At 66.6% G+C, this 56,694-nt stretch carries 51 protein-coding genes and 1 tRNA gene (1 of these 52 only partly in view); 32 read left to right on the top strand and 20 right to left on the bottom strand.

Translation table 11 applies throughout. The features are described from left to right. Nucleotides 1-376, bottom strand: the 5' portion of a protein-coding gene (locus IBX53_RS01905; RefSeq protein ID WP_290904489.1) for a cytochrome b/b6 domain-containing protein. The gene continues 308 nt to the left of window position 1, outside the view; 376 of the gene's 684 nt are visible here — the first part of the coding sequence; its start codon is at nt 374-376; the stop codon falls past the left edge of the window. 126 nt (nt 377-502) lie between these two features. Between IBX53_RS01905 and IBX53_RS01900 the strand changes: the two genes are divergently transcribed. From IBX53_RS01900 to pdxH, 3 genes are all read left to right on the top strand, one after another. Further along, nucleotides 503-1,207, top strand: coding sequence for an AzlC family ABC transporter permease (locus tag IBX53_RS01900; RefSeq protein ID WP_290904486.1), 705 nt, complete (start codon nt 503-505; stop codon nt 1,205-1,207). Further along, a complete protein-coding gene (locus IBX53_RS01895) occupies nt 1,204-1,551 on the top strand; it encodes a branched-chain amino acid transporter permease (protein ID WP_290904484.1) in 348 nt (115 codons plus the stop codon). Before IBX53_RS01900 ends, IBX53_RS01895 begins: the two co-directional genes overlap by 4 nt. Nucleotides 1,552-1,659: 108 nt before the next feature. Next, nucleotides 1,660-2,301, top strand: coding sequence for a pyridoxamine 5'-phosphate oxidase (pdxH, locus tag IBX53_RS01890; RefSeq protein WP_290904481.1), 642 nt, complete (start codon nt 1,660-1,662; stop codon nt 2,299-2,301). Nucleotides 2,302-2,410: 109 nt separating this feature from the next. Here the strand turns inward: pdxH and IBX53_RS01885 are convergent, their stop codons facing one another. Beyond that, nucleotides 2,411-5,158, bottom strand: a complete 2,748-nt coding sequence (locus IBX53_RS01885) for a bifunctional acetate--CoA ligase family protein/GNAT family N-acetyltransferase (RefSeq protein WP_290904478.1) — start codon at nt 5,156-5,158, stop codon at nt 2,411-2,413. 115 nt (nt 5,159-5,273) lie between these two features. Between IBX53_RS01885 and IBX53_RS01880 the strand changes: the two genes are divergently transcribed. Continuing rightward, a complete protein-coding gene (locus IBX53_RS01880; protein WP_290904475.1) occupies nt 5,274-6,227 on the top strand; it encodes a histone deacetylase family protein in 954 nt (317 codons plus the stop codon). A 147-nt stretch (nt 6,228-6,374) separates the two neighbouring features. Next, nucleotides 6,375-7,007, top strand: coding sequence for an XRE family transcriptional regulator (locus IBX53_RS01875; RefSeq protein ID WP_290904473.1), 633 nt, complete (start codon nt 6,375-6,377; stop codon nt 7,005-7,007). A gap of 1 nt (nt 7,008) precedes the next feature. Here the strand turns inward: IBX53_RS01875 and IBX53_RS01870 are convergent, their stop codons facing one another. Then, a complete protein-coding gene (locus tag IBX53_RS01870; RefSeq protein ID WP_290904471.1) occupies nt 7,009-7,863 on the bottom strand; it encodes a formate dehydrogenase accessory sulfurtransferase FdhD in 855 nt (284 codons plus the stop codon). A gap of 104 nt (nt 7,864-7,967) precedes the next feature. On the opposite strand from IBX53_RS01870, the gene IBX53_RS01865 reads away from it, so the two are divergent. From IBX53_RS01865 to glp, 11 genes are all read left to right on the top strand, one after another. After that, nucleotides 7,968-8,399, top strand: a complete 432-nt coding sequence (locus IBX53_RS01865) for a DUF3305 domain-containing protein (protein WP_290904469.1) — start codon at nt 7,968-7,970, stop codon at nt 8,397-8,399. Then, nucleotides 8,396-8,977 (top strand): DUF3306 domain-containing protein, encoded by a 582-nt coding sequence (locus IBX53_RS01860; protein WP_290904466.1) that lies wholly within the window; start codon nt 8,396-8,398, stop codon nt 8,975-8,977. Before IBX53_RS01865 ends, IBX53_RS01860 begins: the two co-directional genes overlap by 4 nt. A 49-nt stretch (nt 8,978-9,026) precedes the next feature. Further along, entirely contained in the window at nt 9,027-10,748 is a 1,722-nt protein-coding gene (locus tag IBX53_RS01855) for a 4Fe-4S binding protein (RefSeq protein ID WP_290904465.1), read from the top strand. 4 nt (nt 10,749-10,752) lie between these two features. After that, nucleotides 10,753-11,382, top strand: a complete 630-nt coding sequence (locus tag IBX53_RS01850; RefSeq protein ID WP_290904462.1) for a molecular chaperone TorD family protein — start codon at nt 10,753-10,755, stop codon at nt 11,380-11,382. A 112-nt stretch (nt 11,383-11,494) separates the two neighbouring features. After that, nucleotides 11,495-11,698, top strand: coding sequence for a twin-arginine translocation signal domain-containing protein (locus IBX53_RS01845; protein ID WP_290904460.1), 204 nt, complete (start codon nt 11,495-11,497; stop codon nt 11,696-11,698). Between the two features lie 26 nt (nt 11,699-11,724). After that, nucleotides 11,725-14,580: a formate dehydrogenase subunit alpha gene (locus IBX53_RS01840; RefSeq protein WP_290904456.1), complete on the top strand. Its 2,856-nt coding sequence runs from the start codon at nt 11,725-11,727 to the stop codon at nt 14,578-14,580. A 26-nt stretch (nt 14,581-14,606) separates the two neighbouring features. Further along, on the top strand, nt 14,607-15,221 hold the full coding sequence (fdh3B, locus tag IBX53_RS01835; protein ID WP_290904454.1) for a formate dehydrogenase FDH3 subunit beta: 615 nt from the start codon (nt 14,607-14,609) through the stop codon (nt 15,219-15,221). A 9-nt stretch (nt 15,222-15,230) separates the two neighbouring features. After that, nucleotides 15,231-16,289: a formate dehydrogenase subunit gamma gene (locus tag IBX53_RS01830; protein WP_290904452.1), complete on the top strand. Its 1,059-nt coding sequence runs from the start codon at nt 15,231-15,233 to the stop codon at nt 16,287-16,289. 98 nt (nt 16,290-16,387) lie between these two features. Then, nucleotides 16,388-16,705: a DUF1244 domain-containing protein gene (locus tag IBX53_RS01825; RefSeq protein WP_290904449.1), complete on the top strand. Its 318-nt coding sequence runs from the start codon at nt 16,388-16,390 to the stop codon at nt 16,703-16,705. Then, nucleotides 16,705-17,226, top strand: a complete 522-nt coding sequence (gene moaB / locus IBX53_RS01820; protein WP_290904447.1) for a molybdenum cofactor biosynthesis protein B — start codon at nt 16,705-16,707, stop codon at nt 17,224-17,226. The genes IBX53_RS01825 and moaB overlap by 1 nt, the downstream gene beginning before the upstream one ends. Beyond that, nucleotides 17,219-18,421, top strand: coding sequence for a gephyrin-like molybdotransferase Glp (gene glp / locus IBX53_RS01815; RefSeq protein ID WP_290904445.1), 1,203 nt, complete (start codon nt 17,219-17,221; stop codon nt 18,419-18,421). Before moaB ends, glp begins: the two co-directional genes overlap by 8 nt. On the opposite strand, the gene IBX53_RS01810 is transcribed toward glp, so the two are convergent. The 7 genes from IBX53_RS01810 to IBX53_RS01780 all read right to left on the bottom strand — a co-directional run bounded on the left by IBX53_RS01810 (nt 18,418) and on the right by IBX53_RS01780 (nt 21,741). Next, the gene (locus IBX53_RS01810; protein ID WP_290904441.1) at nt 18,418-18,990 is read right to left on the bottom strand and encodes an ACP phosphodiesterase; all 573 of its coding nucleotides are present in this window, start codon (nt 18,988-18,990) and stop codon (nt 18,418-18,420) included. The genes glp and IBX53_RS01810 overlap by 4 nt on opposite strands. Nucleotides 18,991-18,997: 7 nt before the next feature. Next, on the bottom strand, nt 18,998-19,351 hold the full coding sequence (locus IBX53_RS01805) for a TusE/DsrC/DsvC family sulfur relay protein (protein WP_290904439.1): 354 nt from the start codon (nt 19,349-19,351) through the stop codon (nt 18,998-19,000). Beyond that, entirely contained in the window at nt 19,351-19,641 is a 291-nt protein-coding gene (tusB, locus tag IBX53_RS01800; protein ID WP_290904437.1) for a sulfurtransferase complex subunit TusB, read from the bottom strand. Before tusB ends, IBX53_RS01805 begins: the two co-directional genes overlap by 1 nt. 29 nt (nt 19,642-19,670) lie before the next feature. Beyond that, on the bottom strand, nt 19,671-20,054 hold the full coding sequence (locus IBX53_RS01795) for a DsrE family protein (protein ID WP_290904435.1): 384 nt from the start codon (nt 20,052-20,054) through the stop codon (nt 19,671-19,673). Nucleotides 20,055-20,063: 9 nt separating this feature from the next. Further along, a complete protein-coding gene (tusD, locus tag IBX53_RS01790) occupies nt 20,064-20,456 on the bottom strand; it encodes a sulfurtransferase complex subunit TusD (RefSeq protein WP_290904433.1) in 393 nt (130 codons plus the stop codon). 76 nt (nt 20,457-20,532) lie between these two features. Further along, the gene (locus IBX53_RS01785; RefSeq protein WP_290904431.1) at nt 20,533-21,201 is read right to left on the bottom strand and encodes a Bax inhibitor-1/YccA family protein; all 669 of its coding nucleotides are present in this window, start codon (nt 21,199-21,201) and stop codon (nt 20,533-20,535) included. A gap of 93 nt (nt 21,202-21,294) precedes the next feature. Next, on the bottom strand, nt 21,295-21,741 hold the full coding sequence (locus IBX53_RS01780) for an NUDIX hydrolase (protein ID WP_290904430.1): 447 nt from the start codon (nt 21,739-21,741) through the stop codon (nt 21,295-21,297). 119 nt (nt 21,742-21,860) lie between these two features. On the opposite strand from IBX53_RS01780, the gene IBX53_RS01775 reads away from it, so the two are divergent. The 5 genes from IBX53_RS01775 to IBX53_RS01755 all read left to right on the top strand — a co-directional run bounded on the left by IBX53_RS01775 (nt 21,861) and on the right by IBX53_RS01755 (nt 33,478). Next, nucleotides 21,861-21,948, top strand: a tRNA-Ser gene (locus IBX53_RS01775). A 423-nt stretch (nt 21,949-22,371) separates the two neighbouring features. Then, nucleotides 22,372-22,920, top strand: coding sequence for a YaeQ family protein (locus tag IBX53_RS01770; RefSeq protein ID WP_290904426.1), 549 nt, complete (start codon nt 22,372-22,374; stop codon nt 22,918-22,920). A gap of 236 nt (nt 22,921-23,156) precedes the next feature. After that, complete coding sequence (locus IBX53_RS01765; RefSeq protein WP_290904423.1) at nt 23,157-23,375, top strand: glycine zipper 2TM domain-containing protein; 219 nt, start codon at nt 23,157-23,159, stop codon at nt 23,373-23,375. Between the two features lie 339 nt (nt 23,376-23,714). Beyond that, nucleotides 23,715-24,140, top strand: a complete 426-nt coding sequence (locus tag IBX53_RS01760; protein WP_290904420.1) for a PRC-barrel domain-containing protein — start codon at nt 23,715-23,717, stop codon at nt 24,138-24,140. 440 nt (nt 24,141-24,580) lie between these two features. After that, complete coding sequence (locus IBX53_RS01755; protein ID WP_290904418.1) at nt 24,581-33,478, top strand: glucoamylase family protein; 8,898 nt, start codon at nt 24,581-24,583, stop codon at nt 33,476-33,478. Here the strand turns inward: IBX53_RS01755 and IBX53_RS01750 are convergent. Further along, entirely contained in the window at nt 33,472-35,178 is a 1,707-nt protein-coding gene (locus tag IBX53_RS01750; protein WP_290904415.1) for a potassium/proton antiporter, read from the bottom strand. The genes IBX53_RS01755 and IBX53_RS01750 overlap by 7 nt on opposite strands. A 150-nt stretch (nt 35,179-35,328) precedes the next feature. Between IBX53_RS01750 and IBX53_RS01745 the strand changes: the two genes are divergently transcribed. Beyond that, nucleotides 35,329-36,651: an ABC transporter substrate-binding protein gene (locus tag IBX53_RS01745; RefSeq protein WP_290904412.1), complete on the top strand. Its 1,323-nt coding sequence runs from the start codon at nt 35,329-35,331 to the stop codon at nt 36,649-36,651. Between the two features lie 16 nt (nt 36,652-36,667). Here IBX53_RS01745 and IBX53_RS01740 read toward each other — a convergent pair whose 3' ends face one another. The 3 genes from IBX53_RS01740 to IBX53_RS01730 form a co-directional block, all read right to left on the bottom strand. Then, on the bottom strand, nt 36,668-37,441 hold the full coding sequence (locus IBX53_RS01740) for an alpha/beta fold hydrolase (protein WP_290904409.1): 774 nt from the start codon (nt 37,439-37,441) through the stop codon (nt 36,668-36,670). A gap of 34 nt (nt 37,442-37,475) precedes the next feature. Continuing rightward, a complete protein-coding gene (locus IBX53_RS01735) occupies nt 37,476-38,159 on the bottom strand; it encodes a 7-cyano-7-deazaguanine/7-aminomethyl-7-deazaguanine transporter (RefSeq protein ID WP_290904406.1) in 684 nt (227 codons plus the stop codon). A gap of 203 nt (nt 38,160-38,362) precedes the next feature. Continuing rightward, nucleotides 38,363-40,273 carry a propionyl-CoA synthetase gene (locus IBX53_RS01730; protein WP_290904403.1) on the bottom strand — a complete coding sequence of 637 codons (1,911 nt, stop codon included), beginning with the start codon at nt 40,271-40,273 and terminating at the stop codon, nt 38,363-38,365. Nucleotides 40,274-40,550: 277 nt separating this feature from the next. On the opposite strand from IBX53_RS01730, the gene IBX53_RS01725 reads away from it, so the two are divergent. Continuing rightward, complete coding sequence (locus IBX53_RS01725; RefSeq protein WP_290904400.1) at nt 40,551-40,874, top strand: helix-turn-helix transcriptional regulator; 324 nt, start codon at nt 40,551-40,553, stop codon at nt 40,872-40,874. Here the strand turns inward: IBX53_RS01725 and sohB are convergent. Then, nucleotides 40,871-41,911: a protease SohB gene (gene sohB, locus IBX53_RS01720; protein ID WP_290904397.1), complete on the bottom strand. Its 1,041-nt coding sequence runs from the start codon at nt 41,909-41,911 to the stop codon at nt 40,871-40,873. The two genes, IBX53_RS01725 and sohB, sit on opposite strands and share 4 nt — an antisense overlap. 80 nt (nt 41,912-41,991) lie before the next feature. Here sohB and IBX53_RS01715 point away from each other — a divergent pair, with 80 nt between their 5' ends. Further along, nucleotides 41,992-42,609 (top strand): DUF6036 family nucleotidyltransferase, encoded by a 618-nt coding sequence (locus IBX53_RS01715; protein WP_290904394.1) that lies wholly within the window; start codon nt 41,992-41,994, stop codon nt 42,607-42,609. A gap of 603 nt (nt 42,610-43,212) precedes the next feature. Continuing rightward, complete coding sequence (locus tag IBX53_RS01710; protein ID WP_290904390.1) at nt 43,213-43,524, top strand: SCP2 sterol-binding domain-containing protein; 312 nt, start codon at nt 43,213-43,215, stop codon at nt 43,522-43,524. Between the two features lie 75 nt (nt 43,525-43,599). Here the strand turns inward: IBX53_RS01710 and nudC are convergent, their stop codons facing one another. Genes nudC through IBX53_RS01690 form a run of 4 tightly spaced genes read right to left on the bottom strand, consistent with a single transcriptional unit; the run spans nt 43,600 to nt 46,453 of the window. Then, complete coding sequence (gene nudC, locus IBX53_RS01705) at nt 43,600-44,370, bottom strand: NAD(+) diphosphatase (protein WP_290904387.1); 771 nt, start codon at nt 44,368-44,370, stop codon at nt 43,600-43,602. After that, complete coding sequence (dnaQ, locus tag IBX53_RS01700; RefSeq protein WP_290904384.1) at nt 44,370-45,119, bottom strand: DNA polymerase III subunit epsilon; 750 nt, start codon at nt 45,117-45,119, stop codon at nt 44,370-44,372. Before dnaQ ends, nudC begins: the two co-directional genes overlap by 1 nt. 46 nt (nt 45,120-45,165) lie before the next feature. Next, a complete protein-coding gene (rnhA, locus tag IBX53_RS01695; protein ID WP_290904381.1) occupies nt 45,166-45,657 on the bottom strand; it encodes a ribonuclease HI in 492 nt (163 codons plus the stop codon). Next, entirely contained in the window at nt 45,650-46,453 is an 804-nt protein-coding gene (locus tag IBX53_RS01690) for a class I SAM-dependent methyltransferase (RefSeq protein ID WP_290904379.1), read from the bottom strand. Before IBX53_RS01690 ends, rnhA begins: the two co-directional genes overlap by 8 nt. Before the next feature lie 68 nt (nt 46,454-46,521). Between IBX53_RS01690 and gloB the strand changes: the two genes are divergently transcribed. From gloB to IBX53_RS01660, 6 genes are all read left to right on the top strand, one after another. Next, on the top strand, nt 46,522-47,289 hold the full coding sequence (gene gloB, locus IBX53_RS01685; RefSeq protein ID WP_290904376.1) for a hydroxyacylglutathione hydrolase: 768 nt from the start codon (nt 46,522-46,524) through the stop codon (nt 47,287-47,289). 76 nt (nt 47,290-47,365) lie between these two features. Next, complete coding sequence (locus tag IBX53_RS01680; RefSeq protein ID WP_290904374.1) at nt 47,366-48,571, top strand: transglycosylase SLT domain-containing protein; 1,206 nt, start codon at nt 47,366-47,368, stop codon at nt 48,569-48,571. 193 nt (nt 48,572-48,764) lie between these two features. Continuing rightward, nucleotides 48,765-50,561 (top strand): extracellular solute-binding protein, encoded by a 1,797-nt coding sequence (locus IBX53_RS01675; RefSeq protein WP_290904502.1) that lies wholly within the window; start codon nt 48,765-48,767, stop codon nt 50,559-50,561. A 34-nt stretch (nt 50,562-50,595) separates the two neighbouring features. Then, nucleotides 50,596-51,666 (top strand): microcin C ABC transporter permease YejB, encoded by a 1,071-nt coding sequence (locus tag IBX53_RS01670; RefSeq protein ID WP_290904371.1) that lies wholly within the window; start codon nt 50,596-50,598, stop codon nt 51,664-51,666. Between the two features lie 4 nt (nt 51,667-51,670). Beyond that, on the top strand, nt 51,671-52,786 hold the full coding sequence (locus IBX53_RS01665; protein ID WP_290904369.1) for an ABC transporter permease: 1,116 nt from the start codon (nt 51,671-51,673) through the stop codon (nt 52,784-52,786). Further along, nucleotides 52,779-54,395: an ABC transporter ATP-binding protein gene (locus IBX53_RS01660; RefSeq protein WP_290904366.1), complete on the top strand. Its 1,617-nt coding sequence runs from the start codon at nt 52,779-52,781 to the stop codon at nt 54,393-54,395. The genes IBX53_RS01665 and IBX53_RS01660 overlap by 8 nt, the downstream gene beginning before the upstream one ends. On the opposite strand, the gene IBX53_RS01655 is transcribed toward IBX53_RS01660, so the two are convergent. Further along, entirely contained in the window at nt 54,380-55,567 is a 1,188-nt protein-coding gene (locus IBX53_RS01655; RefSeq protein ID WP_290904364.1) for an O-antigen ligase, read from the bottom strand. The two genes, IBX53_RS01660 and IBX53_RS01655, sit on opposite strands and share 16 nt — an antisense overlap. Before the next feature lie 863 nt (nt 55,568-56,430). Between IBX53_RS01655 and IBX53_RS01650 the strand changes: the two genes are divergently transcribed. Next, nucleotides 56,431-56,694: hypothetical protein (locus tag IBX53_RS01650; protein WP_290904362.1), on the top strand; the 264-nt coding region annotated here is incomplete at its 3' end.

Genomic DNA, 56,694 nt, shown 5'->3' with positions numbered 1-56,694 from the left:
CGTCGGTCAGGAAGAGCCCGCTGACGGCCTGGAAGGTCAGCGACAGCAGCATCACCACCACCATGAGGCCACCCAGGGGGTTGTGGCCGGCGAAGAGGGGAAGATGCCCGCTCGCCAGGCGCCTGGCGTAGCCCCACATGCTGGCCGGTGAATAGAGGAAGCTGCGAAAGCGGGCGTGATGGCTGCCCACCAGGCCCCACAGCCAGCGGAACAGCAGCAGGCCGATCAGCACGTAGCCCCCCCGGGCGTGGATATCGATCGGGAAGATGAAGGGTGCCCCATCGGTCTTCATGGTGTAGAACGCCAGTGCCACGCAGCCGACCAGCCCCCAGTGAAAGAGCCGCACCGGGACATCCCAGACTTTCAGTCGCGTCATCTCGCCTCCTTGCTGATTACAGTGGATTCTCCGGTCCCGAGCTGCCAATGCCGGGTTTTTGGCTTACCATGAGCGATTCCATGGACACCACCCCCATGCTGGTGGCCCGCAGAAGGAGTGTACCTCTTGTCATCGCCCAACGCTTGGCGCGAGGCCGGCACGCTGACCGTGCCGGTGATGTTCGGCTACTTACCGCTGGGAGCCGCCTTCGGCATCCTGGCCATCGAGGTAGGCATTCCCGTCTGGGCCGCCCTGTTGATGTCGCTGGCCATCTATGCGGGTGCCGGCCAGTTCCTGGCGGTGGCGCTGCTGGCCGCGGGGGCCGGCCTGGTGGAGGTGGCGGTGGCCACGCTGATGCTCAATTCGCGCCACCTCTTCTACGGGCTCTCGCTGCTCAAGCGCTTTCAGGGCGCCGGCTGGCGCAAGCCCTACCTGATCTTCTCGCTCACCGACGAGACCTACTCGCTGCTGACCACCCTGCCGCCGGAACGCGCCCGGGACCATGCCCTGGCCTTTCGCATCGGCCTGCTCAACCAGGCCTGGTGGGTGCTCGGCTCCCTGGCCGGGGCGCTGATCGGCAGCACCCTGGCCTTCGACAGCCGAGGCATCGAGTTCGCCCTCACCGCGCTCTTCATCGTGCTCACCCTGGAGCAGGCCCGCCGGCTGCGCCAGGCACTGCCGTTCGTGATTGCGCTGGCGACGGGCCTCGGCGCCCTGCTGCTGCTGCCCGACCGCCACCTGCTGCTCGGCGCCATCGGCGCGGCAAGCCTGGTGCTGCTGGCCCACTACCGGCGCAAGCACCCCTCCCGGACCCAGGAGAGTCGCCCGTGAGCCATGCCAGCCTGCTGCTGTTCATCGCCGTCTGCGCCCTGGCCACCTTCGCCACCCGGGTGATCCCCTTCGTGGCCCTGGCCCGCCAGGCCGAGCATCCGCTGATCCTGCACCTGGGACGCTACCTGCCCCCCACGGTGATGATGATCCTGGTGATCTATGCGCTGCGCGACTTCCGTCCCCTGGCCGAGGGTCAGCTCAACGCCAGCGCCACCGGCTGGCCGATGATCCTCGCCTCCCTGGCGGTGGTGCTGCTGCATCTCTGGCGGCGTAACCCCCTGCTCTCCATCATCGGCGGCACTGCGGCCTACATGGCCATGGTGCAGCTGGGCTGGTCACCGTGAGAACGAACGGGCCTATGCTCAAGGTCACAAATCCCGCTGGTACAGGCAAAGAGTGTTGAGCTGCCGGCGCGGAGAGGCGACCATGAAAGAAATTTCGAGGAGATTGTCATGACACGCAAGATCGCCGATATCCGCCGCGACTACGAAGGGGGACTGCTCGACGAGTCACAGGCCACCGACAACCCCATGGAACTGTTCCAGGAGTGGCTGACCCTGGCGCTGGAAACCGAGGGTGATGACGGCAACGCCATGACGCTGGCCACCGTCGACAGTCAGGGTCTGCCCCACGCGCGCGTTGTCCTGCTCAAGGGGATCGATGAGCAGGGCCTGGTCTTCTACACCAACTATCACAGCCACAAGGGCAGCGAGCTGACCAACGTTCCCCACGCCGCCCTGGTCTTCTGGTGGCCATCGCTGGCGCGGCAGGTGCGCGTCGAGGGCAGCGTCGAGCAGGTCAGCGCCGAGGAGTCCGACGCCTACTTCGCCAGCCGCCCGCGGGCCAGCCAGCTGGGCGCCTGGGTGGCCACCCAGAGCGTGGTGATTCCCGGCCGCACCTGGATCGAGGAGCGCCAGAGCCGTTTCGAACAGGCCTACGAGGGACAGGAGATCCCGCGCCCGGTGCACTGGGGCGGCTATCGTGTGGTTCCCACCATGGTCGAGTTCTGGCAAGGCCAGCCCAGCCGCCTCCACGACCGGATCCGCTACGAAGCCCGTGACGGCCAGTGGCAGCACTTCCGCATGGCGCCGTGATCGACTCGGCCTACTGGCCCTGGATGAGTGATCCGGACCCGGCGATTCCAGCGACAGACCCCCGCCACTGGCGGGGGTCTCGCGTTGGGGGGGATCGTGCCGGACGCCCTCAGTCGGGCAGGCTCTCCAGGCGATGGCGCTGCCACTCGCTCTCGGGCTCGTTGAGCCGCAGCACCGCATCCACCACCTGCTCCTCCATGTTGTAGCGCTGCTTGAAGCCGAGATGCTTCATCAAGGCGCGCATCGGGTGATTGTCGACCATGATCTTGCCGATCATCTCCAGGGTGCCGACGCTGCGACAGTAGTCGATCAACTTGTGCATCAGCAGGCTGCCGAGGCCGAGCCCGGTCAGATCATCGCGAATGATCACCGAGAACTCGGTACGGATATTGTCGGGGTCGTTCCACACCCGGGCCACGCCGAGCATTTCCTTGGTGCCGTCATCGCGCAGGTGCTCGGCGATGAAGGCCATCTGGCGGTCGTAGTTGATCTGCGACAGCATCGACAGGTCACGCTGTGTCAGGTCCGACTTGTTGTGGAAGTAGCGGAACCGGATGCTCTCTTCGGAGAGTTGACCATGGAAGCTGGTGATCAGCGGTGCATCCTCGGCCCGGATCGGGCGCACCTCCACCTCCCAGCTGTTCTTCAGGGTCACCCACTCACGGAGCTCTTCCGGATAGGGCATGATGGCAAAGCGTGCCGGCGTGCCCAGGTCCATGGCGAAATCCACCGCTACCATATCGTCACGGTTGAGCAGCAGCGGGTTGATTTCTATCCCGCGCAGCTCGAGCAGATCGCTGGCCATCTGCGACAGCTTGACCAGCAGTTGGCAGAGGCGCTCGATATCCCGATCGGGGTCGCCGGAGTGCTCATGGATCAACCGCGCCACGTGGGTACGATCCACCATGTCCTTGGACAGTGTCATGTTGAGCGGGGGCAGCGCCACCTGACGGTCAGCCAGGATATTGACCTTGTAGCCGCCGATACCGAACACGATCACCGGGCCGAACACCGGATCCCGGGTGATGCCGGCACAGGTCTGCAGCGAATGCTTGCCGCGCTGCATGGGCTGCAGGCAGTACTCACGGACCTTGAAGGCGGGATACTTCTCGCTCACCTGTTCGCCGAGGAGCGTGACCCCGTCGGCCACCTGCTCGGGGCTCCTCAGGTCCTGCAGCAGCCCGGCCGAGACCCGATGGGGGTGCTTGCGATAGCGGAACGGCCGGCAGTTCCCCTCATGCACCACCTTCAGTGCCATGGCGCCATCGAAGTCCGCCGCCGCCGCGGCGCCCTCCTCGGGGGTGGTCACATAGCGGCTATGGGCTACCGGGATACCGTAGGCCTGAAGTACCTGAGCGGTCTCGGAGTGTGAGAGAGATTCGCGCCCCTCCGCCTTGGCCTCCTTGATCAGGGTGCGGCAGCGGGCGCGGATGTCCGGGGTCGTGGTAAACGGCAGGCTGGGCGGGGTCTCCTGCAGCAGCGCCTGGACCCGCTGGTAGTCCACCATGTGCATGAAGGCGTTGATGGCCTTCTCGGGCGACACGTAGGTGGGAATTGCCGCCAGGCTGAACTCGTGACGCGCGGAGAGGGCCTCCTCCAGCCCCATGAAGCTGGTCAGCAGGTTGCGGCGAAAGCGCTTTCGGTTGGCCACCACGGCCTGGGCGGTGGTCTTGGAAGGTGCCATGCGGGTCGGCGCGTGCACCACGAGCACCGCGTCGACGCCGGGGTCGGCGGCGACGATCTCGATGACATTCACGAACTTCTCGGGGGTGGCATTGCCGCCCATGTCCACCGGGTTCTCCCCGGGCTTGCTCATGTCGAAGTCGCCGCGATGCAGCGCCGCCCGCGTCTCCTCGGTGAACTCGGCCAGCTTGCCGCCGGCGTGGATCAGCTTGTCGATGGCCAGCATGGCCGGACCCAGTCCGTTGGAGACGATGGCCAGGCGGTCACCGCGCAGCGGCTTCATGAGCGACAGGGTCATCAGCGCATCGAACAGGTCGTCGGAGTCGTGCACTCGCACCACCCCGGCCCTGGAGAAGGCCGCATCGAAGATCTGGTCACGGTTGGCGACGCCCGGAGTGGGCGGCAGGCCCGTGAGATCCGACTGGGGCGTGCGACCACTCTTGATGGCCAGCACCAGGCGGTTGCGCGAGGCGTCGCGCAGGGCGGTCATGAAGTGCTGGGCGTCGAGGATCTTCTCCAGGTGGAGCAGGATGGCCTGGGTGGGTGAAAACTGGTTGATGTAGTCGAGCAGGTCCGGAAGCATGACGTCGACGCTGTCGCCTAGGGTGATCAGGTGCGAGAAGCCCACCCCGCGCCCCGCCGCCCAGTCGATCATCGCCGTGCCGAGCATGCCCGACTGGCCCAGATAGGCGACCCTGCCGGCCTTGATCGGCCGGTTGGCGTAGGAGGCGTTGAGCTTGCGCCCCGGCACGATCAGGCCCATGCACTCCGGGCCCAGCACGCGAATCCCCGACTGCCGGGCGGCATCCAGCATGCGCTGGCGTATCGAGGCCTTGCCGTCGCGGGCCTCGTCCAGGTGGGAGCCGCCGGAGAGCACCAGGGCGGCGCGCACCCCGATGCTGCCGAGCCTGGCGATGCGCCCAGGCACCGTGGCCACCGGTGAGCAGATGACGGCGAGATCGGGCGCCTCGGGCAACTGGCCGATACGCGAGAAGGCGGGCTGGCCGAAGACACTCTCGTAGCCCTTGGGGTTCACGGCCCAGAGGGAGCCCGGAAAACCGGCCTCCTGCAGGTTACGGATCACGAGCCCGCCCAGGGAATCGGGCTTTTCCGAGGCACCGATCACCGCGATGGTCTTGGGTTCGAAGAAGTGACGCAGAAAACGGGTGCTCACGATGCTCTCCCGACAGCTGATGGCTGGAATAGCTGTCTATTGTGTACGACCTATTGACACTGTCTGGCAAGGGATTGGGCAAAGTAAAGTGACCTCAGTCAGCCTGGAGGCACCAATGATCACCGGTTATATCACCCACCCCCACTGCATGCTTCACCACATGGGTCCCGAGCACCCCGAGAGCCCCCTCCGGCTGGAGGCGATTCGCGCCAGGCTGTCCCTTTCCGGGTTGCTGCAACAGACCATGCAGTCCGAGGCGCGCGAGGCCACCGAGGAGCAGTTGGCCCGGGTTCACCCCTTGCGCCACCTGCGCGCCCTGGACAAGTGTGTCCCGGACGAGGGCATCGTCACCCTGGACAGTGACACCATGATGAACCCGGACAGCCTCAGCGCCGCCCGGGTGGCCGCGGGGGCGGTGATTCGCGGCGTCGATCAGGTCTTTCGCCACCAGGCCGACAATGTCTTCTGTGCCGTGCGCCCTCCCGGGCACCACGCCGAGGCCACCGACGCCATGGGCTTCTGCTTCTATAACAACGTGGCGGTGGGCGCCGCCCACGCCCGCGAGAAGTATGGTGCAAGGCGCATCGCGATCCTCGACTTCGACGTCCACCAGTGCAACGGCACTATCGACATCTTCAAGGATGACCCCGATGTGCTGGTCTGCACCAGCTTCCAGTATCCCTTCTACCCCTGGCGCTACCTGCGCAGCGAGTGGCAGAACGTCATCAACACGCCGCTGGAGGCGGGGACCGACAGCGCCGCGTTCCGTCGTGCCATCGAGGACGACTGGCTCCCTGCCCTGCATCGCTTCAAGCCGGAGCTGGTGCTGCTCTCCTCGGGCTTCGACGCTCACCGCGAAGACGAGATGGCCGAGCTCTGCCTGGAGGAGGAGGACTTCTACTGGGTCACCCACATGGCCCTGGAGATCGCCGCGCTCTACGCGGATAACCGCCTGGTCTCGGTGCTGGAGGGTGGCTACCACCTCGACTCCCTCGGGCGCAGCGTCGAGGCCCACCTCAAGGCGCTGCTGGGCCAACCCTTCAGCGACGCACCGGCTCCCTTGGCCTAGCCGCCTGTCGCTACCTGCGCGAGGGTTTCCAGGCGGCGGGAAATGTCCCTTGGCAGCGGCACCGCCAGGGTGGCCTGGCGGCGGCGTTATCGCCGCCGGGCTGTGGTAAGCTTCAGGAAACCTGTTTCCGATAGTGAATTTCTGCCGATGACCGCCACCACCGATCAGGACGCCGCCCTGCGCATCGCCTCGGGCCGCAAGCCGCTCGTCGAACCGCTGCGCCTCGGCGAGCGCCTGCGCGAGATACGCCTGGCCAACCAGTGGACTCTCGAGGACGTCAGCCAGCGCACCGGGCTCGCCCGCTCGACGCTCTCCAAGATCGAGAACGAGCAGATCTCCCCCACCTTCACCGCTGTGCAGAAGCTGATCGGCGGGCTCGGTATCGACCTGCCCCAGCTGCTTACGCCGCCTCGCCAGCAGAGCCGCACCATGGGGCGCCGCGACCTGACCCGCCGCGGCCATGGCCAGCAGCACCCCACGCCGACCTATGAGCACGAACTGCTCAGCTGTGAGCTGGCCCAGAAGCGCATGATCCCCTTCAAGACCATCGTGCGTGCCCGCAGCTTCGAGGAGTTCAACGAGTGGGTGCGCCACGACGGCGAGGAGTTTCTCATGGTGCTGGACGGCGAGATCCTGCTCTACACCGAGTTCTACGAACCGTTGCGTCTCGAGCAGGGTGACAGCATCTACTTCGACAGCGACATGGGCCATGCGCTGGTGTCGGTAAGCCAGGCGGATGCCGTGGTGCTGTCGGTCTGCACGCGGGTCGACGCCGCCTGATTCAGCGCCCGCCCCCGGCCGCGCGATCACCCGGGCGGCGCGGTGGCACTGCATCCAGCACCAGGCGTCCGGCGGAATGGATCGCCTGGAAGTGTCGCCCCTTGGCGCGGGCGATCAGCATCACCCCGAAGCGGCTGGCCAATTCGACTCCCTTCTGGGTCACCCCGGAGCGCGAGACCAGCACCCCGATGCCCATCTGGGCGACCTTGAGCACCATCTCCGAGGTCAAGCGCCCGGTGGTATAGAAGATGTCTGCGCCCGCCGAGTCCGCCTGGACCAGCCACTGGCGTCCCGCCAGGGTATCCACGGCGTTGTGGCGACCCACATCCTCGACGAAGTCGAGCACCTGCTCCTGTCGGCAGAGTGCGCAGCCATGCACGGCGCCGGCGCTGCGGTAGGTCTCGTTGTGCTCCCCGAGGTTTTCCAGCAGCCCATAGAGCACCGACTGGCGCAGCGGTGTCTCGGGTAGGGGGTGGCGGGGAATGGCCTCGAGCAGCCGGCCAAACACCGTGCCCTGGCCGCAGCCGGTGGTCACCGTGCGATGCCCCAGGCGCTCCTCCAGGTCCTCCGGCTCGTGGCGTGTCACCACCGCCGCCGCCTCCACGTCCCAGTCCACGTGCACCGCCAGCAGGTCCTCCCGGGAGGCGATTAGCCCCTGGTTGCGCAGGTAGCCCACCACCAGCGCCTCGGGATCGGCGCCCAGTGTCATCAGGGTGACGATCTCGCGCTTGTTGAGGTAGAGGGTCAGGGCCCGTTCGGCGGCGATAGCCTGGCGCCTCGCCTCGCCGAACTCGTCGAATACCTCGATCTCCAGGGTGGCGGGCAGGCGGGCCCGGCTCAGACTGATGTCATGCATCGACGGTTCCTCGGCAACGTGTTGAGGGAGATGATGGCATTCCCCGCTTCCGGTGTCTTTAATGTTAAGCTATAGATCGTGATATCCCCTTCGAGCACCACGCCATGTCCCTTTCCAGCAGCCAGGCCACCCTGAGCCTCGACCTCGCCGGTGAGTCCCACCAGGTCAAGGGGTTCACCTCGACCCGATGGACCATCACCGACCTGTCTCCCGGCGATACAGGCCCCTGGGTACTCAGGCTCCAGCTCTTCCTGACCGAACGTGCCGCCTATCGCTTCAATCTCGAGGCGGGCACGCCACGGTTGTTCGTGCGCGCCGGCGAGAGCGGCGCCACCCCCAGCCCGTCGGCGGTCACGGCCAGCCAGGACGTCGCCGCTGCCTGGCTCGATGGCGAGCAGCAAGTGCTCGAGGTGGCGATGCCGCTGGCAATCCAGGCCTGGATCGAGGCCTATCTCGCCCGCCACGGGGAGGCCCCCGATGAGGGCCGCAAGAAGAAGCGCAAGGGCGCCGGACGCGCCCAGGAGCAGACCGTATGAGCCGACTGAGCCGCTGGTCACGCCGCAAGCTCGGCGATGAGCTCGTGGAAGAAGCACCGGCCGAGGAGGCGGTCGCCGCGCGTGAGGAGGCCGAGCAGCCCACCGCGGCGGAGCCCGAGCCGGGCAGCCTGGATGCCTCCCTTCCCGACCCCGACGCCCTCCCTGCCGGAAGCGACTTCACGGCGTTCCTGCAGGCGGGCGTCAGCGACGGCCTGCGTCGACGGGCTCTGCGCCGCATGTTCTCGGGCGACCATTACGGGATTCGTGACGGCCTCGATGACTACGACGATGACTATCGCCAGCGACTCAAGCCGTTGGCGGCCGAACTGGCCCAGCGACTCCGGCATTGGACCCGTCAGCTCGACGAGGAGGAGCCCCGGGCGGACACCGTTGAGGCGATGGACGCGCCGGTCGATGAGCGGTCGGTCGAGACGGTGGAGACAGGCATGGCATCTGCCGACGATGACGCAGAGGGGCGGCAAGGGGACGAGTGCCTCGCTGGTGGCGGCCCTGCCTGCCACGGGGAGGTGTTAGACCAAGGGCGAGGTGACGGGATCACTAGAACCGATCAGACTTAGCAAATAGCTACTCAAAACAATAATGACGACATTCTGACCGTGAGGTGGCATGAATCAGCGAATCGACACGATCGCCGTGGACGACGTCGGCAACCGTAAGGCGAGGGAAGCGGCCTACCGCCGCGCCTCCTGGCCACTCAACCTGGCTCCGGCGAGCGTCGGGTACCTCAGCCAGGGCCACGCCCTGCTCCTCGGCAACGAACGTGACGTGCGCCGCGCCGCCCTTGCCCTGCAGGAACGGGGGCTTCGTTCCCTCACGCTGCTGTTCACCGAGCCTGTTCCTGCTGCCGCCGGCGAGGAGGGTGTCGATGATGACGAAATCCTGCTGGCCAATACCGCCGGCCTTACGCACCATCGGCTGGCCCGCGAGCAGGCGGCGAGACTTCGCATCGAGGGATACCTGGGCCGCTTCCTGGTCACCCTCGAGCATGGCGAGACCCCGCTTGACCTGGCCCGCGCCCTGGCCAACCGCGACTACTTCGACCAGGTCCTCGACCTCGGCGAAACCCCGGCCCTGGCGCTGGAACTGCCTCCGCCAGGGTATGTCGCGACCCGTTGGGCCGCCCCGGAGACGCCGACCCGGCTCGACGCCTTTGCCGCCCTGGTCGGCGAGTTTGACAAGCCGCGCTACTTCCAGATTCATCACGCGCTCTGTGCCCATTCGGCCAGCGGCAACACCGGCTGCGCGCGCTGCCTCGAAGTCTGTCCCGCCGATGCGATCCAAAGCCTCAAGGGCCGTGTCGGGTCGCGCATCGAGATCGACCCCTACCGGTGTCACGGTGTCGGCAGCTGCAGCAGCGCCTGCCCCACCGGGGCCATCGAGTTCCGCATGCCTGAGTCCCATCGCCAGCAGGAGACCCTGCTGGCTTGGCTTGCGGCCTACCGCGAGGCGGGCGGCGGCCAGCCGGTGGTGCGCTTCGTGGCGAGCGACCACCTGCTGCCCGATGAATCCCCGGCCGGCCATGTCCTCGACGTGCCCCTCGAGGAGCTCGGCGCCGCTGGCCACGACCAGTGGCTGACGGCCCTGGCCGGCGGTGCCGCCGAGGTGCGCCTGCAGCATCACCCCGACATGCCCGTACGCCTGGTCGCTTTCCTCGACGACCAGCTCGCCCAGGCACGCGCCCTCCTCGAGGCACTGGGACATGCGCCCGAACGGCTCTCGGTGGTCGCTGTCGGCGACACCCTGGCCCGGGATGCCCTGCCCGCCTGCCCGCCGCTCCCCGCTGATGACTTCGAACTCGATGCCTCGGGCAAGCGGGACCGGCTCAACCAGGTACTCGACCACCTTGCCGCCCTGGGAGAGCAGGACGGGGCCCGGCATGCCATGCCCCGCGAGGCCGCCTACGGGGGCCTCGCCGTCGATACCCAGCGCTGCACCCTCTGCATGGCCTGCGTGGCGAGCTGCCCGACGCCCGCCCTGGCGGCCGGCACGGAAAGTCCGGAGCTCAGCTTCCGCGAGGCCGACTGCGTGCAGTGTGGCCTCTGTGCGGACGCCTGCCCCGAGGAGGCCATCGCCCTGCTCCCGGGTTTCCTGGCCGACCCTGCCCGCCACCAGCGGCACGTCTGCCATGCGGAGGCCGCTTTCGACTGCATCCGCTGCGGCAAGCCTTTTGCCACCGCCAGCACCATCGCCAGCATCAAGGCGAAGCTCGCCGACCATCCCTACTTCGCCGGTGATGCGATCTCGCGGCTCGAGATGTGCGAGGACTGCCGCGTACGGGATGTCTGGCAGGACCTGGCACGGGACCCCGAATCGCAACTGAAGGTGTGAACCGATGAGCGAGACTGTCATGCACGAGGCGGTGACCGGGCCGGGCGAGGCCCAGGCCTTGAGAGCCGATGTCTACCGCCTGCTGGCGCGCCTGCTGCGCGAGGCGCCCGATGCCGAGCTGCTGGCCTGGCTGGGCGATCTCGAGGTCGAGGATGAGGCCAGTCCGCTGGCGTCGTTCTGGTGCGAGCTCGTCGCGTCGTCGCGCCAGTCCCGCCCGGAGGCGCTGGCCCGGGAGCACTTCCGGCACCTGGTTGGCGTCATCCAAGGCGACGTAACTCCCTACGCCTCCTGGTATCGCGATGGCGAGCTAATGGACCAGGCCCTGGTCGCGCTGCGCCGTGACCTCAAGGTGCTGGGCATCGAGCGCGACGCGCAGGCCCGCGAACCAGAGGACCATCTGGCCGCGCTCTGCGAGACGATGGCCCTGCTCATCGAGGCAGGCTCGCCCGCCGAGGCGCGCTTCTTCATGACCCACCTGGCTCCCTGGGCGGCGGTCTGCCTGACGGACCTGGCCGGGGTGGAGAGTGCCTTCTATTCGGGGCTCGGCCGACTCGGCCGCGCCTTCATCGACAGAGAAGAGGCGCTGCTTGCCAGCGAGGCAGCGCAGGAACCGGTCAGGCTCGTGGAGCCCTGACACCGACTGACACCGGCTCGCGAGAGTGACCCATGACGACGACTAAGATAAAGACAAGGCCCCACCTGACACCGCGCCAATTCACGGCCACGGCATGAACGAGGAAACCTCCATGAGCAAGACCAACAACCCACAACGCCGTCGCTTCCTCAAGGCCCTCGGTATCGGCACCGCGGCCGCGGGGGCGGCTGCCGCCGTCGGTCAAGTCACCCTGGTGCAGGCCGAGACGCCTCGCGCCGAAACCCCGGCCGACCGAGCCGAGGGCTACCGGGAAACCGACCATATCCGCACCTTCTACGCTACCCTGCGTGACTGACGGCTCGAGATCCAGGAGATCACACCATGCGTCTGACTCGTAAAAGTGATGCCCCCAAGGCCCCCGGGCTTGGCATCTCCCGCCGCCAATTCCTCAAGCGAAGCGGCGCGGCCACGGGCGGCCTCGCCGCGGCCGGCTTCATGGGGGCGCCGATGATGCGTCGCAGCGAAGCCGCAGAGAAGACCCCCGTGCTCGACTCGCCGGTGGAGACCAAGCGAACGATCTGCTCTCATTGCTCGGTGGGTTGCGGCGTCTATGCCGAGGTGCAGGAGGGCATCTGGACCCGGCAGGAGCCAGCCTTCGACCACCCCATCAATCGCGGGGCCCACTGCGCCAAGGGCGCCTCCCTGCGGCAGCACGGCCACTCCAGCCGGCGCCTCAAGTACCCCATGAAGTTGGTGGGGGGCGAGTGGCAGCGCATGAGCTGGGAGGACGCCATCGAAGAGATCGGCAACAAGGTCCTCCAGCTCACCGAGCAGCACGGTCCCGACAGCATCTACTGGCTGGGTTCGGCCAAGTTCAGCAATGAACAGGCCTACCTGATGCGCAAGTTCGCCGCGCTGGCCGGCACCAACAACACCGATCACCAGGCGCGCATCTGCCACTCCACCACCGTGGCAGGGGTGGCCAACACCTGGGGCTACGGAGCGATGACCAACTCGCTCAATGACATGCAGAACAGCAAGTCAATCATGTTTATCGGCTCCAACCCCAGCGAAGCGCACCCGGTGGCCATGCAGCATATCCTGCTGGCCAAGGAGCGCAGCCACGCCCAGATCATCGTCGTCGACCCACGCTTCACCCGCACAGCCGCCAAGGCCGACAGCTTCGTGCGCATCCGCCCCGGCTCGGACGTGGCTTTCATCTGGGGTCTGCTCTGGCACATCTTCGAGAATGGCTGGGAAGACCAGGAATACATCAACCAGCGCGTCTATGCCATGGATGAGGTCCGCGCCGAGGTAGCCAGCTTCCCGCCCAGCGAGGTGGAGCGCATCACGGGCGTGCCGGAGGCGCAGATGTTCGACACCGCCCGCCGTCTGGCCGAGAACCGCCCGGGGTGCATCGTCTGGTGCATGGGCGGTACCCAGCACACCACCGGCAACAACAACACCCGCGCCTACTGCATCCTCGAGCTGGCGCTGGGCAACGTCGGTAAGTCCGGCGGGGGCGCCAACATCTTTCGCGGCCACGACAACGTCCAGGGGGCGACGGACCTGGGGCTGATGTCACACTCCCTGCCTGGCTACTACGGCCTCGCCGAGGGGGCCTGGGCCCACTGGGCGAGGGTCTGGGACCTCGACCTCGACTGGCTGAAGAGCCGCTTCGACCAGACGGAGTATGCCGACGGCAAGCCGATGCACAGCAACGGCATCACGGTGTCGCGCTGGGTTGACGGCGTGCTCGAGGAGGAGGACGCGATCTCCCAGAGGACCCGGCTCAAGGCGATGTTCTACTGGGGCCATGCGGTCAACTCCCAGACCCGTGGCACCGAGATGCAGAAAGCGATGCAGCAGCTCGAAATGATGGTCATCGTCGACCCCTACCCCACCGTGGCAAGCGTGATGCACGGCCGCCAGGATGGGGTCTACCTGCTGCCCGCCGCGACGCAGTTCGAGACCACCGGCAGCGTCACCGCCACCAACCGCTCCATCCAGTGGCGGGACAGGGTGATCGAGCCGCTGTTCGAGTCCAAGCCCGACCACGAGATCATGTACCTGCTGTCGCGCAAGCTGGGCTTCGCCGATGAGCTGTTCAAGCACATCGAGGTGAACGGCACCGAGCCGGTCATCGAGGACATCACCCGTGAGTTCAACCGCGGCATGTGGACCGTCGGCTACACCGGTCAGAGCCCCGAGCGACTCAAGGCCCACCAGCAGAACTGGCACACCTTCAGCTTCGAGAACCTGCAGGCCGAGGGCGGTCCCGCCGATGGCGACTACTATGGGCTGCCCTGGCCCTGCTGGGGCACCGCCGAGATGGGCCACCCCGGCACGCCGATCCTCTACGACACCAGCAAGCGGGTCTCCGAGGGCGGCCTCACCTTCCGGGCACGCTTCGGCATCGAGCGCAACGGCGAAAACATCCTCTCCGATGGCTCCTACAGCGAGGGGTCCGAGCTCAACGACGGCTACCCCGAGTTCACCGCTGCCATGCTTAAGGACCTGGGCTGGTGGGACGACCTCACGCCGGAGGAGCAGGCCGAGGCAGAAGGCAAGAACTGGAAGACCGATCTCTCCGGCGGCATCCAGCGGGTGGCCGTCGCCCATGAGTGTGCCCCCTTCGGCAACGCCAAGGCGCGCTGCAACGTATGGACCTTCCCGGACCCGATCCCCAAGCACCGTGAGCCGCTCTATACCAGCCGCCGCGACCTGGTCGCGGACTATCCCACCTGGGATGACGTTGCCTCCCACTACCGCCTACCGACGCTCTACAAGAGCATCCAGGACAATGACAACTCAGGTCGCTACCCGATCATCCTCACCTCGGGGCGCCTGGTGGAGTACGAGGGAGGCGGCGAGGAGACCCGCTCCATGTCGTGGCTGGCCGAGCTGCAGCAGCAGATGTTCGTCGAGATCAATCCGGCGCTGGCCAACGAGCTGGCGGTGGCCGATGGCGACATGGTCTGGGTCGAGGGGGCCGAAGGCGGCCGCATTCGTGTCCAGGCCCTTGTAACGCCCCGGGTCGCGCGCGAAGTGGTGTTCATGCCCTTCCACTTCGGCGGCATGTTCCAGGGCGAGAGCCTGCATGACCGCTACCCGAAAGGCTCGGCGCCCTATGTGCTCGGCGAGGCAGTCAACACCGCCACTACCTATGGTTATGACGCCGTGACGCAGATGCAGGAGACCAAGTGCACCCTGTGTCGTATCGAGAAAGCCAGCTGATTACGCTCGCCTACCAGGAGATTCCCATGGCTCAGATGAAATTCATGTGCGACGCGGAACGCTGCATCGAGTGCAACGGCTGCGTCACTGCCTGCAAGAACGCCAACGACGTCGAGTGGGGTATCCAGCGTCGTCGGGTGGTGACCCTCGACGATGGTGAACCCGGCGAGATATCGATCTCAGTGGCCTGCATGCACTGCGACGACGCACCGTGCATGGCGGTCTGTCCCACCGACTGCTTCTACAAGACCGACGACGGCATCGTGCTGCACGACAAGGACCTGTGCATCGGCTGCGGCTACTGCCTATACGCCTGTCCCTTCGGGGCGCCGCAGTTCCCCAAGCAAAACGCCTTCGGCGAGCGCGGCAAGATGGACAAGTGCACCTTCTGTGCCGGCGGGCCTGCGGAGAGCAAGGAGGAGGAGTACGAGAAATACGGGGCCAACCGCATCGCCGACGGCAAGCTGCCGCTGTGCGCGGAGATGTGCTCCACCAAGGCCCTGCTGGCCGGTGATGCCCAGACGGTGGCGGACATCTTCCGCCAGCGGGTGGTGCAGCGCGGCCATGCGGACGGTGGCTGGTCGGGGAACCCCCGCGCCGATGCCGACAACCTCGCCTACGATGCGACCCGCCAGGGGTAAGGAGGCTCCATGGATATGCCAACTGCCTGGCCGCTATGGCGGATGCTGGCCCTGGCCCTTGCGCTACTGCTAGGTCTGGCCTTTGCCCAACCGGTGCTGGCCCAGGCCGACCCGGATCGCGAGGCCGCCACTGCGGTGGGTGGCGTCTCGCCGGACACCTGGCGCCTGGTGCGCAGCGGTGAGGTCGGCCCAAACTTCCGCGACAGCCGGGCCGACTCCACCTACAACCTGATCAACGCCAGTGGGCAGAGCTGGCGTCAACTGCGCAACCGCTGGGTCTCCCCCTTCGGCCTGATCGCCGTCGGCGGGATTATCGTGGTGATCTCGCTGTTCTACGTGATTGTCGGCCGCATGGACCTCAGCCAACCACGCACCGGCCGCAAGTTGCTACGCTGGTCGCTGTTCGTGCGTTCGATCCACTGGACCGTGGCTACGTTATTTATTGTGCTAGCGCTCTCGGGGCTGAACCTGCTCTACGGCAAGTTCGTCTTCCGGCCACTGTTCGGGGATGCCGTGTGGGGCGCGATGATCTCCGCCTCGAAGGTCGCCCACAACTATTTGGGGCCGCTGTTCGGTATCCTGCTGGTGGTACTGCTGGCCCGTTTGTTGAAGCACAACTGGCCAAAGCGCCATGACCTGTCCTGGTTCAGGCTGGGCGGTGGCATGATCGGCAAGGGGCACCCCGATGCCGGCTTCGCCAACGGTGGCGAGAAGATGTGGTTCTGGATTTTGGCCACGGCCGGCTTGGCGGTGGTCGCCAGCGGCTTCGTGCTGGACTTCCCCAACTATGGCCAGAGCCGCGACACCATGCAGTGGGCCAACATCATCCATGCCGTGGGGGCCTTGGGCCTGACGGCCGTGGCGCTGGGCCATGCCTATATCGGCAGCATCGGCTCGGAGGGGTCGCTCGAGGGCATGACCACCGGCTATGTGGACGAAACCTGGGCCAAGGACCACCACAACCTCTGGTACGAAGAGGTCAAGGACCAGGTGATTCCCGAGGAACAGCTCGCCGCCGGTCGCCCCGCCACACAAGGCGGTGACGAGGCCGCCTCCCGGCCCGGATGAAACCCGTTGACAGCCCTCCCCCTCGACACCGCCAGAAGGCGGTGTCTTTTTGTTATGCTGGCGACGACATGACACCCACTACGCCAGGGAGACGCCCCATGGAACACCTCGATGACACGACCCGCACGGAGCTTGAGGCTGCGGCCTTCCGCCGTCTGCTCAGGCACCTGAACGAACACAAGGAGGTGCAGAACATCGACCTGATGATCCTGGCCGACTTCTGCCGCAACTGCCTCTCCAAGTGGCTGGTGACTGCCGCCGAGGAGCGCGGTGCGGAACTGGACTACGAGACGGCCCGCGAGTTCGTCTACGGCATGCCCTACGGCGAGTGGAAGGAGAAGTACCAGCAGGAGGCCACGCCCGAGCAACTGGCCGCCTTCGAGGCCCGTCAGGCACAGAAACAGGGGGACGCGTGATGAGCGAGCCGATGATTCCCCTCTCTGTGGCGGTGCTGACCATCTCCGACACCCGCAGCGAGGCCACGGACCGCAGCGGTCAGAGCCTGGTGGAGCGGCTGACCACCGCCGGGCATCGCCTGGCCGACAAACAGATCGTGCCGGACGACATCTACCGGATTCGCGCCGTGGTCTCAGCGTGGATCGCCGACCCCGAAGTGCAGGTGATCCTGACCACCGGTGGTACTGGCTTCACCGGCCGCGACTCGACCCCGGAGGCGGTGGGCGTGCTGCTCGACAAGCAGATCGAGGGGTTCGGCGAACTGTTCCGCCAGCTCAGCTGGGAGGAGATCGGCAGTTCCACCGTACAGAGCCGCTGCCTGGGCGGCCTGGCCAACGGGACCGTGGTGTTCTGCCTGCCCGGCTCCACCGGGGCCTGTCGCACAGGCTGGGACGGGATCCTGGCCGAGCAGCTCGACAGCCGGCACAAGCCGTGTAACTTCGCGAATCTGGTCATTCCCGAACGAGGCCAGCATGACTGACCTCAAGTCCGTCGAGGCGGCCCTGGCGGCGCTGCTGAAAGGGGTCCAGCCTCTTCCCGGGGAGTGGCTAGTCTGCGAAGAGGCCGCCGGGCGCATCCTCGCCGAGCCGGTACCGGCACGCCTCGACGTCCCCCCCTTCGATAACAGCGCCATGGACGGCTATGCCCTGTGCCACGCGGACGCCGGCGGCTGGTTGCCGGTGAGCCAGCGCATCGCCGCCGGGGCCCAGGCCGTTCCGCTGGCACCGGGCAGCTGTGCGCGCATCTTCACCGGCGGCGAGCTCCCGCCGGGGGCCGACTGCGTGGTGATGCAGGAGCGGGTCGAGGTGGAGGGCGACCGGGTGCGGATTCCCGATGGCATCCCGGAGTGCGACAACGTCCGCCGCCGCGGCCGCGACGTCAATGCGGGTGACGAGCTACTGGCGAGCGGCGAGCCCCTCGAGGCCGGGGCACTCGGCCATCTAGCCGGACAGGGCATCACCGAGGTGACGGTGCGCCGCCGTCCCCGGGTAGTGCTGCTCTCCACCGGGGACGAGATCGTCGACCCCGGCCGACCCCTGGGCCCGGGGCAGATCTACAACTCCAACCGTCCCATGCTCAGGCGCCTGCTGGAGCGTTTCGGCGCCGAGGTGGTGAGGGTCGCCGCGATTCCCGACGATGCCGAGGGCACCCGCCAGGCCCTAGCCGCGGCGGCCCTGGAGGCGGATGTGGTGATCACCACGGGTGGCGTTAGTGTCGGCGAGGAGGATCATGTCAAGGCGGCGGTGGAGGCGCTCGGGCAACTGGACATGTGGCGCCTGGCCATTCGGCCCGGCAAGCCACTGGCCCTGGGGCGACTCCCGGCCGAGGGACATGAGGCCCGCTTCGTGGGATTGCCCGGAAATCCGGTTTCGTGCTTCGTGGGGGCCTGGCTGTTCCTGCGCCCCCTGATGGGTGCCCTGCTCGGCGCGCCGTCGCTGCTCAAGCTACCGCGACTTACCGCGCGAGCCGCCTTTGCCACCCAGACAGGCCCCCGCGCCCACTACATGCGCGTTCGCCTCGAGTTCGGGGCGGACGAGATCAGCGCCCACGCCTTCCGCGACCAGAACTCCGGGGTGCTCTCCTCCTGCATCGCGGCGGACGCCCTGGCGGTGGTCCCACCGGAGACGCGCCTCGAGGAGGGCGACCGCGTCGATTGCCTCTGGCTCAGCGGCTAGCGTTGCTCCGGCACCTCCAGAGCCTGGCGGACTTCCGGCCACAGGCGCTGGAAGTCCTCTTCCAACCGCCTGTGTTCCTCCTCGAGCCAGGGCACTAGTTCGGCCAGGCGGTTGGGGCCGGCAAGGCGCTGTCCGATGCCGGCGATGGCGCGGCAGGTGAAGGCGAAATCGGCATAGCCGCTAAGCCAGTCCTGCTCCACCAGCACTGGCACCAGGGTGGCCAGACGCGCCGGCGCCGGCTGGGTCTGCAGGACCCGGTAGGTGCGAGCAATCAGCGGCGACGGTTGCGCCTGAAGTTCCAGTTCACGCGCCACGAAGTGATCCCACACCAGGTCCAGGGCGATTCCGGCATAGCGACGCTGGCGGGACGGCGCCCGGCGACGGATCTCGGCCACCACCGGATGGGCATCCACGAAGGCGTCCACCCGACGGTGGTGGCGGATCCCCACCGCGACGTCACCAGGCCAGGCCGACAGGTCACTCCCCTTGACCCCGTCCGCAATCAGGTTGCCCCACAGGAACTCATCGCTGCCGCCACGGGCCAGCCAGGCATGAGCCAGGAAATTCACGCGGTGCTCACAGGCAGTTGGTGGGCTTGGGCAGCCCGGCAATGCGCGCGCCGAGCTTGGCAGGGCTGCCGGGGAAGAGGCGCATCAGGTGGATAGACCGCCCCTTCTCTTCGCCCAGGGCCTTTGTCACCGCCTTGACCAGCGGTCGCATCGCTGGCGCCTGTTCGAAACGCCGGTAGAAGTCACGCAGGACCTCGATGATTTCCCAGTGTTCATGGGTCAGCTCGATACCCTCCTCGTTGGCTATTGCCCTGGCGACATCGGGGTTCCAGTCGTCCAGATCGATGAGGTAGCCTTCCGGATCGAGCGGTACGCTAGCTCCCTTGAAATCAAGATAACGGTATATTTCTGAAGTTGCCATCAGAACCAGCTCACCGTACGCATGGCCTCCTCGGTCAGGGTCACGAACCCCTCCACGTCGACCTTCACCACCGACGCATCGCACAGCGGTACCAGTCCACGGGCGGAGAGGTCCTCCTCCAGGGCATAAAGGCGGCCCGTAAGGTCGCCGAAACATTCAACCAGGGGCCCCAGGGCACCCTGAACGCCGTCCTCGATCAGCAGCAGGCGATCGGCCGCCCCCATGGCTGAAAGCGCCTGTCGGTAGACCTCGCTGGTGGCCGGCGAACGATTGAGAATATGCAGAAGCATCAATGTCTCTCCCGGTGGCACCGCCACCTTCAGAAGGTCAGTACCAGTGCATGCGTCCTGGCCAGCGCGGATAGCTCGAGGGGGCCTGCTGCCCTCGCTGGCAGCAGGAGTCCATCGACACAGAGACCGAAACGGGCCAGTGCATCGGCCTCCACCAGCAGGGAATCGATATCGTACATCTCGAGCATCTCGAGCGTCGGCGCGGTGCCCTTCTGCCCCAGGGGGCCGCCACTCTGCCCGGGCACCAGGGCGGTGACGCCCTCACCCATGAACAGGAGCGTCACCCGGCGCCCGAAAGCGGCGGCGACCAGGGCAGCATCGAGACCCTCGCGCAGCCAGCTGGTGCCGTGGGGCCCGTGGCGCAGGATCACCAGCAGATCACCCTCCATCCATTGCGCCTTGTCGTTTGCCATGCCACCTCCTCAGGGTCCGAACGTCACCAGGCGATCGCAGCGCAGGCCGAGATCCACCAGTTGGCCAAGCCCGGTCAGCTCGAAGGGAGGCTCGACGCTATGGCCCTGCTTGCCGTGTCGGGCAGCCTCGCGCTCATCGAGAAGGCCGCGTCGGAGCGCAGCGGCGATACAGACCTGGAGCGACACGCCATGGTCCTCGGCCAGTGCCGCCCAACCATCCACCAGGTGCGGTTCGTCCTGGGGCGGTGCCGCAAGACGTGCGGCGTTGTGAACGCCGTCATGGTAGAAGAATACCCCCTCCAGGCGGTGGCCTCGCCCCGCCACCGCTCGGGCAAAGCGCAGGGCGGAGTGAGCAGCCTGGCTGCTGTAGGGTGCGCCCATCAGCAGAATCCCGTAACGCATCATGGATCTTTACACTCCACAAACAGGCTGGCCCCGCCGAGGCGGGGCCAGCCGAGGTCCTCGTGACCGGCCAGGTTCAGTCGCTGCTCATGATACCGAGCAGCGACAGCAGGCTGATTAAGAGATTATAGATCGACACATAGAGAGTGATGGTGGCGAGAATATAGTTGGTCTCGCCTGCCCGGTGCACGATTTCGCTGGTCTGGTAGAGGATCGCCGCGGAGGCAAACAGCACGAAACCGGCGGAGACCATCAACATCAGGGTGGGAATCTGGAAGACCAGACCCGCCACCATGGCCAGGATCAGCACAATGGCGCCGGCCATCAGGAAGTTACCCAGGAAGCTGAAGTCCTTCTTGGAGATCAGCGCCACGGCGGAGAGGCCGATAAAGGTCAGGCCGGTCATGGCCAGGGCATTCATCACCAGCGCCGCGCCGTTGGGGAGTGCCAGGTAGGCGTTGAGAATCGGCCCCAGGGTAAACCCCATGAAGCCGGTGAAGGCGAACGTCGTAAGCAGGCCGAGAGCCGAGTTGGCAGTCTTGTGGACGAGGAACATCAGGCCGTAGGCGCCGATGAAGAACACGAAGATGTTCATGCGCTCGACGCCCATGGCCATCGCAGCGCCAGCCGTGACCGCCGAGAACAGCAGCGTCATGGCAAGCAGGCCATAGGTATTGCGCAGCACCTTGTTGGTGCCGATCGCCTGGCTCTGCGGGCGAGTTAGCTGAGTATCTTGGTATGCCATGGGTCCAGGGCTCCCTGTGTTTTGATGGATCGTTACAATGGACCTAGAATGCCCACTCCAGGTTCCCCGCGCAAGCCCTTGTCCGGGCATGGCTCAACGATGATTCCTTGCACCAAGCAGCTGCATCCCCACCTCGGCCGCCGTGTCGCAGACATCTCCTTCGGCCGCCGTGAGGGCCTGAAGGTCCATCCAGCAGGCGTGCGTGGCGTCATCGCCGGCCGTTGGCTCCCCCGCATCCCAGGACATCTGCATGACCACCACGACATAGTGGAAGCGCAGCCTGCCATCGTCATCATGTTCGATGATGTCGAATGCGGTGAGCGGTCGGGAAGCCCTGGCACGCACGCCGGTTTCCTCGAGCAGTTCTCGCGCCGCGGCGGCGGCAAGGGATTCGCCGGGCTCCACCTTGCCCCCGGGAAGCGACAGCCGCCCGGCATTGGGCGGGTTGCGCCGCCTCACCATCAGCAGGCGCCCTTCTCTCTCCACCGCGCAGGAGACGGCGGCTACCGGTAACGAAGGCATATTGCTGGTCTGGGTCATGGCAGGCTCCGGCGTGGCAGTGCCCAGTGTGCCACCCTGTCGGTGACCTGGCTAACGCCTTGATCCCATAGCCCTCTTGACCCGGCACCGAAAGCTGGTAATATTCACCGCCGTAAGCCGGAGGGGTGGCAGAGTGGTCGATTGCACCGGTCTTGAAAACCGACGAACCGCAAGGTTCCCAGGGTTCGAATCCCTGCCCCTCCGCCATAACATCTTGAAAACCAGCCACCTGTGGCTGGTTTTTTGTTTTACCCCCCTCTGGAGTGGTCCCCGAAAAAAGTGGTGAAGAAGGCTTCCGTTCCGGAACGCGACATCCCATCGGCAAGCAGGCGAAACGCCTTCTCGGCGGTCATGCGGGCTTTCATGGCACGGCATCCATGTCGATTGACAGCTCGAATTTCATCGCCTCGACGCTCACGCTATCAAGAAGCAAGGCAACAGGGAGGATTGGAAAAGCCGACTGGATCGCCCACGGTTTATCGGCTCAGGTATGCTGTCGCTCTACCCCGAGCACGACCAGGACACACAGGCCCTGATCCACCCGGCCGACAAGCCGAACGATCACGCCGGAGCCACTCAGGTGCCTGGTACGTTGTCGCGCAAACTGCCCACCATTCCCAGGAGTTCGCCATGGCGCTGAAGGCCACCATCTGCAAGGCGCGGCTGCAGGTCGCCGACATGGACCGTCACTATTACGACGAGCATGTGCTGACCGTCGCCCGCCACCCATCCGAGACCGACGAGCGCATGATGCTGCGGCTGCTGGCATTTGCGCGTCACGCCCATCCAGACCTGGCCTTCGGGCGCGGCGTCAGCGCCGATGACGAGCCAGACCTTTGGCGCAGGAGCCTCACAGGCGAGATCGAACTGTGGATTCAGCTCGGCCAGCCGGACGAACGCGAGATACGACGGGCCTGCGGCCGTGCGCAACAGGTGGTGATCTACACCTATGGCGGCCAGGGCTCCCGGCTCTGGTGGGAGCAGCTCGCCGGCAAGCTGCGCAGCCTCTCCAACCTCACGGTCATCGATGTCGCTCCCGAGAGCGTCACTGCCCTGGCCAGACTCGCGGCCCGTGGTATGGACCTCAACGCCACGCTCCAGGACGGGATGATCTGGCTTGCCAGTCCCGAGGAGTCCATCGAGGTGAGCATCGACATTCGACTGCAGCCGCGCTCATGACCTGACGCACCCCGTTGTCCGTCGTTCCCGGGCTGCGGGTTCCGTGTCCCACATCAACGGCGCCAGCCGCCCAGATCCCCTGGGGTGTCTCTGCGCCCCTTCGTCACGGCTATGTGTGGCAGCCAACGGATAAGACCCTCGTCCTGCCACTATTCTGAGGATAGCAGTCCCTCGCAGCGGCTCCGCCGAAGCGAACAGCCGCTGCAGCCAAGATCCTCAACCCGAGTCACACCCTCATGAAATCTGTCAGAAATTCCCTGCTGGCGACGTCCATCCTGCTGGTCTCGCTCTCTCTGGCCGCCTGTTCCGGCATGTCGACACAGGACAAAGGCACGGTGGTCGGCGCAGGCGTGGGCGCCGTGGGTGGTTCTGTCCTCACCGGCGGCTCGGCTGTCGGCACCGTCGGTGGTGCGGCCGTAGGCGGCGTCATCGGCCATGAGATCAGCAAGCCCTGATCATTTACCCGCTACCGCCGCGGTGCTTTGCAGGGTTCCGCTGCTGACTCCCCCGCGCCTGCTTGGCAAGACCCTGTAAGCATGAAGTGACGAAGAAGCGCAATGCCGCCTCGAAATCGGCAACATGTCGGGAGTGCGCCTCGATAATCACTCGGACAACGCAGCGTGATTTATTCTGGCCATTTTTCCAACGTTCGCCAGCGCACAGACCACAACAACTTATCGGCCTACTCTTGCGTGAGTGTGGCGACGGACGTGCCAGAACAGGATGTTGCACTACGCGCCTCAAGGAGTGAAGCGCCACCGAAAACGCACCGACCCGTAGACAAGGAGCATGTCATGAACATGATCAAGCCTTTCCTGTTAAGTCTGACGCTTACCCCGGCCATGCTATTGGCCGCCAGTGTTTCCGTGGCCGACGAACATGCCGACAAGACAGATTATGCCGGAACGAAAGTCACCTTCCTGACCGAACAGCCCAGTGGCACGCTTCACGCCAGTGACCTGATGGGGGCTGACGTCAGGAGCATGGCCAGCGACGACGAGAAGATCGGCAGCATCGACAACTTCCTGCTCGACGAGAATGGCCAGATCATCGCTCTGGTGGTCAGCATGGGCGGCCTGATGGGCATGGGCGAGAAAGTCGTCGCCATCGACTGGGATGGCGTGGTCCTGTCCCAGGAGGACGACGACTACGTCGTACGCATCAACGCCGACCAGGACACCCTCGAGGAGGCCGACGACTACGAGCACGACGCCAACTAACGGTACCCTTCCCCGGCTTGTCAGGGGCAGTCCCGAAAGCGGAAAGCGTTTATTCGCTTTCCGCTTTTAACGTGGCTCAGCCAGCTCAACCAACATTATGATGCCCACAACTAATATTTCCTATCAGCAAACCATTAAAAACTCCTAGCGAGATATCATACCAAATCTCAAGAATGCGGCCATATCGACTTCCATCGTTCTCCTGTTCATCGCCCTGATGATCATATCCAGCCGATAAGCCTAGTTGCATAGCATTTATCACATCGACGCCCGATGCTTGACCACCTAGCATAAATAAACATCGGCGTTATCCACCTCACCCCGGACAGGAACACTTTCCAACAAATGGAACCAACATGAAAAACATACTCTGGGTAATCGTGACGACGGTGGTCATGCTGGCCGTGCTGTCGGTTCTGGGCTGACACCGAGTGCTCGCCGTGACACTCCTGAATGCCTACCGCGAACGCCGCTACCGGTTCAGGCAATGGCGCCATGCCAGACGCCAGGGGGCGTCCGGCCACGAGGCCACGCCCCCGCCTCGGGCCGAGCTGTTCAGCGCCGCCCAGATGGAGACGCACGGAGAGTGGCTGGCCAACCGCCATCAGCTCGCAACCGGCCACGCATCCGATCTGCTGCTGCCCCGCCTGCGCCACAACGAACAGGCCCTGGTCGATAGCTGCAACCGCTTGACCACTGCCGTGGCCGAGGAGCAGCGCATTGCTCCCGCGGGGGAGGTGCTGCTGGACAACTTCCATCTGCTCGAGGAGCAGATGCTGACCGCCAAGCGACACCTGCCACCCGGCTACAGCAAGGCACTCCCCAGGCTCCTGAGCGGCCCCTCCGCGGGTCGGCCGCGCGTCTACGACATTGCCATGGAAGCCATCGCCCACGGCGATGGTCATCTCGCTTTCGACAACCTGAGCCGCTTCGTGGCCTCGTATCAGCGCCACATCACCCTGACACTGGGCGAACTGTGGGCCATTCCCATCATGCTGCGCCTGGCGCTGATCGAGAACCTGCGTCAGGTAGCAGACAGACTCGATGCCGCGCTCGGTGAACGCCAGCTTGCCGACATGTGGGCGGCACGCATGGTCGCGACTGCCGAGAACGCCCCCCAGAACCTGATCCTGGAGGTCGCCGACATGGCCCGCTCGAAGCCGCTCATGAGCAGCGAGTTCGTGGCCGTGCTGTCCAGGCGCTTGCAGGGGCGTGGCCCGTCTCTCTCGCTACCGCTCTCCTGGATCGAGCAGCGACTCTCTGACGCGGGCGCCAGCATCGAACAGCACATCCTGATCGCCAATCAGCAGCAGGCATCCGACCAGGTATCGGTAAGCAACAGCGTCGGCAGCCTGCGGATCATCGGTGCCATCGACTGGCAGGAGTTCGTGGAGACCCAGAGCGCCGTCGAGCGAACCCTGCGAGAGGACCCCAGCGGCATCTATCCCCGCATGGACTTCGCCACCCGTGACCGCTATCGGCATATCGTGGAAACCCTGGCCAGCCAGTCGCCTATCGACGAAAGCGACGTGGCGAGGCTGGCCGTCGAACTCGCTGCCTCGCCCCCCCGGCCAGGCGCCGATCCCGAACGCGCCCGACACGTCGGCTACTACCTGATCGGTGGTGGCTCCGCCGACCTGACCCGAGTGGCCAGGGTGAGCCGTTCGGCGTTCCACCGCCTGGGCGTGCGTATGCGGCGGCGGGCCCTGCCCTTCTACCTGGGCACCATCGTCGGCCTCACCCTGCTGATCAGCGCCGTGCTGCTGCTTGCCGCCGGGTCGCGGCTCACCGAGCCGGCGCCACCGGGCTGGATAGCGGGGGTCGCGTTACTCTCGCTGCTGGTCAGCAGTCAGAGCGCCGTGTCGCTGGTCAACCGGCTGGCGACCCTGATGGTGACACCGCGCACGCTGCCGCGCATGGAGGTCAGGAGCGGCATCCCCGACAGCTGTCGCACGCTGGTCGTCACACCAACGCTCCTGGCGGACGCGGCCGGCATCGACTCGCTGCTGGAATCTCTCGAGGTACGCTTCCTGGCCAACCAGGATGCCCATCTCCACTTCGCCCTGCTGACCGATTTCAGCGATGCCCAAGAGGCCACGCTACCCGATGACGATGCCCTGCTGACACGGGTGCGCGACGGCATCGAACGGCTGAACGCCACCTATGCCGATCAATGGCGAGACCTCGGCGGCGAGGCAACGCCCCTCTATCTGTTTCACCGCCCTCGCTGCTGGAACGCCCGGGAGCGCTGCTGGATGGGACACGAACGCAAACGCGGCAAGCTTGCCGACCTCAACGCGCTGCTGCGCGGCAGCCAGGAGGCCGACGGCCGCAAGCGCTTCACGCTGATTGTCGGGGATACCTCACCGCTGTCGAGCGTGGTCTACGTGATCACCCTGGACAGCGACACCCAGCTTCCCCGCGATGCCGCGCGCCAGCTGGTGAGCACCATGGCCCATCCGCTCAATCGCCCTCGTCATGCGCCCCTGACCGGGCGGGTCATCGATGGCCACGGCATTCTCCAGCCGAGCATTGCGGCAAGCCTCGAAGGCGCCAACCGATCCCGCTACGCGCGGATGTTCGGCGGTGAGGCCGGCATCGACCCTTACACCCGGGCCATCTCGGATCTCTACCAGGACCTTTTCGACGAGGGGTCCTATATCGGCAAGGGGATCTACGAGGTCGACGCCTTCGAGCGGGCGATCGGCACGCGCTTCCCCGAGAACCTCATTCTCAGCCATGACCTGCTGGAGGGCTGCCATGCCCGTTCCGGACTGGTCAGCGACATCACTCTCTACGAGGATCACCCCAGCCACTACCTCGATGACATCAAGCGCCGTCACCGTTGGATTCGCGGCGACTGGCAGCTCACCGGCTGGCTGGGCCGGCATCCTCCCGCGGGCCACGGCGAACAGGACGGCCAACCCGTCATACCCCTGCCGCTGCTGTCACGCTGGAAGCTGCTGGACAACCTGCGCCGCAGCCTCTTTCCCATCGCCCTCACGGCGCTGCTGCTGCTGGGGTGGACGCTGCCCGCCACCGCCTGGGTCTGGACTCTCGGCGCCATCACGCTGCTGGCGATGCCGATGATCGTCGACATCATCCGCGAGCTCTTGGGCAAGCCCGGCGAACGTCCGCTTGGGCAACACCTGGCATGCACGACCCGCGACCTGGCCGGACGCACGGGCCAGCTCGGCTTCCAGGTCAGCTGCCTGCCCTACGAGGCCTACATTCACCTGGACGCCATCCTGCGCACCCTGTGGCGACGACATGTCAGCCACCGACACCTGCTTGAGTGGGTTCCCTCTGGTGATTGTCGGGCGACCGCCCCGCCTGGAAGAGACGAGGGCCTGGGTCGAGTGCTGGGACAGATGTGGCTCTCCCCGGTGCTCGCCGGCGCCATCGCCCTGTGGCTGGCCGGCACCCAGCCGCTGACGCTGCTCGCCGCGGCTCCTTTCCTTACCCTGTGGGGAATTGCCCCGGGGCTGGCCTGGTGGACGAGCCGTCCGCAGCCGCCGCGCCCCTCCCGGCTGGATGCCGAGCAAACCCGCTTCCTGCAGCGTCTGGCCAGGCGCACCTGGGCCTTCTTCGAAGAGATGATGAGCGCCGAGGACCACTGGCTGCCACCCGACAACATCCAGGCGTATCGCCAGATCACCCTGGCCCATCGCACCTCGCCGACCAACATCGGGATGGCACTGCTGGCCAACCTGGCGGCCCATGACTTCGGCTATCTCACGGCGGCTGGCCTGATGACGCGCAGCGAACGGACCCTCGGCACGCTAGGGATCCTGCCTCGCTACCGCGGCCACTTCTACAACTGGTACGACACCCAGACCCTCCAGCCGCTGCCGCCTCACTATGTCTCCAGCGTCGACAGCGGCAACCTCTCGGGCCATTTGCTGACCCTGAGCCGTGGTCTACTCGAGATGGCGGATGCACCGATCCTGCCACCGCGCTGCTGGCAGGGCCTGCGCGATACCCTGGCACTGATCGAGGAGTGTGGCGGCGCCACCGCACAGGGGCCGCTGGAGGCCTACCGGCAGCTGCTGGACAGCACCAGTGCGACCCCACAGGACAGCCTGACGACCTGGTATCAGGCGCTGACCCGGCTCAGCGGCGCCTCTGCCGTGCTGGTCGAGGCGATGCGCCCATTGGCCAGGGTGTTGCAGCCCGAGGCCAGCGCCTCACCCGAGACGCCGTGGCTCGAGGAAGACCCGCACCAGTGGGCCCTCTGTCTGCATCGACAGGCCCAGGACCTGCTCGATGAACTCGATGATCTGGCGCCCTGGCTGGCGCACGCAGAACGTCTTGACGACTCCCCGCTCGGCAGGACGCTTGCCACGCTTCCACTGCCCAGGCTACGCGACCTCGGCGCCCTCGATCGCCTGCTCGCCGCGATGCCTGCGCCAGCCATGCAAGACGCCAGCGATCATGCCCAGGCGGACCCGCTGCACGAGGTGATCGAGCAGGCTCAGGGGCGCGCCAGGCAGCGTATCGACGCTCTCGAGCGGCTTGCCGCCCGCTGCGTCGAGTTCGCCCGGGTCGAATATGGCTTCCTGTTCGACCGCACCAAGCACCTGCTCGCCATCGGCTACAACGTCACCGAGGAACGCCTCGACAGCGGCTATTACGACCTGCTCGCCTCGGAATCCCGGCTCAGCAGCTTCGTGGGCATCGCCCTGGGTCAGCTGCCCAAGGAGAGCTGGTTCAGCCTCGGCCGACTGCTGACCCGCGCCGGAGGCAAGCCTGTTCTGCTCTCCTGGAGCGGCTCGATGTTCGAATACCTGATGCCGATGCTGGTGATGCCGACCTACCCCAACACCCTGCTCGACCAGACGTGTCGCGCGGCCGTGGCTCGCCAGATCGACTATGGCAGGCAGCGCGGCGTGCCCTGGGGAATTTCCGAGTCGGCCTACAACACCGTCGATGCCAGACTCAACTATCAGTATCGCGCCTTCGGGGTCCCCGGCCTGGGTCTCAAGCGTGGCCTGGCCGAGGACCTGGTGGTCGCCCCCTATGCCTCGGCGATGGCGCTGATGGTGGCGCCCGTCGAGGCCTGCCATAACCTGCAGCGGCTGGCACGTGATGGGGTGATGGGCAAGTTCGGGCTTTACGAGGCGGTAGACTACAGCCCCGCACGCCAGCGCCGCGGCTCCCGGAAGACCCTGGTGCGAACCTTCATGGCTCACCACCAGGGGATGAGCCTGCTGGCCCTGGCCCACCTATTGCTGGCGCAGCCCATGCAGCGCCGTTTCAGCGCGGACCGCCACCTGCAGGCGGTGCTGCTGCTGCTCCAGGAGCGGATCCCTCGGGCCAGCCCCCTGTTCACCCACGTGGCTCGCCTGGCGGAAGTCCATACCGAAAGCGGCCGCAGCGACCCGCCGATACGTGTCTTCGACACGGCCGATACCGCGACCCCGGCCGTGCAGCTGCTCTCCAACGGGCGCTATCACGTCATGGTCACCAATGCCGGTGGTGGCTACAGCCGCTGGCGCGACCTCGCGGTCACCCGCTGGCGTGAAGACCCGACGCGGGACCACCAGGGCACCTTCTGCTACCTGCGCGACCTCGACAGCGGCCATGTCTGGTCCAATGCCTATCAGCCGACGCGCACCCCCGGCAGCCACTACGAGGCGATCTTTGCCGAGGGGCGCGCCGAGTACCGTCGCCGCGACGATGTGGGCAGCGGCGAGCTGGAGACCTACACCGAAATTGCCGTATCGCCGGAGGATGACATCGAACTGCGCCGGATTCGCCTGACCAACCACAGCGAACAGCGCCGCGAGCTCGAGGTCACCAGCTATGCGGAGGTGGTCATCGCCCCCGCCGCCACGGATGACCTGCACCCCGCCTTCAGCAACCTGTTCGTGCAGACAGAGATCATCGCTCACCACAGTGCGATCCTCTGCCACCGTCGCTCACGGGCCCCGGAAGAGGCCTCCCCCTGGATGTTCCAGCTGCTGATCGTACGAGATGCCCCGAGCCCGGCGGCCAGCTACGAAACGGATCGGCTGGGATTCATCGGCCGCTGCCGTGACCCTGCGGCACCGCTGGCCATGGACCACCCCGGGTCGCTGTCCGGCCAGACCGGCGCGGTGCTCGACCCGATCGCCGCCATCCGCCGGGCCTTCTGCGTCGAGCCCCACCACGCCGTGACGCTCGATCTGGTGACCGGGATGGCGGGGTCGCGCGCCGACGCCGAGTGCCTGATCGCCAAGTATCAGGACCGCCATCTGGCCGACCGCGTCTTCGAGCTCACCTGGACCCATCGCCAGGTGGTCCTCGAGCAGCTCGATGCCAGCGAGGCCGACGCCCAGCTGCATGCACGACTGGCCAGCGCCGTCCTCTATGCACACCCCGCCCTGCGCGCCGACCCCGCCATCATCGCCACTAACCGGCGCGGACAATCCGCGCTGTGGAGCTATGCCATCTCGGGCGACCTGCCGATCGTGCTGCTGCGTGTGGGCAGCAGCGCCAGCCTGGCGCTGGTCCGCCAGCTCATCCAGGCGCACGCCCACTGGCGCCTCCAGGGCCTGGCGGTTGACCTGGTGATCTGGAACGAGGAGTACGCCGTCTACCGCCAGCAGCTTCAGGAACAGATCCTGGGGCTGATCGCCTCGGGCAGCGCGGCCAGCCAGATCGACCGGCCCGGCGGTATCTTCGTACGCCCGCTGGAGCAGATCGCCGGCGAGGATCGCCTGCTGTTCCAGGCGGTGGCACGCGCCATCATCCTCGACAGCCACGGCAGCCTGGAAGAGCAGCTCGACCAGCGCCAGCGCCAGGATGCCAGACCCCCGCTGCTGAGGGTGACGGACAGCCGCCCGGCGGCGGGGAGTCGCCCCCCTGTCGCGCCAGAAGGGCTGATCCTGAGCAACCCGCTTGGCGCCTTCACTGCCAACGGTCAGGAGTATGTCATCCAGCTCGGTCCCGGCCAGCGCACCCCCGCGCCCTGGGTCAACGTGATCGCCAATCCCGACTTCGGCTGCGTGATATCGGAGAGCGGCGGCAGCTACAGCTGGCACCTCAACGCCCACGAGAACCGGCTGACCCCCTGGCACAACGACCCGGTCAGCGACCCCAGCGGCGAGGCGCTCTATCTGCGCGACGAGGAGAGCGGCCATCTCTGGTCGCCCACCCCGCTCCCGGTGCGCAGCAATGCCCACTACCTGGTGCGCCACGGCTTCGGCTACAGCGTGTTCGAGTCCGAACAGGACGGAATCAATTCGCAGCTGTGGATCTACGTGGCGCTCGACGCCAGCATCAAGTTCTCGGTGCTGAAGGTGCACAATCTGTCGGCACGGATGCGCCAGCTGTCGGCGACCGGCTACGTCGAATGGGTCCTCGGCGACCTGCCTGCCAGGACCGCCATGCATGTGACCACCGAGATCTCCGCGACGAGTGGCGCCCTGATGGCACGCAACGTCTTTCATCGTGAACTCAGCGAGCAGGTGGCCTTCTTCGACGTCGACGACCCGACCCGCACGCTGAGCGGCGACCGGCAGGAGTTTATCGGTCGCAACGGCAGCCTCCAGGCGCCCGCCGCCCTTGCGCGAACCCACCTCTCCGGCACGGTCGGCGCCGGCCTCGACCCCTGCGCCGCCCTGCAGGTCAAGCTCTCGCTGGCACCGGACGAACGCCGGACGGTGATCTTCCGGCTCGGCGTGGGTCCTGACCGCGAGCAGGCCGATGCCTTGATCCAGCACTATCGGGTCCCGGGGTCGGCCAGCCAGGCCCTCGATGGCGTCCAGGCCCACTGGCGGCACACCCTCGGCGCGCTACAGATCGAGACGCCCGATCCAGCGCTGGATGTGATGGCCAACGGCTGGCTGCTCTACCAGACCCTGGCCTGCCGGCTGTGGGCGCGCAGCGGCTACTACCAGTCCGGTGGCGCCTTCGGCTTTCGCGACCAGCTGCAGGACAGCATGGCGCTGGCGCATGCCGCCCCCGAGCGCCTGCGCGACCAGCTGCTGCTGTGTGCCAGTCGCCAGTTCCGCGAAGGGGACGTGCAGCACTGGTGGCATCCCCCCCAGGGTCGCGGCGTGCGGACGCGCTGTTCCGACGACTACCTGTGGCTGCCGCTGGCACTCTGTCGCTACGTACGAGTCAGCGATGATATCGAGGTGCTCGATCGCCCGATCGGCTTCCTGGACGGACGCGCCGTCGGTGAAGACGATGAGGCCTACTACGATCTGCCTGACCGCGCCCCCGGCGAGGCGAGTCTCTACCAGCATGCTTTGCTCGCTCTGCGCCACGGCCAACGGTTCGGGGAGCACGGCCTGCCGCTGATGGGCTCGGGGGACTGGAACGACGGCATGAACCTGGTGGGCATCAAAGGCCGCGGCGAAAGCGTCTGGCTGGGGTTCTTCCTGTGCCAGGTCCTCGAGGAGTTCGGTCAGCTGGCGCAGCGCTACGGTGATGAGGAGACGGCCGAGAGCTGCCGCTCCTCGCGCCGCACGCTGCGCGACAGTCTCGACCAGCACGCCTGGGACGGCGACTGGTATCGCCGCGCCTACTTCGACGATGGCACGCCGCTGGGGTCGGCGTCAGCCGACGAATGCCGTATCGACTCGATCTCGCAAAGCTGGGCGGTACTCTCGGGCGCCGGCGACCCGCGGCGCGCCGAGCAGGCGATGGAGGCGGTCTTCACCCACCTGGTGCACCCCGATCAGCGGCTGGTCCAGCTGCTCGCCCCGCCCTTCGACAAGGCAAGCCCGACGCCCGGCTACATTCGCGGCTATGTACCAGGCGTGCGCGAGAATGGCGGGCAGTATACCCATGCCGCGATCTGGGCGGCGATGGCCTATGCCCGCCTCGGCCAGCGCGAGCGGGCCTGGCTGCTGATGGATATGCTCAACCCCGTACAGCATTCACGCTCAGCCGCCGGGATGGCCCGCTACCGGCTGGAACCCTACGTGGTGGCTGCCGACATCTATGCCATAGAGCCCCACGTGGGGCGCGGTGGCTGGAGCTGGTATACCGGCGCGGCAGGATGGATGTATCGGCTGATCAGCGAGTCACTGCTCGGCCTGCAGCAGGCAGGCAACCGCCTGACCATAACGCCCTGCCTGCCCGCGGACTGGCCCCATATCCGCCTGCGGTATCGCTTCCACGGCACCAGCTACGTCATCACGATCCGCCAGGCGGGTGATGACAAGCATCACCCGCCGATCACCCGACTCGACGGGGTCCGCCTGCCGGACCCGGTCATCACGCTATGCGACGATGGCCGAGAGCACCAGGTGGAGATTCACCTCGGCAACAACGAGTCCCCACGGACGCCGCCGGCGGGTCTCCCGGGGACTCGCAGAAGGCGAGACGAAGGGGACGTTCAGTAGAGCCTCAGGCCCACCTTGGTCACGAGGTTGCCTTGCATCTCGCTGACCACCCAGTGAATGCCGTGCCAGTCCACGTCATCCCCCACCACCGGATGCCCGCCTACCCGCAGGGAGATGAAATCCGCCAGGGTCATGTCCCTCTCTGCCGGACTGAGCGTCAAGCCATAGGCGTCGCCGATGTCCTGCATGCGGGCCTCACCGTCGAAGGTGAAGGTGCCGAAGAAGGCGCGCTCCTGCTTGAGCTTGGCATCGCCATTGAAGAGGCGATTCAGCGCCGGCAGATCCTCGCTGCGACCGATCACGCAGATCACGTCTCCCAGTTGCAGGCGGGTGCTGCCCTTGGGGTGCAACATCACATGATCGCGGAACAGTGCCGAGATCAGCGCGCCGGAGGGAAAGCGCAGCAGGCGGATCGGCACATCCTCCAGGTCCGAGTTCTCCACCTCGTAGACGAACATCTCAAAGTCGTTTTCCGGGAGAATACCCAGCGGGCCGCGCTGGTTCGGGGTGACGGTGGTCGGCACCTGCACCCGCATCAGCCGCGACATCCACCCCAGGGTCCCGCCCTGGATCAGCAGCGAGAGCAGCACCACCGCAAAGGCCACGTTGAAGTAGAGCGAGGCATTCTCCACGCCGCCGATCACCGGGAAGATCGCCAGCACGATGGGCACGGCACCGCGCAGGCCCACCCAGGCGATGAAACCGATCTCGCGCCACCGGAACTTGAAGAAGGGCTTGATGCTGATGAGGACCGCCAGGGGCCTGGCCACGAAGATCAGCGCCAGCGCCACCAGGCTGGCGGGAAGCGCAACCTCGAGCAGTTCGCGGGGATTGACCAGCAGGCCCAGCACCAGGAACAGTCCGATCTGGCTCAACCAGGCCAGGCCGTCGTGAACCGGCAGGATGAAGTTGATATGGCGCCCGGGCTGATTACCGATCATCAGCCCCGCCAGATAGATCGCCAGGAAGCCACTGCCGCCGAGGAAGCTGGTGATGCCGAACGCGCCGAAGCCCAGGGCGAGGGCCATCAGGGAATAGAGGCCGGGGGCGAGGTCTACCCAGCGCAGCAGCTTGCCGCTGAGCCATCCCACGCCCACCCCGATCACCAGCCCCAGGCCAAACTGCTGGAGCAGCATCAGCAGGGTATCGACGGTGCCACTCAGCTCCCCGACCAGCATTTCCACCAGCACCAGGGTGAGGAAGATCGCCATGGGATCGTTGGTGCCGGACTCGATCTCGAGTGTCGCGCTCACCCGCTCGTTGAGGTTGACACCGCGGCCGCTGAGCATCGAGAACACCGCGGCGGCGTCGGTGGAGCCCACGATGGCACCGACCAGCAGCCCCTGCATCAGGGTGAGGTCGAAGATCCACATGGCCAACACGCCGACAATCCCGCTAGTGATGAAGACGCCCAGGGTGGCAAGGGACAGGGCCGGGCGAAAGCCAACCCGAAAGGTCTTGAGCCGGGTACGCAGCCCACCGTCCAGCAGGATCATGGCCAGCGCCACGTGACCGATGACGAAGGCCAGGGAGTAGTTGTCGAACTCGATGCCGAGCAGCCCCTCCTCCCCCGCCAGCATGCCCAAGCCCAGGAAGATGAGCAGCAGGGGAAAGCCCACCAGACTGGAGAGACGGCTGGCCAGGACGCTGAGCCCGATCAGGAGGCCGCTGAGCAGGAAGAGGGTATTGACGGTGTCCATGGCATCCTCGTTGCGGCATATCTGGCATTATCGCACGTGGCCAGAAGCGGTGCGACGCTGCCGGGAAGGGCTGGCCAGCCCTTCCCGGCAGCGGATACACTCTGCTGCCGCCGGCCGGTCGTGAACCGGCACCACAGCCGGAGCCACTGCATGCCCGATCCCGCCCCTCCCAGGTTCCAGTCCGTCGTCGTTTCCGCCCTCACCCTGCTGATGGCGACCCTGACGACGGCGGCGCTGATGACAAGTGCCCCGACCGTGGTGGCCGAGGAGGCCAGGGAGGCCGAACCCCTGACCGTGCCCGACCTCCGCCGGAACGGACTGAATACCCGCGTCACGGTAGTCGAGGTCCCGGCGCTTGAGGCAGGCATCGACGACCAGATCACGGAGATGACCCAGGCACCCCCCCTGGAGGCTGATGCCGAGGAGTCCCCGCCTCCTGTCGACGATACCGGCGAGCGGGACGTCGAAGCCGCGATGACACCCGATGGCACCTCGCCGGCCCAAGAGGCCAGTGCGCCGGCAGCGATCATGGAGCAGGGCCCCATGGTGACACTCACGCCCCCGGAGCCGCTCGAGCCGCCACCGCTCAAGCGCCTGGAGATCATGCTCGACTGGTACCCCGGCCCCCAGCACGCCGCCCTGTTGATCGCCCAGCACCGGGGCATCTTTGCGCGACATGGCCTGCAGATCACCCTGACCACCCCTGCCGACCCCACCCTGCCGACCCGGCTGCTGGCCGCCGGCCGCATCGATCTTGCCGTGAGTCGCCAACCGCTGCTGCATCTTCAGGTGGATCGCGGCCTGCCGCTACTTCGGGTCGGCACTCTGGTCGACCTTCCCCTGGCGGGGCTCCTGCTGCGAGACGACGGCATCATGGAGTCGCCGGCCCAACTGGCGGGCAGGCGGATCGGCTATTCGATGGAGGAGAGCCGGGAGCTGCTGCTGCCCGCACTGCTCAAGCCCCACGGTATTGCCCTCGAGGAGCTGGACCTGGTGGACGTCAACTTCAGTGCCGTCGTCCAGATGGTCGATGAGGACCTGGACGGCGTGATGACACCGCAGCGCTTCGCGCTGCCACGGCAATTGGGCGACGAGGGCGTGACCACGCGCCTGCTGGCCCTGGAGGAGCACGGGATTCCGCGCCATGAGGGGCTGATCCTGGTGGCCAACCGCGACCGGCTCGGCGCTCAGAAGGAGAGCCTGCGGCGGCTGCTCGAGGCCCTGGCCGAGGCCGCCGCCTGGAGCCTGGAGCATCCGGAGGAGGCCTGGGCGCTGCTGGCGGTAAACGAGCCGACCCTGGACACCCCGGCGAATCGGGACACCTGGCTGGCCATGCTGCTGCGCCTGAGCGCCCGTCCCGCCGCCCTGGACCATGGCGGCTACGCGCGCTTCGAGGCCTTCCTGCACGAGCGGGGCCTGCTCGAGACCCTCACGCCGGTAGGGAAGCTGGCGGTCGACCTGGGCGCGCCCTGACGGCGCCTCGCCCGGATCAGCGCTCGGCGAGGAAGCGGTTGACCGCGTCGCGGAAGGCCTCGGGCTGTTCGGCATGCAGCCAGTGCCCGGCCTGAAGGGTCACCACCTCGGCCTCGGGCAGCACCTCTCTCAGGGCAGGGAGCATCTCATCGGTGACGTAGTGGGAGTGGGCGCCGCGCAGCACCAGGGTAGGCCCCGCGAAGACCCCCTCACCCGCCGGCGGCCCCATGATGGTCTCGTAATCCTGCTGGATCTCGTCGAGTCCCAGGCGCAGCCTGAGACCGCCCTCCTCGGCACGCTCCAGGTTGGTGGCCAGGAACAGCCTCACCGCTCGCTCGGTGACATGCTCGCCCAGCAGGGCGTCGGCCTCGCGACGATTGGCAGGCCGGCCCTCCTCCAGGCGGCGCAGGCCGGCAAACACCCTGTCGTGGTCGTGGCCATAGGCCAGCGGGGCGATGTCGCCGACGATCACAGAGGCTACCCTGCCAGGCGCCAGCCGAGCCAGCGTGATCACCACCTTGCCGCCCATGGAGTGGCCGAGCAGGTGGGCGCGGGGGACCTCCAGGCGATCGAGCAGGCGGATCACATCCTCGGCCATGGCGTCGTAGCCCATCCCCTCGATGTGGGGAGAGCGGCCATGGTTGCGCAGATCCACGGTGATCACCCGCCGTGTCGCCTCCCACGCCTTGACGTGGGAGCGCCAGTTGTCGGCGCTGCCGAACAGGCCATGGATGACCACCAGCGGCACGCCATCGCCGCCGGTATCCTGATAGTTGAGCTCTACGGACATGGCACTCTCTCCTTGGCCGGTTCCCCGGCCGTTGTCAGGGACGGGTTCGGACCGTCGAGGCGGACGGCGTCCGGGCATCGGTGGCCGCCAGCAGGCGGCGGCTCAGGGTCGCCAGCAGCACGCCGTAAAGCGGCACGAAGAACAGCAGGCTGATGCCCAGCTTGATGACATAGTCGACCCAGGCGATCTCCAGCCAGTTGGCCGCCATGAAGGGGTCGGGGCTGTGGTAGAAGGCGATCGAAAAGAAGGCGAAGGTATCGGCCAGGTTGCCCAGCACCGTGGAGATCGCCGGCGCCACCCACCAGGCCCTGAGGCTCCGCAGGCGATCGAAGACGTGCACGTCGAGCAGTTGGCCCAGCAGGTAGGCCATGAAGCTGGCCACGGCGATGCGCGCCACGAACAGGTTCCACTCCCCCAGTGCCTCCAGGCCGGCGTAGCTGCCCCGCGGAAACACCACCGACACCACGTAGGAGATCACCAGGGCCGGCAGCATCACCCGCATCACGATGGCACGGGCCGGCTCCTTGCCGAACAGCCGCACGGTCAGGTCGGTGGCGAGGAAGATGAACGGAAAGCTGAAGGCCCCCCAGGTGGTGTGGAAGCCGAACAGGGTGAACGGCAGCTGCACCAGATAGTTGCTGGCGGCGATCACGGCGATGTGGAAGGTGATCAGCAGTGCCATCAGACGGCGCTGCTGGGTATCGGAAAGGGTAAACATGATGGCATCCTTTTTTTGCGGGAGGGGTGAGGGAACCCTCGTGGAACGAGCTGCCGGGGGCAGCGTGCGGTCGAGCATTATACGGATCGTGCCCGCCGCTTGCCATGCCCATCCACGCAGACGCCGCCCCGAAAGGCGGCGTCACGGAGGGCACGGCTATCGCGGCTACCATCGTGGCGGGTGCCGCGACGGCAACCGGACGGTCAGACCTGGCGTGCCTCGTGGGCGGCGCCCACCTCGCGGGCCTTCATGGCCTCGTGGACATCCTGCAGGCTGGCCGGGTCGTCGATGGTGGAGGGGATGCCGAACTCCTTGCCATCGGCGATGCTGCGCAACAGCTTGCGCAGGATCTTGCCGGAGCGGGTCTTGGGCAGGCGATCCACCACCAGCACCTGCTTGAAGCAGGCAATGGGGCCGATCTTCTCGCGCACCAGGGCGATCAGCTCCTGCTCGAGGTCATCCTCACGCCCCTCGAAGCCGTCCTTGGGAATCACCAGGCCGATGGGCAGCTGACCCTTGAGGGCATCGTGGATGCCGATCACCGCACACTCGGCCACTGCCGAATGAGCGCCGACGACCTCTTCCATCTCCCCGGTGGAGAGACGGTGGCCGGCCACGTTGATGACGTCGTCGGTACGGCCCATGATGAACAGGTAGCCGTCCTCGTCCACATAGCCGCCGTCACCGGTCAGGTAGTAGCCCGGGTAGGCCGACATGTAGGCCGAGTGGAAACGCTGCGGGTCACCCCACACTCCCACCAGACAGCCCGGGGGCATCGGCTGCTTGATCACCACGCTGCCCTGCTCCATCGGTCCCATCCGCTCGCCCTCGCGATCGAGGATCTGCACGTCGAAGCCCGGCACCGGCACGGTGGCACTGCCCGCCTTGGTGGGCATGGGCTCGAGGCCATGGAGGTTGGCGGCGATGGGCCAGCCGGACTCCGTCTGCCACCAATGGTCGATCACCGGCACGTCGAGCAGGTCGTCGAGCCAGTGGAAAGTGGGCGGGTCGAGGCGTTCACCGGCCAGGAACAGCGCCTTCATGCAGGAGATATCGTACTGCTCGAGCAACTTGCCGTCCGGGTCCTCCTTCTTGATGGCCCGGAACGCGGTCGGCGCGGTGAAGAAGCTCTTCACCTGGTACTCGCTGATCAGCCGCCAGAAGGCGCCGGCATCCGGAGTCTTCACCGGCTTGCCCTCGTAGACCACGCTGGTGGCCCCGCGCAGCAGCGGCGCATAGACGATGTAGGAGTGGCCCACCACCCAGCCCACGTCCGAGGCCGAGAAGAATACCTCGCCGGGCGCCACGTCGTAGATGACGTCCATGGAGTAGGCCAGTGCCACCGCGTAGCCGCCGGTGTCGCGGACCACACCCTTGGGCTTGCCCGTGGTACCGGAGGTATAGAGCACGTAGAGCGGGTCGGTGCCCTTGACCGCCACGCAGTCGGCCGGCTCGGCCTGGGCCGTGAGGGCCGCCCAGTCGTGGTCGCGAGCGCCCAGCTCGGCGGTGTGCTGCTCGCGCTGGAAGATCACGCAGGCGTCCGGCTTGTGGCTGCTCTGCTCGATGGCAGAATCGATGATCCCCTTGTAGGGCAGCACCTTGTTGACCTCGACCCCGCAGGAGGCCGCCACCACCACCTTGGGCGTCGCGTCCTCGATGCGCACGGCCAGCTCGTGGGGCGCGAAGCCGCCGAACACCACGGAGTGCACGGCCCCCAGGCGTGCGCAGGCATACATTGCCACCAGCGCCTCGGGCACCATGGGCATGTAGATCACCACCCGGTCCCCCTTCTCCACTCCCAGGCCCTTGAGGGCACCGGCGAAGCTGGCGACCTGGTCGCGCATCTCCCGATAGGTCAGGGTGCGCTTGCTGTCGGTGACCGGCGAGTCCCAGAGGATCGCCGGCTGATCGCCGCGCCCCAGCTCCACGTGGTGGTCCAGCGCCGCATGGCAGATGTTCAGCTCGCCGTCGGCAAACCAGCGCGCATGGTTGGCCTCGTCATAGTGAAGAATCTGGGTAGGGGCCTTGAACCAGGGAATGCGACGGGCCTGCTCGGCCCAGAAGCTCTCCGGCTGCTCGATGGAGCGGCGAAATTCGTTGGCGTAGGTGCTCATGTTCGTCCCGTGGCAGGTCAGTGGCATCGAATGATTGTTGACACTGTAATGCAGTTCTCCGCCGACGCACTCATACGATAGGCTAACTTTCGACAAAAGGTGGAGAGATCGGGAGGCGGATTGTCAACAACATGACGTGCAACCAACCCCCTCTCAACGCAGGGGAGCACCCTCCCACTCCCGGCCAGGTGGTCTATGCTTTGATCAAGTGCTAAATCAGCAAAGCACGCTCGCCATCTAGCTGAAGAGGATGGCCTGACCAGCGCGGGGAATCGACATGGGCAATTCCAACAGCACATCAGCGCGCCTCATCGCCGGGGGGGATGCCGCCATCGACCGGGCCACGGCGCTGCTAAAGGCCATGGCCAACGACAACCGGCTGCGCATCCTGTGCCTGCTGGACGGGCAGGAGCTCTCTGTGACCGAGCTCAACAGCCAGTTGACCCTCAGCCAGTCGGCACTCTCACAGCATCTAGCGATCCTGCGCCGGGAGAACCTGGTCTCTACCCGGCGAGCCTCCCAGACCATCTACTACTCCTGGCAGGGTGACAGCGCGCGGACGATCATCGACGCCCTCGGCCGGCTGGGTCTGGCCGACTAGCGTCGGCGAAGCGGGCTCTGTTCCAGCACCTCGAGGCCCTTCTCCAGCGCCCTCTCCACGCCAATCGAGACCGCCGCTCCCAGCCGATCCGCCAGGCGGCGGCGCGGCTCAAGGCGCAGCCGGATGACCCGAGCCTCCTTCATGCGCTCCACCAGATAGGCCTCGCTGGTGCCCAGGGCATCCACCAGGCCCTGCTCGAGGGCGTCGCGGCCGTACCAGGTCTCCCCGGTGGCCACCGCCTCGATATCCAGCGCCGGACGCCGCTCGGCAACGTGACGCTTGAACAGCTCATGGATACCCTCCAGCTCGTCGACGAACTTCTCACGCCCCTCCTCGCTGTTCTCCCCGAACACGGTGAGGGTGCGCTTGTAGCGCCCCGCGGTCAGCACCTCCACATCGATGTCGTGGCGCTTGAGCAGACGGTGCACGTTGGGCACCTGAGCCACCACGCCGATGGAGCCCACCACCGCCAGGGGCGCGGCGCGCAGCTGGTCGGCGCCGCAGGCCATCAGGTAGCCGCCGCTGGCGGCCACCTTGTCCACGCACACCGTGGTGCGGAGACCCGCCTCGCGCAGCCGGTCCAGCTCGGCGGCCGCCAGCCCGTAGGCGTGTACCAGGCCACCGGCCGACTCCAGACGGACGATCACCTCATCGCCCTTGTCGGCGGCCTCGATCAGCGCCGAGACCTCCTCGGCCAGCCGACCCGTGGCACTGGCGCGGATGTCCCCGTGGAAGTCGATCACCCAGGCGATGGGCTCGCGCGCCTTCTCCCCCTTGCGCCCGCTCTTGTCGCGGGCCTTGTCCTCGCGACGAAAGCCCTTGATGAGACGCTTGCGGGCCCCGGGCTCACTGGCGGCCAGGGTCAGCCGGCGGCGGCGGTAGTCGCGGGCATCGTTGAGCTCATCGAGGCTCAGCCGGGTGCGATCGGTGGCCTCGCCGCGCAGGCGGGCCACCAGTGCCACCGCCAGGGCGATGATTACCACCAGGCTCACCAGCTGAGCCAGAAACATGCCGAAATCGGCCAGCCAATCGTTCATGATGCTCTCCACTCTTGATACAGGCACTGGCATGGTATCGTGAGTGAGAAAACAGCACATCATCAGCATGGGGAGTGCGAATGCCCATAGAGCCGGGTATATATCCGACCATCGAACCCGATACGGCACTAGGGCGCGCGCTGGTGGAATTTTTTGATGTGCTGGAGCCGGTGTACGCCGGTGGCGAGAGGGGCACCTTCCAAGTCATTGTATTCGGTGGCTGTGCCGTCCATATCCATACGCGGACACGTGGGAGCGCGGATGTTGATGCCGAGGTGGCGTCACACGGCTATGCCGAAAAGTCCGAAATTGTTGCCCTTCTGGGTGAAGATGCCTATGTGTTCACGGACGAAGAAGGTGTGACGCAGATGCTGGAGCTTGACGGCAGCTTCAACACGACACTCGCCCCGCTGCATGAAGACTACGAGGATCGTGTCATTCGGCTGGTGACGGAAAGCAGGGTTCCCAACGTGGAAGTCTACGTCGCCAGCGCGATCGACGTGGCAATCTCCAAGCTAGATCGCTTTGGCGACCGCGATCAGCAGGATATTCAGGTGCTCCTCCAGCTTCCTCATGTTGACATCGGTGAATTTGAACGCCTCGCTCGAGAGGCGATCGGCTATTACGTTGGCGACGAAGCTCGTATATTGGGCAATTTGAACGTGGTGATAGACGACTATCATCGTGGCGAGGCCTAGGTATGGCAGTATCCTTCACTCATAAACGACTGTATCGAGTCGGTTCACGGCCTCTCGAGCATGCAGTCGATGATGTGAAGCAGCTTGCCGAAGCCGTCTGGTACCGGGGCTATCGACCGACGCAGACGGAATTGGAGCAGCTGCGCGATGTGATGCCCCGTGAGGAGTTCCAGCGGGCGCTGTGTGTGCTTGAGCTGCTCAGCCAGTACCCCGTGTGTCGCCGGGATATCGCGCAACACCTGCAGCAGCTGACTCGACTTTTCCACCGGCAATTACTGGGGAGCGATGATACACCCACTCGAGGTCGATACTCCCCCAGCAAACGCTGGGGCCTCAGTGATACCACTGCACCTCTGCGCAAAGCGTTGCTGCCCCTCCAGACCCGTCACTATGCCGATGCGACAGGACATCGGCATGGCCTGAGTTCCGGGTAGGACGGGGAGAGCCCACGCTTATCCTGGGATTAGTGGCCTTGTGAGCCCTGTGTCGGGGTCGGATGAGGCGAAGGCCACTGCCGGCCCGTTCGGCGTCAAGGCGCTTGAATGAAACAGTCGTTTGAAATAACCTGAGCCGTGACTACCCTCCCACATACCAGGAGCCGCGATGAGCCTCTCCACCCTCGACAAGCTGACATCCCGTTTTGACGCCCGGGCCGCCCAGGGCATGGATGACATCTTCCAGTTTCACTTCAGCGATGCCGGCAGCCACTATCTGGTGATCAAGGACGCCAACCTGCAGGTCCAGGAGGGCGAGCATGACGACCCCTCCGTCAGCCTCAGCATGGACACCGACACCCTCAAGGGCATCATGAACGGCGAGGTCAACGGCATGACCGCCTTCATGACCGGCAAGCTCAAGGCTACCGGCAACGTCATGCTGGCCACCAAGCTGACCAGCCTGTTTCCCGCGCGCTGAGCGCCGCGGAAGAACTTTCCCCCTGCGGGCCGCCACCGGGCGGCCCGCAGCGTTGCTGGCGCTCGCGCCCGGCGCCTAGCGCGCAGCGACCTCGTCCAGATGCGTCTGGATCAGCGCCCGCGAGATCGAATAGAGCGGTGGCAGCGACGGCAGGCGCCGTGGCGAGTACCAGGCCGCGTCGGCGATCTCCACACCGTCGATGCGGATGCGCCGACTGGCCGCCTCGGCGAAGAAGCCCAGCATCAGCGAATGCGGAAAGGGCCAGGCCTGGCTGCGGAAGTAGCGAACCCTGCCCACCTGCAGCCCCACCTCCTCGAAGATCTCGCGACGCACCGCCTCCTCGGCAGACTCGCCGGGCTCGATGAAGCCCGCCAGGGTCGAGTAACGCCCCGGCGGAAAGCGCGGGCTGCGCGCCAGCAGCAGGGCATCGCCGTGGGTCACCAGGGTGATGATGCAGGGCGAGATGCGCGGGTAGTTGCGGTGGCCGCAGCCGTGGCAGTGCATGGCGAACTCGGCATCGAGGCGCTCGGCCGGGGCACCACAGCGCCCGCAGAAGCGGTGATCGCGCAGCCAGGCACCCACCTGCAGGGCAGTGGAAAGCAGCGCGAAGCGCGATTCCGGCAGCCGGGCCAGCCAGCCCCGCCCATCCTGCCAGTCCTCCCCCGGCACCGCCTCGAGTGAAAGCGCCACCGGCTCGTCGTTCCAGTAGCAGAGCGGCTGCATGGCCGCTGTCCAGGGTTGCAGCGGTTGCAGCAGGTCGCCATCCGGCCCCGGGGCGATGCGCCCCTCGGCCAGGTGGATGACCCGCCCTGCCGTCGATGCCAGGGGCAGCTCACGGCGCAGCATCAGTGCACCACCCCCTCGCCCATGCGATCCCAGTGACACTCACCGGCCGCCTCGCGAATCTTCGACAGCTTGGCACGATGGGCGACCAGCTCCTGCTCGCTGGGGGACAGCACCGCCAGGCGACCCGGCTCCAGGGAGAGACGGCGAATCGCCATCCCGCCGCTGCCGGCCACGCCGCTCTCGCCCGCGCCGGAGGCGTCCAGAGAGAGCGCGGTCTGGCCGCCGGTCATGGCCAGATAGACATCGGCCAGGATCTCGGCGTCCAGCAGGGCGCCGTGGAGGACCCGGTGACCGTTGTCGATCTCGTAGCGTTTGCACAGGGCGTCGAGGCTGTTGCGCTGCCCCGGGTGCTTGTCGCGAGCCATCACCAGGGTATCGAGGATCCCGCAGTGTGCCGCGACCGGCCCGAGCCGCGGCTCGCCGCGCGCCAGGTTGAGGCGCTCGAGCTCGTGATCGATGAACCCGACATCGAAGGGGGCGTTATGGATGACCAACTCCGCGCCCTCGATGAAGGCCCAGAACTCATCGGCGATCGCGGCGAACAGCGGCTCGCCCGCCACCCGCTCGTCGGTGATGCCGTGCACCCCCACCGCCTCGGCCTCGATCTCCCGCTCGGGATTGATGTACTGGTGATAGGTGTTGCCGGTGAGCCGGCGGTTGACCATCTCCACCGCCCCGATCTCGATCAGGCGATGGCCTTCCCGGGGGTCGATGCCGGTGGTCTCGGTGTCGAGAATGATCTGACGCATGGCGAACTCTCTGACTCAGGAAAGGATGGGGATGACGGTGACCGGCTCAGGCCCGGGAGTGCGCCGCATCGATGGCCTCGTTGGCAAGCTGGTCGGCACGCTCGTTGCCCGGGTGGCCGCTGTGGCCCTTCACCCAGTGCCATTCGATCTGGTGACGGTGGGTCTCCTCGAGCAGCTCGCGCCATAGCTCGGCGTTCTTCACCGGCTGCCGGCCGGCCGTCTTCCAGCCGCGCTTGACCCAGTTGTGGATCCACTCGGTGATGCCGCGACGCAGGTACTCCGAATCGGTCCATAATTGGACGCGACAGGGCCGCTTGAGCTCGCGCAGCGACATGATCGCAGCCATCAGTTCCATGCGGTTGTTGGTGGTGCGGGCCTCGAACCCGTTCAGCGGCTTGTCATGCTGGCCGCTCCTGAGCAGGGCGCCCCAGCCGCCGGGGCCGGGATTGCCGCGGCAGGCACCGTCGGTATAGATGATCACCTCGGGCAAGGCGTCGCCCCCCTTATCGGCAACCTTCTCGGTCAGCGTTTCAGTCAACCTCTGTCTTCCTTTCCTGATCGTTGAGGGAATAGGGGTCGGGCAGAAACCGCGACTGGCCCAGCCGGGTCGCGCCCAGGGCGGAGCCGCCGAAGGGCGAGGCGAAGCCAAGCCGCGAGCCCTGGCTCTGCGCCAGCTGGGGGCGCCGACTCGCCTGGATCATGTAGCTGTCGCCCAGCGGCAGATTGTGCCGTCGCCCGAGGGTCTCGAGGGCCGCATTGCAGGGCAGCGCGCCGGGCAGATGAAAGCCGCAGTAGTCTACCCGCTCGATCTCGAAGTCCACAAATGTCAGCCAGTCGCGCAGGCGCGCCGGGGTGCGCCACTGGCCCCGCCAGGGCAGGCGACGCCGACGACCGGGCATGACCCGCAGCAAGGCCCCCGCCGAGAGAGGCATCCAGCCGAAGATGATCAGCCGTCCGTCGTCCCGGGTCACCCGGGCGGCTTCCTGCAGCGTGCGGTGGGGGTCGGGTGCCACCTCGAGGAGATGATGGATCACCACCAGGCTCAGAGAGCCGTCGGGCAGGGGTAGCGCCTCGGGCGAGCAGACCAGGGTGGCAGGGTGCTCCGCCAACTCCCGGGTCGGGGCCCAGGTCATGGGATGGCGCACCGGACACATGTCTGCCAGGGGCCCATCCATGCCGAGCTCGAGGCTGTGGACCCCGAACAGCCGCTCGCACACCGGGCCCAGGCAGGCGCGCTCGGCCTGGCGTACCGCCTGACCGCCGGGGGTGGCCCAGAAGCGGCGACCATCACGCACCAGCGCGGCCAGAGACGAAACCGTGGGGGAAATTGACATCGACAGCAGGCTCCTCCATTCTGGGCGGATTTTGCGACCCGTTCATGCCCATTCAGGACGCCATTCCCATGTTGAGCGTGACACCGATTCCCGCCTTTGGCGACAACTATATCTGGCTACTGCGCCAGGATACGAGTTCCGAAATCTGCGTGGTTGACCCGGGCGATGCCGCCCCTGTCATCGAGCTGATCGAGCGTGAGGGACTGACCCTCTCGACGGTGCTGATCACCCACCACCACCAGGATCACACCGGCGGCCTGTCGACATTGATCGATTGCTATGCGCCCCGTGTCATCGGCCCCGACAACCCCGATCTCGCCGGTATTGACGAGCGAGTCGGCGAGGGTGACGAGTTTCGCGCCATGGGCCGGCTGTTCGAGGTGCATGAGGTGCCGGGGCACACTCTGGATCATATCGCCTTCTTTACCGCCGGCATTCCGCCGCTGCTGTTCTGTGGCGATGCCCTGTTCAGCGCCGGCTGCGGTCGACTGTTCGAAGGCACCCCCGAGCAGATGCACGAATCTCTCGACAAGCTGGCGGCGCTGCCCGATGACACCCTGGTGTTCGCCGCCCACGAATACACCCTGGCCAACCTGCGCTTCGCGTTGGCCGCGGACCCCCACAATCCGGATGTGGCCAAGGCAATGGAAGAGTGCCAGCGCGCCCGGGAACTCGACCGCCCCACACTGCCGAGTTCCCTGGCTCGCGAGAAACGCATCAACCCTTTCCTGCGCTGCCAGGATGCCGGCGTGCGCCAGTCCGCCTCGGCCCATGGCGACACCGACAGCAGCGTGGCCACCTTCGCCACGCTGCGCCGCTGGAAAGACAGTTTTTGACCTTGCCCCGATTGGACGTCATGCGGTTTGCCCCGCTGTCGGCGGTACCGCACACGACCAGGAGGAATTCTTCCGGATGACCTACCACACCAAGCGACGCATGCTGATCGGCCTTGCCAGCACCACTGCCCTGCTCGGCTCGCTGCTCGCCAGCGGCGTCTACAGCCAGGCCGCGACCCTGACCCTCGAGCAGCGCCAGAGCGCCCGTCAGGGCGCCACCGCGCTTCCCCAGACCGCTCAGGCCCCTCAACTGCCGACAGAGCAGCACTTCTGGGATGCCCTGGCCCTGGAGCCCCGCGACGCCTGGAGCCGGCTGCGCGCCAGCTTCCAGTGGCAGGAGAGCCTCGACGAGCCGCGGGTCCAGCAGTGGATCGACCACTACCGCGCAAGCCCGAACAACATCGTCGAGATCACCGAGCGCGCCCGCCCCTGGCTGGCCTGGATCGTCGAGCAGGTCGAGGAACGCGGCCTGCCCGGCGAGATCGCCCTGATTCCCTTCGTGGAGAGCTCCTTCGATCCCACCGCTCGCAGCCACCGTGGCGCCGCGGGCCTCTGGCAGTTCATGCCCGGCACCGGCGACGCCCTGGGCCTGCGTCGGGCACGCGGCTATGACGGTCGCCTCGACGTGGTGGCCTCGACCGGTGCCGCCCTGGACTACCTGGAGCTGCAGGCCGATCAGTGGTACGAAGGCGATCTGGAGCTGTCGCTGGCCGCCTATAACGCCGGTGCCGGCACCGTGAACCGGGCGCGTCGCAACGCCGTCGCTCAGGGCCATGCCGGGGACTACTGGAGCCTCTCCCTGCCCAGGGAGACCATGAACTACGTCCCCAAGCTGAAAGCCATCGCCGCCATCATCAATGATCCTGACCAATACCGGGTCGCCCTCCCCGAGATCGAGGACGCGCCGGCCTTCGCCAAGATCCCCGTGCATCGCCCGCTCGGCCTGGACGAGGCCGCCCGCCTCTCCGGCGCCAGCCGAGGCGAGCTGGCCGAGCTCAATCCCGCTCTCGGCAATGGCACGGCCCACCCCGGTCAGGCCAGGGTCCTGCTGGTGCCGGCCGACCGTGCCGAGACCCTGATGGCTCGCCTGGAGACACCCGCCTCGCCGGCCGGCAGCGGCGAGGGGACGTACGTGGTGCAGAGCGGGGACAGCCTCTCGGCGATCGCCTCCCGACAGGGCGTCAGCGTCTCCCAGATCCGCCAGGCCAACGGCCTCAACGACGACCTCCTCCAGCCCGGTCAGGTCCTCGATCTGCCCCGCGAGAGCCTTGCCTCTCGCTGACAAGGACGGCAACCACGACAGGAGCGGCACCGAGAGGCTTGCCAAGCCGCTGAGGGCCTGACACCTTATTGGCCGACTACTGCCGCTCCCACTGCGGATCGGCTGCCACCGACCAAGGATGTCGCCGATGCCCGTCACCCTGCGCCGCCTGCCCCTGGCCTATCTGCTGCCGGGGGCTCTTGTGGCCCTCCTCATGGCCGCTGGCTCGACCAGCCTGGCGGCGGCCACCCCGGACGAGATCCCTACCGTCCATGGACTGGCGCTATATGACGAACCCGAGTTGCCGGAGGGCTTTACCCACTTCCCCCACGTCGATCCCGAGGCTCCCCGTGGCGGCACCCTGACCCAGGCCGCGGTGGGCGGCAGCTTCGACTCCACCAACCCCTTCATCATCCGCGGCACTCCGGCCGCAGGGCTCTTCGAGATCTATGACACCCTGGTGGAGGGCAACCCGGACGAGCCCTTCACGGTCTACGGCCTGCTCGCCTCCGGCATGCGCCTGGACCCCGACAGGGAGTGGATCGAGTTCGACCTGCGCCCCGAGGCGCGCTTCCACGACGGCGAGCCGGTCACCGCCCACGATGTGGTCTACAGCTTCGAGCTGCTCACCGAGCAGGGCAACCCCTTCTACGGTGCCTACTACGCCGACGTGGCAGACGTTACCGCCCTGAGTGATCAGACCGTGCGTTTCGACTTCGCCGAGGTCCACTCCCGTGAGCTGCCGCTGATCGTGGGCCAGCTGCCGGTGCTGCCCAGGCACTACTGGGAAGAGCACGACTTCACCGCGCCGACGCTGGCCGCCCACCCCGGCTCCGGCCCCTACCGTATCGGTGAGCTCGATCCGGGCCGGCGCATCGTCTATCAGCGCGACCCCGACTACTGGGGCCGGGACCTGCCGGTGAAGCGCGGGCGCCATAACATCGACCGGCTGGTCTTCGACTACTACCGCGACCGCGACATCGCCTGGGAGGCCTTCAAGGCCGGGGTGCTGGACTACCGCATCGATGCCCGCGCTGCCACCTGGGCCATCGGCTACGACTTCCCCGCCTATCGCGACGGCCTGGTGCGCCGCCTGGCGGTGCCGGACGGCCAGCCGGCGCGCATGCAGGCCTTCGTCTTCAACCTGCGCCGTGACAGCTTCAGCGATCCCCGGGTGCGCGAGGCGCTCTCGCTGACCTTCGACTTCCCCTGGCTCAACGCCAATCTCTTCTACGATGCCTACCGGCGCACCGAGAGCTATTTCCAGAATTCCGAGATGGCAGCCGAAGGGCTGCCAGAGGGCGACGAGTTGGCCCTTCTCGAGCCCTGGCGGGACCAGTTGCCCGAGCGGCTGTTCAATGAGCCGCTGCCCTTCGACCACCCGCTTGAACTTCGCGAGCGGCTGCGCCTGGCGCTGGATCTGCTGCGAGAGGCCGGGTATGAGGTGGAAGGGGATCGCCTGGTGCACGGCGAGACCGGCCAGCCCCTCACCGTGGAGGTGCTGCTCTTCGATACCGGCATGGAGCGCGTCACCCAGCCGATGCTGCGCAACATGGCGCGCCTGGGCATCCAGGGCAGCATCCGCATCGTCGATATCAACCAGTACCTCAACCGCCTGCGCAGCTTCGACTTCGACATCACCGTGGGCCAGTTCCCCCAGTCGAACAACCCCGGCAACGAGCAGCGCGACTTCTGGACCAGCGCCGCCGCCGAGACGCCACAGAGCCGCAACCTGATGGGGCTGGCCGACCCGGTGGTGGACGACCTGGTGGATCGGCTGATCCGTGCCGACAGCCGCGAGGCGCTCAACGTCACCGCCCGCGCCCTGGACCGGGTGCTGCTGTGGCGCTTCCCGATGATTCCCCACTACCACTCCGGCGAGACCCGCATCGCCATCTGGGACAAGTTCGGCTGGCCCGAACCCTTCCCCGCCTATGGCCTGGACCTCGCCGCCTGGTGGGTGAATGCCGAGCGGGAAGCCGAGATCAACCAGCGCCTGCGTCGCCGCTGATGCCGCCCCGAACACGAACAAGGAAGCTGCCCTCGTGAGTCGCTATATCCTGCGCCGCCTGCTGCTGATGATCCCCACCCTGATCGGGATCATGCTGCTCAACTTCATCATCGTGCAGGCCGCTCCGGGCGGCCCCATCGACCAGATGCTGGCCCGTTTCGAGGGTGCCGACGCCATGGCCAGCACCCGACTGGAGGCCGGCGGCGAGGTGATGGTGCGCGACGAGTCCCGCGGGGCGCGGGGCATCGACCCGCGCTTCATCGAGCAGCTCGAGGCGCAGTTCGGCTTCGACCAGCCCGCCCACGTGCGCTTCCTCGGCATGATGCGCGACTACGCCACCTTCGACTTCGGCACCAGCTTCTTCCGCGACCGACCGGTGGTGGAGCTGATGATCGAGCGGCTGCCGGTGTCGATCTCGCTGGGGCTCTGGACCACCCTGCTGGTCTACCTGATCTCGATCCCGCTCGGCATCCGCAAGGCGCTCCACCACGGCTCGCGCTTCGACGTCTGGACCTCGGGGCTGGTGATCGTCGGCTATGCCATCCCCGGCTTCCTGTTCGCGATCCTGTTGATCGTGCTCTTCGCCGGCGGCAGCTACTGGGATCTCTTCCCGCTGCGCGGGCTCACCTCGCCGGACTTCCACGAGCTCTCCACCTGGGGGAAGGTCAAGGACTACCTGTGGCACATCACCCTGCCGGTGGTGGCCATGACCATCGGCAGCTTCGCCACCCTCACCATGCTGACCAAGAACAGCTTCCTGGACGAGATCCACAAGCAGTACGTGCTCACCGCCAAGGCCAAGGGGGCAAGCGATGGCGGCGTGCTCTACGGCCATGTGTTCCGCAACGCCATGCTGATCATCATCGCCGGGCTGCCCGGGGCGCTCATCGCCATCTTCTTCACCGGGTCGCTGTTGATCGAGGTGATCTTCTCACTCGAGGGGCTCGGCCTGCTCGGCTTCGAGGCGGTGATGCAGCGAGACTACCCGGTGATCTTCGGCACGCTGTACCTGTACACGCTGATCGGCCTGCTGCTGAAGCTGGTCTCCGATCTGACCTATGTGTGGGTGGACCCGCGCATCGACTTCGAGACACGGGAGTCCTGAGCCGATGAGAGCCTATTTCACGACCCTGACGCAGGACCTCTCCCCCATCACCCGCCGCCGCCTGGCGGTGTTCCGGGCCAACCGCCGTGCCCGGGTCTCGCTGTGGGTGTTTCTCGCGCTCTTCGTGGTGAGTATCGGCGCCGAGCTGATCGCCAACGACAAGCCGCTGATGATGCGCTACGACGGCCAGTGGTACGTGCCGCTGCTGGTGGATTACCCGGAGACCGAGTTCGGTGGCTTCCTGCCCACCACCGCCGACTACCACGACCCCTTCGTTCAGGCGCAGATCGCGGAGCACGGCTGGGCGCTGTGGCCGCCGATCCCCTTCTCCTACCAGACCCTGGACATGCAGATGATGCGCCCCTCGCCGGCGCCGCCGGATGGGCGCCACTGGCTCGGCACCGACGACCAGGGGCGCGACGTGCTGGCCCGGGTGATCTACGGCTTCCGGCTCTCGGTGGCCTTCGCCCTGGTGCTCACCGCCGGCTCCCTGGTGATGGGGGTGCTGGTGGGCGGCATCCAGGGCTACTTCGGCGGCAAGACCGACCTGATCGGCCAGCGCTTCACCGAGATCTGGTCGGGCCTGCCGGTTCTCTTCCTGCTGATCATCCTGGCCAGCTTCGTGCAGCCGGGCTTCTGGTGGCTGCTCGGCATCATGCTGCTCTTCTCCTGGCTGGGGCTCGTGGACGTGGTGCGCGCCGAGTTCCTGCGCGCCCGCAACCTGGAGTACGTGCGTGCCGCCCGGGCCATGGGGCTGCCGCCGCGGCTGATCATGTGGCGCCACGTGCTGCCCAACGCCATGGTGGCCACCCTCACCTTCGTGCCGTTCCTCTTCACCGGCGCCATCACCACCCTGACCGCCCTGGACTTCCTCGGCTTCGGCCTGCCCCCGGGCTCGCCGTCCCTGGGTGAGCTGGTGGCCCAGGGCAAGAACAACCTGCACGCCCCCTGGCTCGGCATCACCGCCTTCGTCAGCCTGTCGCTGATGCTATCGCTGCTGGTGTTCATCGGCGAGGGGCTGCGCGACGCCTTCGACCCCCGCCATGTCCGCCACGCCGCCACCCCGGTGCCGGCCGCGAGCGCGCCCACTGCAACCGCCAGGAGCCAGACCGATGCCTGAACCCTCGTCCCGCTCCCCGCTGCTGCGCCTCGAGGAGTTCTCCGTCGCCTTCGACGGCATCAACGTGCTGAATCGCCTGACCCTTACCGTGAACCGCGGCGAGACCCTGGCCCTGGTGGGTGAATCCGGCTCCGGCAAGTCGGTGTCGGCGCTGGGCGCCATGAACCTGTTGCCGGGCAATGCCGCCGTCGGCGGCACTCGCTGGCTGGGCGACACCGACCTCTCCCGGCTGCGACGACGCGACTGGCAGGCGGTGCGCGGCGGCCGAGTAGGCTTCATTTTCCAGGAGCCGATGACCTCGCTGAACCCCCTGCATACCGTGGGCAAGCAGATCGGCGAGACCCTGCGCCTGCATCAGGGGCTCACCGGGCGCTCTGCGCGGGCCCGCATCATCGAATTGCTCGGCCAGGTCAAGCTGCAACGCCCCGAGGAGCTGATCGACGTCTGGCCCCACCAGCTCTCCGGCGGCCAGCGCCAGCGGGTGATGATCGCCATGGCCATCGCCAACGAGCCGGAGCTGCTGATCGCCGATGAGCCTACCACGGCGCTGGATGTCACCGTGCAGCAGGAGATCCTCGCCCTGCTGGCCGAACTGCGCGACCAACACGGCATGGGCATGCTGTTCATCACCCACGACCTCAACCTGGTGCGGCGTCACGCCGACCGGGTCTGCGTGCTCTACCAGGGGCGCGAGCAGGAGACGGGGGCGGTGGAGCGAGTCTTCGACTCACCGACCAGCGCCTACACCCGCACCCTGCTCGACGCCGAGCCGGAGGGCCGCCCGGTGGCGGTCCCGCGCGGTGCGCCGCTGCTCCAGGCCCGCGGCCTCGGGGTCAGCTTCCAGCGCCCGAAGAAGCTGTTCATGAAGCGCCCACCGGCCTTCGAAGCGGTCAGGCCGCTGGATCTCACCCTGGCGTCCGGCGAGACCCTGGGCATCGTCGGCGAATCCGGTTCCGGCAAGACGACCCTGGCCCTGGCGCTGCTTCGCCTCACCCAGAGCCACGGCGAGATCACCTTCGGCGACACTCGCCTGGACACCCTCAGCGGCGGCGCCCTGCGCCGGCTGCGCCGCCGGGTGCAGATCGTCTTCCAGGACCCCTTCGGGTCGCTCTCGCCCAGGCTGCCGGTCTCGGATATCGTCAGCGAGGGGCTGCGCTTCCACCAGCCGACGCTCACGGAGGTCGAGGTGGCTCGCCGGGTGGCCGAAACCCTGGCCGAGGTGGGGCTTCCCGCCGACTGCGCCGACCGCTACCCCCACGAGTTCTCCGGCGGGCAGCGCCAGCGCATTGCCGTGGCCCGGGCGATCATCCTCGAGCCCGAACTGATCGTGCTCGACGAGCCCACCTCGGCCCTGGATCGCACCGTGCAGAAGCAGCTGGTGGCGCTGTTGCGCGACCTCCAGGCCCGCCGCGGCCTCAGCTACCTGTTCATCAGCCACGACCTGGCCGTGGTGCGCGCCATGGCCCACCGCATCATGGTGCTCAAGGAGGGAGACGTGGTCGAGAGCGGCGACTGCCTGGAGGTGCTGGAGAACCCCAGGAGCGACTACACCCGCGCCCTGGTGGCCGCCGCGGGGCTTTCACCCGCTGGCAGTCAATCCCGACCCTGACTCGAGGCCATGCAGGCCAGCAAGAGTGCCAGCCAGCCCCCATAGACGAGGATGCCGATCGGGTAGGCGAAGAAGGCGTAGCTCAACCCGAAGTCGATGAAGGTCACCGGCAACAGCAGCCCGGCCACCGCCAGGCTGCGCGTTCCGGGGTCGGTGGCGACCAGGCGGGGGGTGAAAACCCAGAACGGCAGCAGATAGAGCGCCAGCAGAGCCAACAGGGCCGGCAGGCCACGTCGCACCCAGGCGTCCAGCAGGTCGTTGTGGGCATGCCAGTAGCGGTCCAGGCCAGGCGCTACCCTTGCCTGCTCCACCAGCTCGCTCATGGCCTCGGCGTAGCCGCCGTGGCCGCGACCCATCCAGGGGGACTGGGGGATCAGCAACAGCGCGCCGCGATACATCTCCAGCCGCGCCCCCACGGAGCCGTTCGGTTCGCCCGCCAGGTAGTCCACCGCCTCCTCCATGGCCACGCCCACCCGCTGCTGCACCCCACTCTGGGGCGCCAGGTAGAGGCTCGCCAGCACAATCGCCACCGCACCCACCATCACCCAGCGCCAGCGTGCCGGCCAGCTGCGCAGGTAGGCGCAATAGAAGACCAGAGTGGCGAGTGGCAGCGCCAGCCACCCCCCGCGGGTACCCGAAAGCGCCGAGGCCAACAGCCCCCCCGCTGCACCCAGCAGCAGCGCCACAAGCCAGCGACGACGGCAGCTCTGTTGCCACGCCCACCCCAGGCCTGCCAGGCAGAGCAGTCCTGTCAGCAGGGCCAGGTTGCCGAACAGGATCGCATTCACCTCACCATGGCCGTTGGCACGGCTGGCGCCGGCAACGCCCGCCTGCCACAGCGCCCAGAGTCCGCTGCCAGCCCCGGCCAGCGTGAGGCCACCCCACCACCAGGCCAGCCTTGGACGCAGCAACGTTGCCGCCGGCACCATGGCGGCGGCCAACAGAGCGGCCCCTGCCGTCGGCAAGGCCAGCGCCACTTCCCCGTGCCATAGCCCGGTCGCCAGGTCCGCTGCGCCGACGCTCAGCAGCGCGGCCATGGCCAACCCCTGGGGCCGCGTACCCGCGAACGGCACCGGGCGATGGGCCCAGCCCAGGCCGGCGACCAGCAGCAAGGCCATAGGCGCCAGCCAGTGCCCCAGAGGCAGCAGCAGCGGCCCGACTACAAGCAGCATCAGGACAAGGGCGCGTGCACCCGACCGCTCAGTAACAAGGGGCAAGGCTTTCCACTCCATGGGGGCCAATGTTTGTCTCGAGGAAGACGGGGCCGAGCATCGTACCTGCCTCTCGCCTCATTATCACCCGGGATAAGTTCAGGCCTCTATTTCGACCACCAGATCTGACCTCGACCACCGGTTCCGGCGTCAACCCCGGCGGATCGACCTCCCAGTAATAGCCGTCAGGGTTGGCGATTACCGGGTGCAATCCGGTGCAGGGGCATGCACATTACGGCGCGAACGGGTGCACGCCATAGGGCAGATGGATCACTTTAGCCGTCAGACACAGATGGCCGACTGCACCAGTCTCGGCAAAGAAAGCGACCGCCGTGGAACGAGCCAGAAGGTGCCGAAGAACTGCGCAAAAAGCTTCTTCATGCCGCCCGATCAGAGCCCTCGTGAATGAGGCGGGTTGAGGGCACCGCTTCGGCCCGCAGCAACAGATTAGCCGAAAAAGTACTCGTTGTAGTCGTAGAAACCGGAGTAATACGGGCCGAACTGCTCGCCATAAAACGGATCGTCATGGCAGCGAAGTCAAGGAGCCCACGTCTTTTTATGTCTCATAAAATATCCAGGCTATGTTCGATAGAACACAGAAAAACCCGCCCTTACTTCCTAGTCTGGGAATGTGATTGACAAGGGAAGTGTCTCGACAGGATTTTTCACCATGAGCACAGGGAAAACGGCGCCTTTGTCAAAGAGCTGCATGGCCACAGGCAGTGCATGCAGCTGAAGACTGCCACTGTGCCGTCATATCGGCCAATGCACAGCAGTCGCATACCTTACTGATTGCCAGACAAGACATATCGGCGGAGAAATATATGAAAAAGACAGCACTTGCCATCCCAGTGGGCGCACTGAGCATCGGCTTTACCCAGGGCCTCCTTGCCCAGGATGAAGACACTCAGCTGAATAAACAGCAGCAGATGACCCAGCAAGGCGCCCAGGAAAATGAACTCGGCCAGCAGTCGCAGGGTCGGGAAGCACAGTATCCTGGCACCGATCAGGCCGGGAAGTCCGGCTTCGGAGACGGCAACGATCCGATGCCCAGCCCGAGCCACCAGAGCGACCCGATCAACGGCCCG

Source organism: Halomonas sp. (assembly GCF_014859505.1).
Classification (GTDB): domain Bacteria; phylum Pseudomonadota; class Gammaproteobacteria; order Pseudomonadales; family Halomonadaceae; genus Halomonas.
Note: the sequence above shows the minus strand (reverse complement) of the source record. Positions and strands in the feature narration are given on the sequence as shown.

Excerpts from the sequence above, each read along its gene's own strand:
- IBX53_RS01850 (WP_290904462.1), top strand. The coding sequence starts at position 10,753 with ATGAGCGAGACTGTCATGCACGAGGCGGTGACCGGGCCGGGCGAGGCC.
- IBX53_RS01690 (WP_290904379.1), bottom strand. The coding sequence starts at position 46,453 with ATGTCAATTTCCCCCACGGTTTCGTCTCTGGCCGCGCTGGTGCGTGAT.
- IBX53_RS01860 (WP_290904466.1), top strand. The coding sequence starts at position 8,396 with ATGAGCCGACTGAGCCGCTGGTCACGCCGCAAGCTCGGCGATGAGCTC.
- fdh3B (WP_290904454.1), top strand. The coding sequence starts at position 14,607 with ATGGCTCAGATGAAATTCATGTGCGACGCGGAACGCTGCATCGAGTGC.
- IBX53_RS01770 (WP_290904426.1), top strand. The coding sequence starts at position 22,372 with ATGGCGCTGAAGGCCACCATCTGCAAGGCGCGGCTGCAGGTCGCCGAC.
- IBX53_RS01760 (WP_290904420.1), top strand. The coding sequence starts at position 23,715 with ATGAACATGATCAAGCCTTTCCTGTTAAGTCTGACGCTTACCCCGGCC.
- IBX53_RS01710 (WP_290904390.1), top strand. The coding sequence starts at position 43,213 with ATGAGCCTCTCCACCCTCGACAAGCTGACATCCCGTTTTGACGCCCGG.
- moaB (WP_290904447.1), top strand. The coding sequence starts at position 16,705 with ATGAGCGAGCCGATGATTCCCCTCTCTGTGGCGGTGCTGACCATCTCC.
- IBX53_RS01870 (WP_290904471.1), bottom strand. The coding sequence starts at position 7,863 with ATGCATGACATCAGTCTGAGCCGGGCCCGCCTGCCCGCCACCCTGGAG.
- IBX53_RS01845 (WP_290904460.1), top strand. The coding sequence starts at position 11,495 with ATGAGCAAGACCAACAACCCACAACGCCGTCGCTTCCTCAAGGCCCTC.
- tusD (WP_290904433.1), bottom strand. The coding sequence starts at position 20,456 with ATGCGTTACGGGATTCTGCTGATGGGCGCACCCTACAGCAGCCAGGCT.
- pdxH (WP_290904481.1), top strand. The coding sequence starts at position 1,660 with ATGACACGCAAGATCGCCGATATCCGCCGCGACTACGAAGGGGGACTG.
- dnaQ (WP_290904384.1), bottom strand. The coding sequence starts at position 45,119 with ATGCGTCAGATCATTCTCGACACCGAGACCACCGGCATCGACCCCCGG.
- IBX53_RS01745 (WP_290904412.1), top strand. The coding sequence starts at position 35,329 with ATGCCCGATCCCGCCCCTCCCAGGTTCCAGTCCGTCGTCGTTTCCGCC.
- nudC (WP_290904387.1), bottom strand. The coding sequence starts at position 44,370 with ATGCTGCGCCGTGAGCTGCCCCTGGCATCGACGGCAGGGCGGGTCATC.
- IBX53_RS01805 (WP_290904439.1), bottom strand. The coding sequence starts at position 19,351 with ATGGCAACTTCAGAAATATACCGTTATCTTGATTTCAAGGGAGCTAGC.
- IBX53_RS01730 (WP_290904403.1), bottom strand. The coding sequence starts at position 40,273 with ATGAGCACCTACGCCAACGAATTTCGCCGCTCCATCGAGCAGCCGGAG.
- glp (WP_290904445.1), top strand. The coding sequence starts at position 17,219 with ATGACTGACCTCAAGTCCGTCGAGGCGGCCCTGGCGGCGCTGCTGAAA.
- IBX53_RS01725 (WP_290904400.1), top strand. The coding sequence starts at position 40,551 with ATGGGCAATTCCAACAGCACATCAGCGCGCCTCATCGCCGGGGGGGAT.
- IBX53_RS01715 (WP_290904394.1), top strand. The coding sequence starts at position 41,992 with ATGCCCATAGAGCCGGGTATATATCCGACCATCGAACCCGATACGGCA.
- IBX53_RS01840 (WP_290904456.1), top strand. The coding sequence starts at position 11,725 with ATGCGTCTGACTCGTAAAAGTGATGCCCCCAAGGCCCCCGGGCTTGGC.
- IBX53_RS01680 (WP_290904374.1), top strand. The coding sequence starts at position 47,366 with ATGACCTACCACACCAAGCGACGCATGCTGATCGGCCTTGCCAGCACC.
- IBX53_RS01655 (WP_290904364.1), bottom strand. The coding sequence starts at position 55,567 with ATGCTGCTTGTAGTCGGGCCGCTGCTGCTGCCTCTGGGGCACTGGCTG.
- IBX53_RS01795 (WP_290904435.1), bottom strand. The coding sequence starts at position 20,054 with ATGGCAAACGACAAGGCGCAATGGATGGAGGGTGATCTGCTGGTGATC.
- IBX53_RS01750 (WP_290904415.1), bottom strand. The coding sequence starts at position 35,178 with ATGGACACCGTCAATACCCTCTTCCTGCTCAGCGGCCTCCTGATCGGG.
- IBX53_RS01830 (WP_290904452.1), top strand. The coding sequence starts at position 15,231 with ATGGATATGCCAACTGCCTGGCCGCTATGGCGGATGCTGGCCCTGGCC.
- IBX53_RS01785 (WP_290904431.1), bottom strand. The coding sequence starts at position 21,201 with ATGGCATACCAAGATACTCAGCTAACTCGCCCGCAGAGCCAGGCGATC.
- IBX53_RS01660 (WP_290904366.1), top strand. The coding sequence starts at position 52,779 with ATGCCTGAACCCTCGTCCCGCTCCCCGCTGCTGCGCCTCGAGGAGTTC.
- tusB (WP_290904437.1), bottom strand. The coding sequence starts at position 19,641 with ATGCTTCTGCATATTCTCAATCGTTCGCCGGCCACCAGCGAGGTCTAC.
- IBX53_RS01740 (WP_290904409.1), bottom strand. The coding sequence starts at position 37,441 with ATGTCCGTAGAGCTCAACTATCAGGATACCGGCGGCGATGGCGTGCCG.
- sohB (WP_290904397.1), bottom strand. The coding sequence starts at position 41,911 with ATGAACGATTGGCTGGCCGATTTCGGCATGTTTCTGGCTCAGCTGGTG.
- IBX53_RS01880 (WP_290904475.1), top strand. The coding sequence starts at position 5,274 with ATGATCACCGGTTATATCACCCACCCCCACTGCATGCTTCACCACATG.
- gloB (WP_290904376.1), top strand. The coding sequence starts at position 46,522 with ATGTTGAGCGTGACACCGATTCCCGCCTTTGGCGACAACTATATCTGG.
- IBX53_RS01865 (WP_290904469.1), top strand. The coding sequence starts at position 7,968 with ATGTCCCTTTCCAGCAGCCAGGCCACCCTGAGCCTCGACCTCGCCGGT.
- IBX53_RS01780 (WP_290904430.1), bottom strand. The coding sequence starts at position 21,741 with ATGACCCAGACCAGCAATATGCCTTCGTTACCGGTAGCCGCCGTCTCC.
- IBX53_RS01875 (WP_290904473.1), top strand. The coding sequence starts at position 6,375 with ATGACCGCCACCACCGATCAGGACGCCGCCCTGCGCATCGCCTCGGGC.
- IBX53_RS01735 (WP_290904406.1), bottom strand. The coding sequence starts at position 38,159 with ATGTTTACCCTTTCCGATACCCAGCAGCGCCGTCTGATGGCACTGCTG.
- IBX53_RS01855 (WP_290904465.1), top strand. The coding sequence starts at position 9,027 with ATGAATCAGCGAATCGACACGATCGCCGTGGACGACGTCGGCAACCGT.
- IBX53_RS01665 (WP_290904369.1), top strand. The coding sequence starts at position 51,671 with ATGAGAGCCTATTTCACGACCCTGACGCAGGACCTCTCCCCCATCACC.
- IBX53_RS01825 (WP_290904449.1), top strand. The coding sequence starts at position 16,388 with ATGGAACACCTCGATGACACGACCCGCACGGAGCTTGAGGCTGCGGCC.
- IBX53_RS01765 (WP_290904423.1), top strand. The coding sequence starts at position 23,157 with ATGAAATCTGTCAGAAATTCCCTGCTGGCGACGTCCATCCTGCTGGTC.
- IBX53_RS01675 (WP_290904502.1), top strand. The coding sequence starts at position 48,765 with ATGGCCGCTGGCTCGACCAGCCTGGCGGCGGCCACCCCGGACGAGATC.